The sequence below is a fragment of the Streptomyces sp. NPDC058157 genome (genome assembly GCF_042884105.1).
Taxonomy (GTDB): Bacteria; Actinomycetota; Actinomycetes; order Streptomycetales; family Streptomycetaceae; genus Streptomyces.
Genome location: NZ_JBHVUQ010000013.1, coordinates 22,048 through 73,617 on the forward strand (window position 1 = coordinate 22,048; position 51,570 = coordinate 73,617).

The window sequence follows — 51,570 nt, forward strand, 5'->3', positions numbered from 1 at the left end:
GACCACCCGCCCCCCCCCCCGACCCGCGGGCCCCACCGGCCGGCGGGCCCCGGGCCCCCAGGACCTCGGGCCGAACGCCCCGCCGACACCCCGCCGACGACCCCCCACCTCCACCGGCCACCGGAACACGTCTGGAGCACCCGCCATGACCGTCCTCTTCGGTACGAGCCTCCCCGTCGGCCCCGCCGCGGCCGCCGCCGCGCCGCCCGCCAGCTGCGGCCGCACCCCGGCAGCCGCCGTGACGCAACGCCCCAGCGAGGGCTCCGTGCACTCCTGGGACCTCTCCACCGGCGTCGACGGACCCGGTACCCGCTTCGTGACCTTCCTCGCCGGCTGCCCGCTGACCTGCCTCTACTGCCACAACCCCGACACCATGCGCATGCGCGGCGGCACGCGCACCTCCGCCGACGACGTCATCGCCGAAGCCCGCAAATACACCCGCTTCATCTCCGCCTCCGGCGGCGGCGCCACCATCTCCGGCGGCGAACCGCTGCTCCAGCCCGTCTTCACCGGTGAACTCCTGCACCGCATGAAGCACGAGCTCGGCCTCCACACCGCCCTCGACACCTCCGGCTTCCTCGGCGCCCGCGCCACCGACGCGCTGCTGCGCGACGTGGACCTCGTGCTGCTCGACATCAAGTCCTGGGACCGCGACACCTACCGGCACCTCACCGGCCGCCCGCTCGAACCCACCCTCGACTTCGCCCGCCGCCTCGCCGCCCTCGGCAAGGAGGTGCACCTGCGGTTCGTACTGGTGCCCGGCCTCACCGACGCCCGCGACAACGTCGACGGCGTCGCCGCGTTCGCCGCCGGCCTCGGAAACGTCTCGAGGGTCGACGTACTGCCCTTCCACAAGCTGGGGGAGGGCAAGTGGGACGCCCTGGGCATGCCCTTCACCCTCCACGACACGCCCTCGCCCACCGCCGGACAGGTGGCCGAGGCCAAGGCGGTCTTCGCAGCCCGCGGACTGCACGCCATATGACCCGTCCGGAGCAATCATAAAGTCCGCATAACGGGCTAAAACGGTCCAGACCACCTAGCGTGGTGCTGTGTCCGAGCCCACAGAAGTACGCGCCGCAGCCCCGCCGCCACCCCCCGGCGCGCCCGAGCCCCCGCCGCCGGCCGGCCGCTCCGTCACCGCACGGGCCACCCTGGCCGGCGCAGCCGTATCCGCTCTGCTCGTCATCGCGATCGTGCTCGGCAGCCGGCTCCTGCGGGACTTCGACTCCGCCCTGCTGCCCTACGCCGTCGCCACCGTCTTCCTGGCCTTCGGCGTGGCCTACCGGTACACCGTCTGGGTCTCCGCACCCGGAGCGCGCCGCCTCTTCAAGAAGGGCTTCGGCAGCTTCTTCTCAGCCGCCAACTTCAAGAAGGCGCCCACCGCCCTGCCCCGGATGATCGCCACCTACCTCGGCTTCCAGAAGTTCCTCGGCGCCCGTTCCCGCTCCCGCTGGGCCGCCCACCAGCTGATCTTCTGGGGCTGCCTGCTCGCCGCCGCGATCACCTTCCCCCTCACCTGGGGCTGGTTCACCTTCACCTCGGGCAGCGGCTCGGGCCCCGGCTACGAGATGCGCATCTGGGGCATCAAGGTCCTCGGCTTCAACTCCCTGAACATCCTCGGCTGGCTGATGTTCCACGGCCTGGACATCGCCGCCGTCCTCGTCATCCCCGGAGCCGGCTACTTCCTGTGGCGCCGCATGAAGGACCGCGGCGCCATCACCGGCCAGCGGTTCGCCTACGACCTGCTGCCGCTGATCTGCCTCATCGTGATCTCGGTGACAGGACTCCTGCTCACCTTCTCGTCGATCTTCCTGCACGGCGGAGGCTACGAGTTCCTCGGCATCCTCCACATGGTGTCGGTCGTCTTCACCCTCATCTACATCCCCTTCGGCAAGTTCTTCCACATCGTCCAGCGGCCGGCCGCCGTCGGCATGCAGCTGTTCAAATACACCGCCCGCCAAGACGACCAGATCTTCGCCTGTAAGCGCTGCGGCGAACCCATCGACACCACCCCGTACGTCGAGAACCTGCGCGGCACCATGCGCGACCTCCGCCTCGACTTCAACGCCTTCGTCGAGTACTGCCCCCGCTGCAAGCGGATCCTGCGCGGCAACGCCTACCTGACCCACGTCAAGAAAGGCTTCAAGTGACCGCGACGGACCCCGCGAAGCGGACCCCCCTGCCCCTCGACCCGGCCATCGCCCCGCCCGGCACCCGCAACTTCCGCGACGCCGGCGGCCTCCCCGCCGACCGCTGGCACGCCGACCAGACCGGCGAAACCCTCGTCCCCACCCACTGCTGCTTCTGCGGCGTCCAGTGCGGCATGTACCTGCGCGTCGACCACGGCGGCAAGGTCTTCGGAGTCGAACCCCGCAACCACGACATCAACCGGATGCGGATGTGCCCCAAGGGCCTCAACGCCTACCAGCAGGTCAACCACCCCGACCGGCTGACCGCCCCCCTGATGCGCCGCTCCCGCGACGAGGAGTTCAGAGAAGCCTCCTGGGACGAGGCCCTCGACTTCACCGTCTCCGAGATCCGCCGCATCCAGAACGCCCACGGCAACGACGCCTTCGGCCTGCTCGGCGGCGCCAGCCTGTTCTCCGAGAAGACCTACCTCGTCGGCAAGTTCGCCCGCGTCGCCCTCAAGACCAAACACGTCGACTACAACGGCCGCCTCTGCATGGTCAGCGCCGCAGGCGCCAACAAACTCGCCTTCGGCATCGACCGCGCCGGCAACCCCTTCTCCGACATCCTGCTCACCGACTGCCTGCTCATCGCCGGGTCGAACGTCGGCGAGTGCTTCCCCGTGATGACCCAGTACCTGTGGGGCGCACGCGACCGCGGCGCCACCCTCATCGTCGTCGACCCCCGTGAGACGGCCATCGCCCGCACCGCGGACATCCACGTCGCCCTGAAACCGGGCACGGACGCCGCGTTCTTCAACTCCGTCCTGCACGTGATCGTCGCCGAAGGGCTCACCGACGACACCTATCTCGCCGCACACACCACCGGCTGGGACGAGGTCAAGAAGACCGTCGCCGACTACCCGCCCGCCCGCGCGGCCGAGATCTGCGGCATCCCCGCCACACAGATCACCCAGGTCGCCCGCGCCTTCGCGACCGCCGGAAAGGCCATGGCCTGGCACGCCCGCGGCATCGAACACCACTCCCAGGGCGTCGAGAACTGCCTGACCGTCATCAACCTGTGCGTCGCCACCGGCAACATCGGCAAACCCGGCGCCGGCTACGGCACCATCACCGGCCAGGGCAACGGACAAGGCGGCCGCGAGCACGGCCAGAAGTCCGACCTGCTCCCCGGCGGCCGCTCCATCACCAACCCCGAACACCGCGCACAGATCTGCCGCATCTGGGGCATCGAGGAGTCCGAACTCCCCGGTGCCGGGACCTCCATGATGGAGATGGTCTGGCAGATGCAGCGCAAGGAGATCCGCGGCCTCATCGGCATCTGCAACAACCCGTTCGTCTCCCTCCCCAACTACGCCGTGGTCAAGGCCGGCTACGACACCGCCGAATTCCACGCCCAGTTCGACTTCTTCCTCTCCGAGACCGCCGCGAACGCCCACGTCGTGTTCCCCGTCACCACCTGGGCCGAGGACGAAGGCGTCATGGCCAACGCCGAAGCCCGCGTCGTCAAGCACAACAAGGCCCAGGAACCCCCCGCGGGCGTCCGCACCGACACCTGGGTCATCTGCGAACTCGCCCGCCGCCTCGGCGCGGGCGACCACTTCGACTTCCCCGGCTCCCGCGAGGTGTTCGAAGAACTGCGCATCGCCTCCGCGGGCACCGTCAACGACTACTACGGCATCACCTACGACCGCCTGGACGCCACCGGCGGCATCGCCTGGCCCTGCCCCACCACCGACCACCCCGGCACCCCACGCCTCTTCGAGGACGGCCGGACCTACCACCCCGACGGCAAGATCCACCTGCAGGTCGTGGAATGGCACCCGCCCATGGACGCCTACACCGAGGAATTCCCCCTCTCCCTCACCACCGGCCGCACCGTCGCGCACTTCCTCTCCGGCAACCAGACCCGCCGCCTCGGAGCCCTCGTCGAACAGACACCACGCCCCTGGGTCGAAGTCCACCCGTGCCACGGCTTCCACAACGGCGACCCCGTGAGGGTGATCACCCGCCGCGGCAGCGAGGTGTTCCCCGCCCTCGTCACCGAGGCCATCCGCCCCGACACCGTCTTCATCCCCTACCACTGGCCGGTCCCCACCGCCGCGAACGCTCTGACCATCGACGCCCTCGACCCCCGCTCGAAGATCCCCGAGTACAAGGTCTGCGCCGCCCGCATCGAGTCGGCCGAACGCGTCGACGACGTCCCCGCACCCCCCACGCCGCCCGGCCACCAGTCCTACCCGGAGGCCCAGGCCTCCCGCACCGACCCCCTGCCGCCCACGTCCCCGCAGGGCCGTGGCACCGCGGAGAGGAGCTGACGCCGCCATGATGGGCCGCACGATCTTCATCGACCCGGGCCGCTGTATCGGATGCCAGGCCTGCGTCTCCGCCTGCCGCGAATGCGACTCTCACCGCGGCAAGTCGATGATCCACCTCGACTACAGCGACCCCGGCCAGTCCGTCGCCTCCCTGCCCACCGTCTGCATGCACTGCGAGGACCCGGTCGCCCCCTGCGCCGAGGTCTGCCCCGCGGACGCGATCCTGGTGACCGCCGACGGCGTCGTCCAGCAGGCCGACACCACCCGCTGCATCGGCTGCGCCAACTGCGTCAACGCCTGCCCCTTCGGCGTCCCGAAGATCGACCTGCAGGCGAAGCTCCAGATGAAGTGCAACCTCTGCTACGACCGCACCGCCTACGGCCTGGCCCCCATGTGCGCCACCGTCTGCCCGACCGGCGCCCTCTTCTACGGAACCCTCGAAGAACTCCGTGCCGAGCGCCCCGGCGTCCAGGTCGCCGACTCCTTCGCCTTCGGCGACGTCGTCGTATCCACCGGCGTGGCCATGGTCGTACCCGCCGACAAGGTCCAGTGGCCCGTCCCCGGCGGCCTGCCCGTCGTCGAAGTCAATGGGGTGGATGTGCGATGAGCGTGACCGAACAGCCGGCGCCACAACCCGGCCAGGGCCCCGGCGACGCCGACGGGGACGCCGCCGCAGCGCAGCTGCGTGAACGGATCAGCGCCGACTCCCTGACCACCCGCCGTGACTACCTGCGCATCGTCGCCACCGTCTCCGGCGGCCTCGCCATCGGCGGAGTCGGCGTGGCCGCCGGCATCCTCCACCGGCACGGCGACAGCCAGCACCTGCCCGAAGCCAAGAAGGTCACCGACGCACTCGCCCCCGGCCAGTCCGTCGCCTTCCGCTTCCCCGGAGACGAGGACCGCGCCCTCGCCGTCCGGCTCGCCGACGGAAGCCTCGTCGGCTACTCCGCGGTCTGTACCCACCTGGCCTGCGCCGTCCTGTGGCGAGAGGACCGCGGCCCCGACGGCGAGCTGTACTGCCCCTGCCACGAAGGCGTCTTCGACGCCCGCACGGGCGAGGTCACCGCCGGACCGCCGCCCCGCCCCCTCCCCAGGATCTTCCTCACCGAACGCGCCGACGGCAGCGTCTGGGCCATCGCCACCGCCCGGTCGGGAGAGACCGCCAAGGAAGCCCTTTGCCGGCAGTTCGGCGACTCCCGCCCCGAGGCAGCACGGCGCCTGGGCTGCCCCGGCACGGCCCGCGCCACCGAGAGCAGGCGGACATGAGCGACCCACAGCTGCCCCCACGGCCCGCATACCACCCGGGAAGTGCCCAGCCCCGGCTGAACCGCCCCGTGCACGAGCGGTACCCGCAGATCCGCCCCACCAGCGGCTACGGCGACCCGCGGATCCGGCGCACGGGCCCCGGTCCCGGCGCCGGCACCGAACAGGAACCCGAGCGTTCCTCCAAGCTCAACGCCCGTCTCGTCCTCGCCCTCACCGTCGTCATCGGGCAGCTCTGGGCGCTGACCGTGACCGTCAACGAATGGATGAAGGGCAACACGGCCACCGCCTGGTGGGGAGCGGGATTCCTGATCCTGTCCTTCCTCGTCGTGATCGCCCTGTGGCTCCTCGACCCGAAGGACCGATGACCATGTCCCTTCCGACGCCCACCCCGTCCGCGGTCCGCTCCCACCGCAAGGAGACCTACAAGCCGGGTGCCGTCATCGGGGACTGGCGCCCGGAGGACGACGGCTTCTGGCAGTCCACCGGCCGCAGGGTCGCCCAGCGCAACCTCTGGATCTCCATCCCGGCGCTGATGCTCGGCTTCGTGGTCTGGCAGGTCTGGTCGGTCACCGTGGTCAAGCTGAACGACGTCGGCTTCGGCTTCTCCAAGTCGCAGCTGTTCTGGCTGACCGCCATCCCCGGCATCACCGGCGGCACCTTCCGGATCCTGTACACCTTCATCGGCCCCATCTTCGGCGAGCGGAAGTTCACCGCCTTCAGCACGCTCGTCCTGGTCGCCCCCATGCTCTGGCTGGGCTTCGCGCTCCAGGACACCGGAACCCCCTACTGGGAACTCGCGCTCATCGCCGCCGTCTGCGGCATCGGAGGAGCCAACTTCGCCTCCTCCATGGCCAACATCGGCTTCTTCTTCCCCAAGCGCGAGAAGGGCAGCGCCAACGGCCTCAACGGCGGCCTCGGAAACCTCGGCGTGAGCGTCGTCCAACTGGTCGCGCCCCTGGTGATCACCGCCGCCGTGCTGGGCCCGCCGGCGGGCGGACCGCAGCACGACGCGAAGAAGAACACGGACATCTGGCTCCAGAACGGAGCCTTCCTCTGGGTGCCGCTCCTGGTCGTCATGGCCCTGCTCGCCTGGTTCCTGATGAACGACCTCAAGGTGGCCGCGGCCCCCTTCAGCCAGCAGAAGGTCATCTTCACGCGCAAGCACAACTGGCTGATGACCTGGCTCTACGTCGGCACCTTCGGCTCCTTCATCGGGTTCGCCGCCGGTCTGCCCCTGCTCATCAAGAACAACTTCGAGGCGCAGGGATACCAGGCGACCACCTACGCCTGGATCGGCCCCTTCATCGGCGCGCTGATGCGCTGGGCGGGTGGCTGGCTCTCCGACCGGATCGGTGGCGCCAGGGTGACCATGCTGTCGTTCGTCGGTATGGCGGCCGCCCTGATCGTGGTGATCTTCGCCCTGCCGTCCGGCGGGGACCAGGGCAATTTCTGGGCGTTCTTCGCCGGCTTCCTGGTGGCCTTCGCCTTCTCGGGACTGGGCAACGGATCCACGTTCCGGCAGATTCCGGTGATCTTCCGGGAGCAACACATGCGCCAGGCCGAGGGCCAGGGCCCCGAGGCGCAGGCAGCCGCGCTGAAGCAGTCGGAGATGGAAGCGGGTGCCGTCACCGGCTTCTCGTCCGCCATCGCCGCCTACGGCTTCTTCTTCATCCCCGCCATGTTCGCGGCCACCGCCGTCACCAACGCGCTGTGGATGTTCATCGGCTTCTACGCGACCTGCCTCGCGGTCTGCTGGTGGTTCTACGCCCGCAAGGGCGCGGAAGCCCCCAGCTGACCCGGGCCGGGGCCAAGGCCGCGGCCGGGGCCCGGGCCGGAGCCCCGTTCCAGGCCGGGGCCCGGGGCCGGGGCGGCCGTACCCTTGAGCCATGAGCACCGCCCCCGCCTCCGACCCGCAGTCCCCCGACCCCGCAGCCGGGGCGAAGCCCGAGCCCACCCCGACCCAGAGGCCCAGGCCGAAGCTGGTCTTCGACGACCCGCTCGACCAGCAGTCCTCGGACGACACCGACCGGGGCTGGGGCGAACGGCCGCCCGCCGGCGGAAGCGCGGCCGACCTCGCCCGCTTCCTGGACGAGAAGCCCCCGCACCACATCTGATCCGCCGCGGCGGTCAGACCGCGTCGCGCGCCCCCGGAGTCCTGGTGTTCTCGCCGTGCCCGTTGCGCTGCGAGACCAGGGTGTCCCGGATCTCCTTGAGGACCTCGAGCTCGGTGATCTCGATGGTCTCCCTGACGCCTTCCTTGGCCTTGCGGCGCTCCTCCTGCCGGGACAGGTACTTCGCCATCGGCAGGACCATCAGGAAGTAGACGACGGCGGCGGTGATCAGGAAGCTGAGCGTCGCGTTCAGGACCGAGCCCCACATGATGTTGACGCCGGTCGGCTCGCCCTTGGCGTCCACCCCACAAGGTGCCTTCAGGCACGAGGTGTAGACATCCAGGTTTTTGGTGCCGATGGCGCCCACAAGCGGGCTGATGATGCCCTTCACGATCGAGTTCACGATGTTCGTGAACGCGGCGCCGATCACCACGGCCACGGCCAGGTCCACCACGTTGCCGCGCATCAGGAAGGCCTTGAAGCCCGCCAGGACGCTCTCCTTCTTCTTCTCGCTCACGACTGAGCCTCTCTTCGTCACTGCTGTACACGGAGCCAACGGTTCCGAAAGCTACGGCAGTGATGGCACGCCATGTCCAATCGGCGCCCACCTCAGAGCGACTTGACTGTGCGTCAGTGCGAATCAGCACAATGCCACCGCCAGTCGTGCCACTGCTCCGGCCCCCACCAGGGCCCGCGCGGTGTCCCGGGGCACCGACAGCACCACCAGCGCCCCACCGTCCCCCAACGCCTTCTCCGGCGCCGGGACTTCGGCCACCCGGGCCCCCGACGCCACCACCCTCGGCGGTCCCGTGCGTTCCGCCGCCACCACGTCGACCCGGTCCCCGGGCCGCAGCAGCCGTACCGTGGCCGCGTCCGCGATGCGCACGGGAGCCGACACCATCCGCACCGCCGCGGGCGACGGCTTCACCTCGGGCGGGGCCGCACCCCGGGAGGCCTGCGCGTCCGCCCCGCCCATGGCCAGAGCGGCCGCCACCACGGCCAGCCCGGCCGAAGCCGCCCGCCGCTTGCGGCGCAGGGCACGGCCGAGCCGCCCCCGGGCCCGGCGCACGCGCAGCGGCGGGAACGGAGGCACGGGGCGCGCAGGCCGGCAGGCGGAGGAGCCGGAGGAACACGACGAGGCGCCGGAGGAAGAGGACGCGGGAGAAGTCGTGGGAGAAGTCGCGGGGGAAGCCGTGGACGCCGGGGATTCCGGGCGGCCGGGAGAGGACGCGGACATGCTGATCACCACCGAAGGGTTCGGGATTGGGTGCCCGGGCCCAGTGCCCGGACCCTCCCACGATCCGCCCCGACGCCCGGCTCCGCTCCGGCCTGTGGACGATCCCCAGGTTGTGGACAACCCGTTCACCCACAGGGGCAGGACCCCCGCCCGACCGCTCAGGGCCGGCTCGGCACCCGGCAGGCCTCCGAGAACCCCTGGCTGGTCAGACCGAACGCGCTGTTCACCCGCGAACGCCAGTTCTCGAGCGCGACCACCGCGGTGAGCTCGACGAACGCCGGCTCGCCCAGCCGTGCGACGAGTCCGGCCGCCATCTCGTCCGTGACCGCCGGCGCCGTCTCGGTCATCGCCTCCGCGTACTCCATCACCAGAAGCTCCAGCTCGGTGAACGCCTCCCGCTCCGCCCGCCACCGAGGCACCCGCTCGATCTTCTCCGGCGAGAGACCCAGCTCGTGGCCCTCCCAGTAGCCGAAGTCCATGCACCACGAGCAGTTGATCCGCGCGGCGCAGGCCATCACGGCAAGGTGCTTCAGCCCCGCGTCGAGCTCGTTCCACTTCGCCGCCCGCTGCTCCATCCGGACGTACGAGAACAGCACGCGCGAGTTGTGCCCGTACGCCTGGCCGGGGTCGAGCACCTTGCCGTAGGTGCGACGCGAGTACCAGGCGCCGAGGCGCGTCAGGAGGGTGCGGGGCGGGGTGAGCGAGATGCGCGGCATGGCTGGCCTCTTCCGGAAAGGGGCCCCTTCGACCCCGTCACCAGGGAGACAGGACAGCCTCGCGGAACGTGACACCGTCGGAGGAATCGTTTCCCCAGCCGCCAGGGTGCCTGCAGGCCACCCGCAGAGGTCGACCGGGAGCCGCCCGCGGTCACCGAGGGCTCCGCGCCCCGGCCCCGGTGCGGCTCCGGTCGGCCTGTAGCGCGCCTACGGCAGTTCGATGCCCAGGTCCCAGCCGTCGTGGGCGTGGGTGCACAGGCAGTCGCGGTCAGCGGTCGCGGGCAGGGCCGCCACGGCGTCGAAGAGGACCTCGCGCAGCCGGCTGACGTTCTCGCCGAACACCTTCAGGACCTCGGTGTGCGAGACCCCCTCGCCCGTCTCGGCACCCGCGTCCAGGTCCGTCACCAGCGCCATCGAGGTGTAGCAGAGCCCCAGCTCACGTGCGAGGACCGCCTCCGGATGCCCGGTCATGCCGACCACCGACCAGCCGGCCGCCGCGTGCCACTGCGACTCCGCGCGCGTCGAGAACCGCGGGCCCTCGACGACGACCATGGTGCCGCCGTCCACCGGCTCCCACTCCCGCCCGCGCGCCGCCGAGAGCGCCACCGAGCGCCCCACCGGGCAGTACGGGTCGGCGAAGGTGGTGTGCACGACGTTCGGGACGCTCCCGTCCGGCAGCGGCTCCCCGTCGAAGAAGGTCTGCACGCGGGACTTCGTCCGGTCCACCAGCTGGTCCGGGACCAGCAGCGTGCCCGGCCCGTACTCCGCCCGCAGGCCGCCCACCGCGCACGGCCCCAGCACCTGCCGTACGCCGACCGAACGCAGCGCCCACAGGTTGGCCCGGTAGTTGATCTTGTGTGGCGGGACGGTGTGGCTGCGCCCGTGCCGCGGCAGGAACGCCACCTGCCGGCCGGCCAGCTCGCCCAGGTACAGGGAGTCGCTCGGAGGCCCGTAGGGGGTCTCGACCTGGACCTCGGAGACGTCCTCAAGGAAGGAGTAGAAGCCCGACCCGCCGATTACACCGATCTCTGCGTTCACCATGCGGCCACCCTAACGGGGGACGCGCAAGGCCCCGCCGCCCAGGAGGGCGAGCGGGGCCTTGCGCAAGAGGCTGAGAGGTCAGGCGGCCGAGCTGGAGCTGCCGCCCGTGCTCGAAGAGGTCGAGGAGGACGCGGCGGCCGGGGCCGAAGCGGTCGACGTCGTCGTGGACGACGAGGACGCGGACGAGGACTTCGACGCGGGCGTGCTGCTCGACGACGCGCCACGGCTGTCGTTCCGGTAGAAACCGGAGCCCTTGAACACGATGCCGACCGCGGAGAACACCTTCTTCAGGCGTCCGTCGCAGCTCGGGCACACGGTCAGCGCTTCGTCGGTGAACTTCTGCACGGCCTCAAGGCCCTCACCGCACTCGGTGCACTGGTACTGGTAGGTCGGCACGAATTTCCTCCTGGCACTCTGACTCAATGAGTGCTAACGACGCTCCATGGTGACGTATTCCGGCGGATCAGTCCACCGTCACGGGCGTGCGGTGACCGATCCCACGCTCGGTCGCGCGCTCCCGGCCGGCCGGGTCCGCCGCGGCGGCGGCCGGCGCGGAGGAGTTCACGATGCGGCTCGGGGCCTTCGGCGCGAGCTTCGCGCGCAGGGCCAGCAGCGTGGCCAGCGCCAGCGCGGTGGCGGCCAGCGGCACCAGGAAGCCGTACGAGGAACCGTGCGCGTCCGTCAGGCGGCCGGCCACGATCACGGCGACGGCCTGCCCGAAGGCGACCGCGCCGGTCAGCCAGGTGAACGCCTCGGTACGCGAGGCGGCCGGAACCAGCTGCTCGATCATCGTGTAGCCGGTGATCAGCGCCGGGGCGATGCACAGGCCGACGACCAGGCCGACCGCGCCCATCAGCACGGCCGAGTTCACGGCCCACAGGACCGAGGCGGCGGCGGTCAGGCCGACGTAGCCCAGGATCAGGCGGCGGCGCGGACCGATCTTCCAGGCGACGGCGCCCATGGTGATGCCGGCGATCATGTTGCCGGCCGCGAAGACGCCGTACAGCAGGCCGTTGGCGCCGGGGTTGCCGATCTCGCCGGCGAAGGCGGTCAGGGACACCTGCATGCCGCCGAAGACGGCGCCGATGCCGAGGAAGGCGACGATCAGGACGCGCAGGCCGGCGAAGGACAGGGCCGAGGCGGGCTTCTCGCCGTGGGCCGCCTTCGCGGCGGTCTTCGGCTCGGTGGAGCGCTGCGCGGCGAAGAACAGCCCGCCGAGCAGCGTCAGGGCCGCCTCGGTGGCCAGACCGGCCGCCGGGTGGACGCCGGTGCACAGCGCGGTGGCCAGCACCGGGCCGACGACGAAGGTGAACTCGTCGGTGACGGACTCGAACGCGGCGGCCGTCGGCAGCAGCGCGGAGCCCTCCAGCTTGGCCGCCCAGCGGGTCCGGACCATGGGCCCGACCTGCGGGACGGAGGCGCCGGCCGGGACGGCGGCCAGCGCGAGCGCCCACAGCGGGGCGCCGAGCAGGGCCAGCGCGGTCAGACCGGAGACGGCGGTGGCGTGCGTGAGGACGACCGGCACGAGGACGGCGCTCTGGCCGCGGCGGTCGGTGAGCTTGCCCATGACCGGGGCGAACAGCGCCATGGAGACGCCGGTGACGGCGGAGACGATGCCCGCGTCGCCGTAGGAGCCGGTGGCGTGCTGGACGAGCAGCAGGATGCTGATGGTCAGCATGCCGAACGGCAGACGGGCGGCGAAGCCGGGGAGGACGAACGAGAGGGCGCCGGGCGTGCGCAGGAGCTGCCCGTAGCCGGGTCGGACGGACTTGTCGGTCGTGACCGCGGATGTCACGGCCTGGCCTTTCCGCTGCCTGGTAGAGCGTCCCCGTCTGCGGACGGCCGGCCGCTTTGTGAGCGGCCGTACCCGTACATGTGGGAGCCCCGAGAGCTGTCCTCTTGCGCAGAACCGAGTGATACCTGGGCGCCCACTGCGGGAGGGTGCCACGGCCGCTTTGCGGTCGCGCCAGCTCTGCGTCAGGCAGAGTTGGTTCGATCTGGTGTGCCTTCATCGTACAGGGGAATCCCCTACCACGCCCTGTGATTACGGTGACAAGGCATGTCTTCACCTGCGATTAACTGGAACTTCGCATTCCTGACCCTCCGAAATGGGGGCAAGGTCAGGCGCAAGCCACCGAAAATGGCCCAATTAGAATGACGCTCTAACCGAAAACCGCTGTTCGGACGGCCTTGGCCGCCACCCTCCGGCACCTAGAGTGACGTTCCGCCACCGGTGCCCAGCCACCCCGCGAGCTTGCCCCCGCGCGCCACCGCCCGCAGCCGGGCCTCCGCCGCGTCCCGCACCGGATCCGTGGCCACCACCAGCAGCTCGTCCCCCCGGCGCAGCACCGTCGACGGCGCCGGCACGAAACTCTTCGCGTCCCGGACCACCAGCGTCACCGACGCCCCGGCCGGCAGCCGGAGCTCGCCGACCTCGACGCCGTGCATCCGCGACGCCTCGGGTATCGCGAACGACAGCAGGTGTCCGCGCAGCTTCTCCAGCGGCGCCGACTCGATGCCCAGGTCGGCGGCGGCCTCGCCCGTCTCGCGCAGGTTCAGCTTCCGCGCCAGCCACGGCAGGGTCGGCCCCTGCACCAGCGTGTAGACGACGACCAGCACGAAGACGATGTTGAAGACCCGGTCGCTGCCCTCGATCCCGGTCACCATCGGGATCGTCGCCAGGATGATCGGCACGGCGCCGCGCAGCCCCGCCCACGACATCAGCACCTGCTCCTGCCACGCGACCCGGAACGGCAGCAGGCTGACGAACACCTCCAGCGGCCGCGCCACCATCGTCAGCACCAGTCCGATGATCACAGCGGGCCAGAAGTCCCCGGCCAGCTCGTGCGGCGTCACCAGCAGGCCGAGCAGCACGAACATGCCGATCTGCGCGATCCAGCCCAGCCCGTCCGCGAACCCGCGCGTGGCCGGCCAGTGCGGCAGCTTCGCGTTGCCGAGCACCATCGCCGCCAGGTAGACCGCGAGGAAGCCGGAGCCGTGCGCCATCGCGCCGGCCGCGTACGCGGACACCGCGATCGCCATCACCGCGATCGGGTACAGGCCGGAGGCCGGCAGGGCCACGTGCCGCAGCCCGTACGCCCCCAGGAAACCCACCGCCAGGCCTATCGCCGCACCGATCGCCAGCTCCAGCGCGATCTTGCCGACCAGCACGTACCAGCTGTCCACCGGCCCGACCGTCGCGAAGGCGACCACCAGGATGACGACGGGCGCGTCGTTGAAGCCGGACTCCGCCTCCAGCACACCCGTCACGCGGGAGGGGAGCGGGACCTTGCGCAGCACCGAGAAGACCGCCGCGGCGTCGGTCGAGGAGACGACCGCACCGATCAGCAGCGACTGCCGCCATTCGAGTCCGACGAGGTAGTGCGCGCCGGCCGCGGTGACGCCGACGCTGACCGCGACGCCGACCAGCGACAGGACGACCGCCTGTGGCAGGGCCGGCTTGATCTCTTTCCACTTCGTGCCCAGACCGCCCTCGGCGAGGATGACGACGAGCGCGGCGTAACCGATGACCTGTGTCAGCTCGGCGTTGTCGAATACGACGTTGCCGATGCCGTCCTGGCCTATCGCGATGCCTATGCCGAGGTAGATGAGCAGGCTGGGGAGGCCGCTGCGTGAAGAGATGCGTACCGCCGCCACCGCGACGAGCAGCACGAGCGAGCAGACCAGCAGGAGCTCATTGAGCGTGTGGACAGTCAGTGGGCGGCCCTTTCCTCAAAGCGCGCCCGGCGGAACGTTCCACCGGCGGCGTATTCGGCAAGTGCTTCGTTACCTTACCTAATCTTTGACGGACTCTTTACGCGATACCCACATTGTGAAACGGCAGTTCGCCCCTGTCCTACGGACCTTGACCCCTGGCGGATCAACGGAGGCGGTCCTGCGCCTATGGTTGCTCCCAGCACTCCCAGGACCACCCTGCCCCTCGAAGGACAGCGATGCCCGCCAAAGAATCCGGACCTTCCGTCAAGAAGAAGGGACGACGCGCACGCCTGCTCGTGCTCGTCTTGGTCCTGGCGCTCTTGGCGGGCCTCGGCTACGGCGCGTACTGGAGCGTGGACACCGTGCGCGCTTCGTTCCCGCAGACCACCGGCTCCCTCAAGGTCCCCGGCCTGACCGGGACCGTCGACGTCAAGCGCGACGAGCACGGGATCCCGCAGCTCTACGCCGACAACGACGAGGACCTCTTCCGCGCGCAGGGCTTCGTCCACGCGCAGGACCGGTTCTGGGAGATGGACGTACGCCGTCACATGACCTCCGGCCGCCTCTCCGAGATGTTCGGCTCCGGCCAGGTCGAGACCGACGCCTTCCTTCGCACGCTCGGCTGGCGCCAGGTCGCGCAGGAGGAGTACGACAAGAAGCTCTCGCCCGAGACGAAGAAGTACCTCCAGGCCTACGCCGACGGGGTCAACGCGTGGCTGAAGGGCAAGTCCGGCAAGGACCTCTCCGTCGAGCACGCCGCCCTGAAGATCACCGACGGCTACAAGCCCGAGAAGTGGACGCCGGTCGACTCGGTGGCCTGGCTCAAGGCGATGGCCTGGGACCTGCGCGGCAACATGCAGGACGAGATCGACCGCTCGCTGATGTCGAACAAGCTCACGCAGGCGCAGATCGACGAGCTCTACCCGGCGTACCCCTTCGACCGGAACAAGCCGATCGTCGAGGGCGGCACCGTCGCGGGCGGCAAGTACGCGCCCCAGGGCACCTCCGGCTCCTCCACGACGGGCACCTCCGGCACGGGCACGACGGGCACCGGCACGACCGGCACCTCCGGCACGGGAACGACCGGCACCGGCTCCACCACCGGCACGGGTACGGGCTCCACCACGGGCACGGGCACGGGCACCGGCACCGGGTCGCAGGCCACCCCCAACGGCGGCACCAACCCCGCCACCGGCCTCGCCGACAACGCCGGCGCCCAGGGCGCGACCGTCGGCCTGCGCACGCAGCTGACCGCCCTGTCCAAGACGCTGGACGACATCCCGGCCATCCTCGGCCCCAACGGCAGCGGCATCGGCTCCAACTCCTGGGTCGTCTCCGGCAAGTACACGACCACCGGCAAGCCGCTGCTCGCCAACGACCCGCACCTGTCCCCGCAGCTGCCCTCGGTCTGGTACCAGATGGGCCTGCACTGCCGCGCCGTCTCGGCCAAGTGCCAGTACGACGTCGCCGGCTTCACCTTCTCCGGCATGCCCGGCGTGGTCATCGGCCACAACGCCGACATCGCCTGGGGCATGACCAACCTCGGCGCCGACGTCACCGACCTCTACCTGGAGCAGGTCCGTCCCGAGGGCTACGTCTACGACAACAAGGTCGTCCCCTTCACCATCCGTGAAGAGGAGATCAAGGTCGCGGGCGGCAAGAGCAAGAAGATCACCGTCCGCACCACCAACAACGGACCGCTGATCTCCGACCGCAGCGACGAGCTCGAGACCGTCGGCTCCCGCGCCCCCGTCCCCAGCTCGGCCCCCGACCGCGGCACCGGCTACGCCGTCGCCCTGCGCTGGACCGCACTGGACCCGGGCAAGTCGATGGACGCCGTCTTCAAGCTCGACCGCGCCAAGGACTTCGCCGGCTTCCGGGCCGCGGCCGCCGACTTCGAGGTCCCGTCCCAGAACCTGATCTACGCCGACAACAAGGGCCCCAACGGCAACATCGGCTACCAGGCCCCGGGCCGCATCCCGCTCCGCGGCCAGGGCGACGGCCGCATGCCGGCCCCCGGCTGGGACCCCAAGTACGCCTGGAAGGGCGGCCGCGACGGCGGCGCCGGCTACATCCCGCAGAACGAGCTGCCCTGGGAGCTCAACCCGCAGCGCGGCTACATCGTCACCGCCAACCAGGCCGTCACCGAGTCCGGCACCGGCGCGGGCAAGTACCCGTACGTCCTGACCACCGACTGGGGCTACGGCGCCCGCAGCCAGCGGATCAACGACCTCATCGAGGCGAAGATCAAGGACAGCGGCAAGATCTCCACCGACGACATGCGCACCATGCAGATGGACAACAGCAGCGAGATCGCCGCGCTGCTGACCCCGATGCTGGCCAAGATCCCGGTCTCCGACCCGGACGTGCGTTCGGCGCAGAAGCTGCTCGAGGGCTGGAACTACACCCAGGAGAACGACTCGGCGGCGGCCGCCTACTTCAACGCCGTCTGGCGCAACATCCTCAAGCTGGCGTTCGGCGACAAGATGCCGAAGGAGCTGCGCGTCACCGACAGCTGCATGAACGTCATCGAGGAGGGCACCGGCCCCAACGACGACCTCGCCAAGACCGTCCGCGAGTGCGGCACCCGCGGCGCCGACTCCGCGCAGCCGGACGGCGGCGACCGCTGGTTCGAGGTGGTCCGCCGCCTGGTCAAGGACGAGAAGTCGCCGTGGTGGACCGCCACCCCGAAGACCGTCCACGACAAGCCCATCAAGACCCGCGACGAGCTGTTCGCCCGGGCGATGGAGGACGCGCGCTGGGAGCTGACCGCCAAGCTCGGCAAGGACCAGTCGACCTGGAGCTGGGGCCGGCTGCACCAGCTCACGCTGAAGAACCAGACCATCGGCAAGGAGGGCCCGGGCTTCATGCAGTGGCTCCTCAACCGCGGCCCGTGGAACCTGGGCGGCGGCGAGGCCACCGTCAACGCCACCGGCTGGAACGCCTCCAGCGGTTACGACGTCACCTGGGTCCCGTCGATGCGCATGGTCGTCAACCTCAACGACCTCGACAAGTCCCGGTGGATCAACCTCACCGGCGCCTCGGGCCACGCCTACGACAGCAACTACACCGACCAGACGACGATGTGGGCCAAGGGCGAACTGCTGGACTGGCCGTTCGGAAAGGACGCCGTCGACAAGTCGACAGTGGACACGCTGACGCTCAAGCCGTGATCACGGCCTGAAGCGCACCACCCCCGACGGGGTGGCGACCGCCTGGACGGGGTGGTCGTGCGGTTCCTCCGGGACCCGCGCGACCACCTCTTCGTCGTAGAGGAGCACCACCAGCGCCGGATGCGCACCGGCCCGCTCCAGCCGTGCCAGCACCCGGTCGTACGAGCCCCCGCCGCGCCCGAGCCGCATCCCGCGCCGGTCCACCGCCAGCCCGGGCAGCAGCACCGCGTCCGCGCCGGTGACCGCCTGCGGACCCAGCGCCGGACCGGACGGCTCCAGCAGCCGCATCTTCCCCGGATGCGCCGCCTCGGCGAGGCTGCCCGGGCCCTCGTACACCGCCCAGTCGAGATCGTTGTCCGGCAGCAGCAGGGGCAGCAGCACCCGCTTCCCGGCATCCCGCAGCGCGTCGAGCAGCTCGCGGGTGCCCGGCTCCGAGCCGACGGACACGTACGCGGCCACCGTGCGCGCGCCGGCCAGCTCGGGCAGTGCCAGCGCCGAGCCGACGAGGGCGCCGGCCGCCGTACGGCGGGCCTCGGGGGACAAGGCACGGCGGGCGGCGAGGAGTTCCTTGCGGAGGGCGGCCTTCTCGGGAGGGAAGGGGAGGTTTCCGGACAGGCTCTCTACCACAGTTGAGTCACAATTCCTTTTCTATCGGGACAGAGTTGGATCTATTTACCGGAATCTGGTCGGGTGTTCGGTGCGACCCACTATCGTTCTGCCCATGACTCAGTCGCACCCCGTGATCAAGAAGGCCGTCATCCCGGCTGCGGGCCTCGGTACCCGGTTCCTCCCCGCCACCAAGGCGACCCCCAAGGAAATGCTGCCGGTCGTGGACAAGCCGGCCATCCAGTACGTGGTCGAGGAGGCCGTTTCGGCCGGACTCGACGACGTCCTCATGATCACAGGACGTAACAAGCGCGCGCTCGAGGACCACTTCGACCGCAACTACGAGCTGGAGTCCGCCCTGATCGCCAAGGGTGACGACGACCGGCTGAAGAAGGTCCAGGAGTCCAGCGACCTCGCCACCATGCACTACGTCCGCCAGGGCGACCCCCGCGGCCTGGGCCACGCCGTGCTGTGCGCCGAGCCCCACGTCGGCGAGGAGCCCTTCGCCGTCCTCCTCGGCGACGACCTCATCGACCCGCGCGACCCCCTCCTGCGCCGGATGGTCGAGGTCCACGAGAAGACCGGCGGCACCGTCATCGCCCTGATGGAGGTCGACCCCGCCAACGTCCACCTCTACGGCTGCGCCGCCGTCGAGACGACCGGCGAGGACGACGTCGTCCGCATCACCGGCCTCGTCGAGAAGCCGGAGCCCGCCGAGGCGCCCAGCAACTACGCGGTCATCGGACGCTACGTCCTGCACCCCGCGATCTTCGGCATACTGCGGGAGACCGAGCCGGGCCGCGGTGGGGAGATCCAGCTCACCGACGCCCTGCAGAAGCTGGCCGCCGACGAGAACGTGGGCGGTCCGGTGCACGGCGTGGTCTTCCGCGGCCGCCGCTACGACACCGGGGACCGGGGGGACTACCTGCGGGCCATCGTCCGACTCGCCTGCGAGCGTGAGGACCTGGGCCCGGAGTTCCGCACCTGGCTTCACCGTTACGTCACGGAGGAGATGTAGCACCTTGAGCAGCAGAGCACCGCAGGACACCGGCCACCACCGCCTGTGGTCGGTGGACGAGCACCTCGCGGACGTCCTCGCCGCCGTCCGGCCGCTGGAGCCCATCGAGCTCCAGCTGCTCGACGCCCAGGGCTGCGTCCTGGTCGAGGACGTCACCGTGCCCGTCGCCCTCCCGCCCTTCGACAACAGCTCCATGGACGGGTACGCCGTCCGCACGGCCGACGTCCAGGGCGCGAGCGAGGAGTTCCCCGCGGTGCTCACGGTCGTCGGGGACGTCGCGGCCGGCAGCGGCGAGCTGCCGACCGTCGGCCCCGGCCAGGCCGCCCGCATCATGACCGGCGCCCCCCTGCCGCCCGGCGCGGAAGCCGTCGTACCGGTCGAATGGACCGACGGCGGCACGGGCGGCGGCGCCGCCTCCGGCATGACCCCGGCCAGCGCCGCGCCCGAGGGCGCGGCCGGCGAGGTCCGGGTCCACCGCCCGGCCGAGGCGCGCGCGCACGTGCGCGCCCGCGGCAGCGACGTGCAGGCCGGCGACCTGGCGCTGGCCGCCGGCACCGTACTCGGCCCGCCGCAGATCGCGCTGCTCGCGGCCATCGGCCGCGGCACGGTGCGGGTCCGGCCGCGCCCGCGCGTGGTGGTCCTGTCCACCGGCAGCGAGCTGGTCCAGCCGGGTGAGGCACTGGCTGCCGGGACGATCTACGACTCCAACAGCTTCGCCCTGGCCGCCGCCGCCCGCGACGCCGGCGCCATCGCCTACCGCGTCGGCGCGGTCGCCGACGACGCCGACACGCTGCGCTCCACCATCGAGGACCAGCTGATCCGCGCCGACCTGCTGGTCACCACGGGCGGGGTCAGTGTCGGTGCGTACGACGTGGTCAAGGAGGCCCTGACCGCGGCCGGCACCGGCGACGGCGAGGAGCCGCAGGCCGGTGGGGTGGACTTCCGCAAGCTCGCGATGCAGCCCGGCAAGCCACAGGGCTTCGGCACGGTCGGCCCCGACCACACCCCGCTGCTGGCCCTGCCCGGCAACCCGGTGTCCTCGTACGTGTCCTTCGAGCTGTTCGTGCGTCCCGCGATCCGGGCCCTCATGGGGCTGCCGGCGTCGCAGGTCAGCCGGCCGAGCGTGCGGGCCGTGCTGAAGGCCGACGCGCCGCTGGGCTCCCCGGCCGCACGCCGGCAGTTCCTGCGCGGGAAGTACGACCCCGACGCGGGCACGGTCAGCCCGGTCGGCGGATCGGGCTCGCACCTGATCGCCGCGCTGGCGCACGCCGATTCCCTGATCGTCGTACCGGAGGACGTCACCTCGGTGGAGCCGGGCACCGAACTGGAAGTCGTACTGCTCGGCTAGGGGGCCGGCCTGGCCGCCCGGCCGGCGGCCCTGTTCGGCCAGTGGTCCTGCCCGGCTGGGCACCGCCCGGTGCGGGTAGCGTGTTGCATCACACAGGCCCCGGCGTTTCGGGGCCCGGAGCGGGAGCGGCACGTAGACATGAGTACGCAGAGCAGGCTGACGCACATCGACGAGGCCGGTGCGGCCCGGATGGTCGACGTATCGACAAAAGACGTCACCACCCGCACGGCGCGCGCCAGCGGCCGCGTCCTGGTCTCGTCCCGGGTGATCGAGCTGCTGCGCGGCGAGGGCGTGCCGAAGGGCGACGCCCTCGCCACCGCGCGGATCGCCGGGATCATGGGGGCCAAGAAGACCCCCGACCTGATCCCGCTCTGCCACCCGCTGGCGGTCTCCGGGGTGAAGGTGGACCTGAAGGTCGCCGACGACGCCGTCGAGATCCTCGCCACCGTCAAGACCACCGACCGCACCGGCGTCGAGATGGAGGCGCTGACCGCGGTCGCCGTCGCCGGACTCACCGTGATCGACATGGTGAAGGCCGTCGACAAGGGCGCGGTCATCACCGACGTCCGGGTGGAGGAGAAGACGGGCGGCAAGTCCGGCGACTGGAGCCGTTCGTGACGCCCCCGCGCGGCGGCGAGGTCCACAGCCACGTGCCGCCCGTCCCCGCCGCGACCGGGCAGGCCGCTGCGCCGGCCGCCGGGGCGCCGGAGCTCCGGGGCCTGGTGGTCACCGCCTCCAACCGTGCCTCGCAGGGCGTGTACGCGGACAAGGGCGGCCCGCTGCTGGCCGGGGCGCTGGAGAAGCTGGGCTTCACGGTGGACGGCCCGCGCGTCGTCCCCGACGGGGACCCCGTCGAGGAGGCGCTGCGCGAGGGCGTGGCCGCCGGGTACGACGTCATCCTCACCACGGGCGGCACCGGCATCTCGCCGACCGACCGGACCCCCGACGCGACCGCACGCGTGCTCGACTACGAGATCCCGGGCATCCCGCAGGCCATTCGCGCCGAAGGCCTCGCCAGGGTGCCGACCGCCGCTCTGTCGCGGGGCCTGGCCGGCGTGGCGGGCCGCACGCTGATCGTGAACCTGCCCGGTTCCACGGGCGGCGTGAAGGACGGCCTCGCGGTGCTGGCGCGCATCCTGCCGCACGCCGTCGACCAGATCCGGGGCGGCGACCACCCCAGACCGGACGCGGCCGCCGGGAGCCCGAGCTGAACGGCCCGTCCTGGCCGGTGGTGCTGGCGGACGGCGACGTCACGCTGCGGCCGATAAAGCTGCGCGACCAGCGCGCCTGGCGCGAGGTCAACCGCCGCAACCGCGACTGGCTGCGGCCGTGGGAGGCCACGATCCCGCCGCCGGCGCCGTGGGGGCCGGTGATCCACCGGCCGACGTATCGGCAGATGGTCCGCCACCTGCGTGCGGAGGCGAACGCGGGCCGGATGCTGCCCTTCGTCATCGAGTACCAGGGTCGGCTGGTCGGCCAGCTGACGGTCGCCGGCGTCACCTGGGGGTCGATGTGCGCCGCCCATGTGGGCTACTGGGTGGACCGGGACGTGGCGGGCCGCGGGGTGATGCCGACGGCCGTCGCGCTCGCGGTGGACCACTGCTTCCTGAGGGTCGGCCTGCACCGCATGGAGGTGTGCATCCGCCCGGAGAACGGTCCGAGCCGCCGGGTGGTGGAGAAGCTGGGCTTCCGGGAGGAGGGGCTGCGGCCGCGTTATCTACATATCGACGGGGCGTGGCGCGACCACCTGGTCTTCGCGCTCACCGCGGAGGAGGTTCCGGAAGGGCTGCTGCGGCGGTGGAACCGGGTGCGGAAGAAGGAAAGCCCGCCCCCGGCGACCGCTCCGTAAAGCCGGTAATCGCAAAAGCGTTCGAATTGTTGGCCGATTCGCCCATAAGTCGATCCGAAGAATCACAAAAAAAGTCGGTGATATCAGCCGGATCGTGCGACACACCGGCCCAATTGGCTGATCCGGTCGGCCGCGCCCCTCTACGGTGTGGGGTGTGAGCAGCAGCGGCCTCATCTACGCAGTCATCGTCGGGGCCTGGGCCGCCTACTTGGTGCCCATGTGGCTCCGGAGGCAGGACGAGCTGAACGAAGCGCGTCCGACGGAACGCTTCTCCACTGCCATCCGGCTGCTTTCCGGCCGGGCGGGAATGGAGCGGCGTTACGCCAAGGGGCTGCGTGAGCGCGGCGAAGTCCAGGCGGAGGCCCAGCCCCACGCGGACCCGGAAGCGGCGACGGAAACGGTGAATTCCGTGGACGCCGACGCCCGGGCCCTCGGCGTGTCCCCGACCAGGGCCGAGCCGAGATCCGTCGAGGTCGAACGGGTCGAACGGGTCCGGCGCCAGCAGCGCCTCCAGGTCCTCGCGCGCCGCCGACGCACCACGGCCCTGCTCTTCCTCGCCTTCAGCGGCGGCGCGATCGCCGCGGCCGTCGGCGGGCTCCGCTACCTGTGGGCGCCGGCCGTGCCGGCGCTGCTGCTGAGCGCCTACATCGTGCACCTGCGCGTCCAGGAACGCCGGCGCTACGAGTTCACCATGGACCGGCGCCGCGCCGAGGCGGCCGCCCGCGCCCTGCGCGAAAGCCGCTCCCGCCGCCGCGACCAGGGCCCCGAGCCGGCCGACGGCGCCGAACCGGACCCCGCGCCGCCGGTGTCCCCGCAGGAGGCGGGTCGCCGCGCGCTCGTCGAGCAGACCGACCACGCCGAGTGGGTCGACCAGCAGCGCGAGCGTGAGCGCGGTCCGGCGCGGGGCGACAGCTGGGAACCCGTACCGGTCCCGCTGCCGACGTACGTGACCGCCCCCGTCGCACCGCGCGCCACCGGGCCCGTCAACCCGGACGGCTGGAGTGCCACCCGTTCGAGCACCGCCGAGCCCACGAACCCGCGCCTGCGCGCCCAGCCGGGCCCCGCCCCGACCAAGGCGGACCCGCAGCCCCACCCGGCCACCCCGCGCCCGCGAGGCCGCGACGCCGGGCGCACCCCGCTCTTCGACCAGTACGAGAGCGACGAACGACCCCGCGCCGCGAACGAGTGACGTCCCCGGCCCCCGGCGGGTGACCTGCGCGGACCCCGCCGGCGGCGGTGCGCGGGGCCCGCGGGCCGCGGACCGGGAACGCGTTTTGGAGCAGCGGCGCGGGGATGCTAATGTTTCACACGTCGCAAGGGCCTGTGGCGCAGTCTGGTAGCGCACCTCGTTCGCATCGAGGGGGTCTGGGGTTCAAATCCCCACAGGTCCACAGACGACAGTTCTTGAGTAGCTCTCAGGAATCGTCACGAGATCCCGTTCCGCCGAAAGGCGGGGCGGGATCTCGGCGTTTCCGGGGACGAATCCCTCGCCGGCGGCCAGCCGCCGGCCGTTCTCGCCTCGGCCATGTCCGGGAAGGCGTCTCGGACCACGCGTAGTCCGCTCCGGTCGGAGGTGTCACGAGATCCCGTCCGGCCGAGGGGTCTGTGCGGGGGCGGCCGCTCCGCCGACCAGTCGGTGCAGTTCGGTCGCGGAGGCGGGTGTCAGCCGGTAGATGCCGTGGAGGCTGACCGAGCGGATCAGCCGGCCCTCCTCGACGTACTTCAGGGTCCGTTCGCCGCGTCGGCGGGAGGTGTAGGTCAGCCGTTCCAGCAGGTCCGGGGCGACGGTCGTGCCGAAGGAGAGCGGGGAGCCCGGCGGGCCCGTCACCACCTCCGTGACGCAGCCGGCCTTCAGCGGCCGCCAGTCCAGCAGCTTCGCGTAGTCGTCGTCGTGGAGTGCGGCGCCCGCGTCCTCGTAGGGGATGATCCGGGACACCTCCATGGCGCCCAGCACGTACAGCCGGGCGCCCAGTGCCCGCACCGGGTAGATCCGGTCACCGGGCTGCACGCCCGCCCTGCGGAAGCTCGGGAGCGACTGGTGCGGCCCGCCGAACAGCATCGTCAGCCGTTGGCCGGCGTAACCGGAACGCTCGAGGTGGCGGCACAGGTGGTTGGTCCACATCGTCGTGTACGAGTTCGACATGAACGGAACGTAACCGGGCCCACTGACAACGGTCCTGATGGCCGGTGAGGGATGGCACGGCCGTTGTCAGTGGCCTCTGCCAGGATTTCGGAAGGAGATCACGACGGGGGGAGAAGGACATGGGAACGTGGGACGCCGGGCCATTCGACAACGACACGGCTGCGGACTTCTGCGGTGACCTCGATGAGGCCGGCCCGGGGGAACGTGAGGGCATCGTGCGGGGAGTCCTCGCCGTGGTGGCCGATGCCGCGGGCGACGACTACCTCGAATCGCCCGACTCCGATCGGGCGGTGGCGGCGGCCGCCCTCGTCGCCGCGCAATGTCCCGGGGGTGAGCCGGCCGATTCCGCCTATGCCCCCGATGAGCCCCTTCCCGACCTCGTCGGGCTGCGCGGACTCGCGCTTGCGGCCCTTGACCGGGTCATGACCGAGCCGTCCGAGCTGCTGGAACTGTGGGAGGGGCCGGACGGGGCCTCCTGGCGTGCGCACGTGAGCCGGCTTCGGGACGTGCTCCGGCCACGGCCGCCGGGGGAGCAGTTCAGCCTCATATGACCGCGGGCCGCCGCGGCCGGACCCGCGGCCGGACCCGCGCCTGTGCCTGTGCCCCGAGGATCCGTCACGCCAGACTGGGGGCATGACGAGCCAGGACGGCGCCACGGCGCAAGCATGGGAAGCACTCGGCGGGGCGGACGGGCTTGCCGGGCGGGTGGGCTACCGGGGGCCGAGCGGTCTGGAAGGGCCGCTTCCCGTGCGGGAACTGGCGCGGGCCACCGTAGGGGTGTGCGCCCTGGCTGCGGCCGAGCTGGCCGCCGTGCGGGCCGGGGGGACGGCGTCGGACGTGGCGCCCGTGGTGGTGGACGAGGGGGCCGTGGCGACGGCGTTCGTCAGCGAGCGGCATCTGCGGGTTGCGGGGCGTGCGCCGGTGAGCTTCGCGCCGTTGTCGGGGTTTTGGCGGGCGGCCGACGGATGGGTCCGCACCCACGCCAACTACCCGCACCACGAGGCGGCCCTCGTCCGGGCCCTCGGCGTGCCCGCGACCGCGGACGCGGTGCGCGGGGCGCTCGCCGAGCGGGGGGCTGTGGAGGCGCAGGAGCTCGTCTACGGGCAGGGCGGGCTGGCGGTCGCGGTGGCGGCCGAGTACGGGGAGCCGCAGCCGCTGGTGGAGTGGATACGGGGAAACGGGCGCGGCGGACGGCTGCCGGGGCCGGCGGACGTGGCGGAGCCCGGGCGGCTTCCGGCGGCGGGGGTGCGGGTGCTGGACCTGACCCGGGTCATCGCCGGCCCGGTCGCCACCCGCACGCTCGGCGTGCTCGGGGCGGATGTGCTGCGCATCGACGCGCCGGGGCTGCCGGAGGCGGACGACGCGTACGCGGACACCGGGTTCGGGAAGCGGTCGGCGCTGCTGGACCTCGCGCGTTCCGAGGACCGGGCGGTGCTGGAGGGGCTGCTCGACGGGGCCGACGTGGTGGTGACGGGGTACCGGCCGGGGGCGCTGGAGCGGTTCGGGCTGGGCAGGGAGGAGTTGCTGGAGCGGCGGCCAGGGCTGGTGGTGGCCGAGCTGTGCGCATGGGGGTGGCGGGGGCCGTGGGCCGGGCGGCGGGGGTTCGACTCGCTGGTGCAGGCGGGGTACGGGATCGCGGCGCGGTGTGCCGGGGAGGACGGTGTGCCCGGGGTGCTGCCGGCGCAGGCGCTGGACCACGGGACGGGGTACCTGGTCGCGGCGGGCGTCCTCAGGGCGCTGGCCGAAGGGGGCGGCCGGCTGCTGCGGTTCTCCCTGGCCGGGACCGCGTCGTGGCTGGTGCGGGAGGTGCCGGGGGCGGGTGCCGGGACACCGGGGTACGGGGCGGAGCCGTGGCTGCGGGAGGCGGAGTCGGGGTACGGGGCGCTGCGGCACGCCGCGAGCCCCTTCGGGGAGTGGGGGCGGGGGCCGTCGCGGTGGGGGAGTGACCGGGCGGTGTGGCTGCCGCGGTAGGGGGGCGGGGGCCGGCGTTGGGAGCTGGGAGCTGGGAGCTGGGAGCTGCGGTCGGGTGCCGGTGGGTGCCGGGCGGTGGTGGACACCGGTGGGTGGTGGTGCGGGTGGGGTGGTGGGCGGAGTCGGGTTCCCGCCCCGCTATTCACCCGTTCCAGGCCCCTTGCCCTGACGGCCGAAGGGCGGGCAGGGGCCCGGTCCCGGGGGGCGGGGGTGTCAGGCCGGTGTGTGCGGGGACGGGAGGAGCTTGGCCATGCAGCGGCTCGACTCGTAGTCGCGGTAGTAGCCGAACTTCTCCGACAGCGCGTAGCCCGAGGACAGGTACAGCGCGATCGCCTCCGGCTGCCGGTCGCCCGTCTCCAGGACCATCCGCCGGCGTCCGGCCGCCGTCGCGTCGGCCTCCAGCTCGGCCAGGATGCGGCGGGCCAGCCCCAGGCCGCGGGCCTCGGGGATCACGTACATGCGCTTGACCTCGGCGTCGCCGTCCGAGTAACCCTCGTCGTTGTGATCCTGCGCACGCCAGGCGCCGCTCGCCATCGGGGTGTCGGAGGCGTCGTACGCGAGCAGGTAGAGCCCGGACGGCGGGAGGAACATCGCCGGGTCGAGGTAGGTGGCGTCGCCCTCGCCGTCGTAGCGCTCCTGGTATTCGAGCTGGACCTGGGCGTCGAGTTTCAGCGCGTCCGGGTGGTCGTACGGTACGGCGCGCAGGTGTATCCCGTGAGACATCGGAACATCGTACGGAAGGCTGCGGTTATGGTGCTGGGATGCTCACCGTGACCTCCGTGAATGTGAATGGGATCCGCGCTGCCGCGAAGAAGGGCTTCGTGGAGTGGCTCGCCGGATCCGATGCCGACGTCGTGTGCCTGCAGGAGGTACGGGCGGAGGAAGCACAGATTCCGGTGGAGGCCCGGGAGCCCGAGGGCTGGCACACCGTGTTCGCGCCGGCCGCCGCGAAGGGCCGGGCCGGCGTCGCCCTCTATACGCGGAACTCACCTGAACGGGTGCAGGTCGGCTTCGGCAGTGACGAGTTCGACGCGAGCGGGCGGTACATCGAGATCGACCTGCCCGGGGTCACCGTGGCCAGCCTGTACCTGCCGTCCGGCGAGGCCGGGACGGAGAAGCAGGAGGAGAAGTACCGCTTCATGGCGGAGTTCCACACCTACCTCCAGGCGCTGAAGGTCCGGGCCGCCGCCGACGGCCGGGAGGTGGTGGTGTGCGGTGACTGGAACATCTGCCACCAGGAGGTCGACCTGAAGAACTGGAAGACCAACCGCAAGAACGCCGGGTTCCTGCCCGAGGAGCGCGAGTGGCTCGGGAAGGTGTACTCGGAGGCCGGGTACGTGGACGTCGTGCGCGGGCTGCACCCCGACGCGGAGGGTCCGTACTCCTGGTGGTCCTACCGAGGGCGGGCCTTCGACAACGACGCCGGCTGGCGCATCGACCTCCAGGTCGCGACGCCCGGGCTGGCAGCCAGGGCCGTCAAGGCGTTCGTCGAGCGGGCCGAGACGCACCCGGAGCGGTGGTCCGACCACGCGCCGGTGACGGTCGTCTACGAGCTCGGCGTCTGAGGCGTCTGAGGCGGCTAAGGCGTCTGGGGTGGCTGAGACGTCTGAGGCGTCTGGGGTGGCTGAGGCGCCTGGGCCGGCTGCGGGGTCCGCGGCGGTGCGGGACGGCGGCTCTGGTGGAGGCGGTCCATCGCCATCGTGAGTTCCGCCTCGACCACGTTCTTGGCCAGCGGGCGCAGCCTGCCGACGGCCTCCTCCCCGATGTGGGCGGAGATCAGTTCGGTGAACAGCGCCGCGAGCGCGTCCGCGTGCTCGCGCACCCGCCGGCCCGTCTCCAGCACCGCCGCGAGCGGCACGCCCTCGTGGACCAGGGCGGAGGAGACGTCGAGCAGGCGCCGGCTGACGTGCACGATCTCCTCGCCGTCGGGAGCGAGGTAGCCGAGGTCGAGGGCGGCCGCCAGGTTCTCCGGGGTGACCTCGCCCTCGAAGTAGTCGGCCAGTGCCTGCGGCGACAGCCGGACGGGGGTCTCGTCCGTCCACCCCATCCCGAGCAGCTCGCCGAGCTGGCCGACGTCGCGGCCCTTCTCGAAGGCGGCGGTGAGTTCCGCGATGCCGCCGAGGGTGTGACCGCGTTCCAGCAGGGCGGCGATGGTGCGCAGCCGGGTCAGGTGCTGGTCGTCGTACCAGGCGATCCGGCCCTCGCGGCGGGGCGGCGGGAGCAGCTTGCGCTCGCGGTAGAAGCGCAGGGTGCGCACCGGGATGCCCGCGGCCTCCGCCAGCTCCTGCGTCCGGTACTCGCGCGTCACGGCCGCCTCCGCCTCCCTCGTCCCCCGCGTCTCCACATGCGCAGCCTAGGGCGTACCCGCAGTAACTTTCCGGGCGCGACCCCTACCCATGGGTACGGAGCTGCTCTACTCTCCCGATTGTGCCAGTGATTGCTGGCAGTGTTGCGGTGCGAGTGTGTGATGGCGTGGCTTGACGTGGCTGGGACGGACTGCGGAAGCGGGAGGCGGCGGGCATGAGCGGCATGGACGGCAGGGGCGGGCGCGGGCACGGGCGTGAGCGCGGGCGTGAGCACGTACGGGTGGTGGTGATCGGGTCCGGCTTCGGCGGGCTCGGGGCGGCCGTGCGGCTGCGGCGCGAGGGGATCACGGACTTCGTCGTCCTGGAGCGGGCCGACTCCGTCGGCGGCACCTGGCGCGACAACAGCTATCCCGGGTGCGCCTGCGACGTCCCCTCGCACCTTTACTCCTTCTCCTTCGCCCCCAACCCCGACTGGCCGCGCACCTTCTCCGGCCAGCCGGCCATCCGCGCCTACCTGGAACACGTCGCCGACACCTTCGGGCTGCGCCCGCACATCCGCTTCGGCCACGAGGTCCTGATGATGCGCTGGGACACCGAGGAGCTGCGGTGGGAGATCGACACCTCGGCGGGCGCCTTCACCGCCGACGTCGTGGTGTCGGCGACCGGGCCGCTGTCCGACCCGAAGATGCCGGAGATCCCGGGGCTGGACGAGTTCCCCGGCAAGGTGTTCCACTCCGCGCGCTGGGACCACGACTACGACCTGACCGGCAAGCGGGTCGCCGTGATCGGTACGGGCGCCTCCGCGATCCAGATCGTGCCGGCCATCGCCCCGAAGACGGCCCGCCTGACCCTCTTCCAGCGCACCCCTCCGTGGGTCATGCCGCGCACCGACCGGGCGATCAGCTCCCTCGAACGCCGGCTGCACCGCCAGCTGCCGTTCACCCAGGCCGCCCGGCGCGGGTTGCTGTGGGGGATCCGGGAGCTGCAGGTCAGCGCCTTCACCAAGCGGCCGAACCAGCTCGGGCTCATCGAATCGCTGGCCAAGGCCAATATGGCGCGCTCCATCAAGGACCCGGTGCTGCGGGCCAAGCTGACGCCCTCGTACCGGATCGGCTGCAAGCGGATCCTGCTGTCCAGCGAGTACTACCCGGCCCTCGCCCGGCCCGATGTGGACCTGGTCGCCTCCGGACTGAAAGAGGTGCGGGGCTCGGTGCTGGTCGCCGCGGACGGGACCGAGACCGAGGTCGACGCGATCATCTTCGGCACCGGGTTCCACGTCACCGACATGCCGATCGCCGACCGGGTGGTCGGCGCGGACGGGCAGACGCTCGCGGACTCGTGGAAGGACGGGATGCAGGCGCTGCGCGGGGCGACGGCCGCCGGCTTCCCCAACTGGATGACGATCATCGGGCCGAACACCGGCCTCGGCAACAGCTCGATGATCCTGATGATCGAGTCCCAGCTGAACTACATGGCGGACTACCTGCGCCAGCTGTCCCTCCTCGGCGGGGGCGGCCGGGGCGGGCGCACCGCGCTGGCCGCGCGCCCGTCCGCCGTCAACCAGTGGAACCGGCACGTGCAGACGCGGATGGAGCGGACGGTGTGGAACACCGGCGGCTGCACCAGCTGGTACCTGGACGCACAGGGTCGCAACACGACCGTCTGGCCGGGTACGACGGGTGAGTTCCGGCGCGCGACGTTGACGGTCGACCTGGCCGAGTACGAGGTCGTGCGCGTACGGGGGAGGGAGGGGGCGGCCCAGCGGATCCCGGCCACCGCCTCGGCCGCTACCGCTACCGCCGCCGCTCCCGCCACCGCCGCCGAGTCGGCTCCCGCCGGGGAGGGCGCGGCGTGAGCCGGCCGCCGTACGTCACCGCCGGGCGGTACGCGCCGCCGGTCGCCGGCCGTGAACTGACCGCCGTCTCCGCCGACGGGTCCCGGTTGCACGTCGAGGTGCACGGGCCCGACGGCGCGCCGGCCGTCGTCCTCTCCCACGGGTGGACCTGTTCCACCGCCTTCTGGGCCGCACAGCTACGGGAGCTGTCCCGCGACCACCGGGTCGTCGCCTACGACCAGCGCGGTCACGGCCGCAGCCCGGCCGCCGCCGCGTACAGCGCCGCCGCCCTTGCCGACGACCTGGTCGCCGTGTTCGAGGCCGCCCTCGCCCCCGGAGAGCGGGCCGTGGTCGCCGGGCACTCCATGGGCGGCATGACCGTCATGGCCGCCGCGGACCGGCCGCGTTTCGCCGAGCACGCGGCGGCCGTCCTGCTGTGCAGCACCGGCAGCTCGCGGCTGGTCGCGGAGGCGACCGTGCTGCCGTTGCGACCCGGGCGCGTGCGGACCCGTGTCACCCGGGGGCTGCTGGGCTCGCCCGCCCCGCTCGGACCCGTCACCCCCGCCACCCGGGCGGTGCTCAAGTACGCGACCATGGGCCCCGGCTCCGCACCCGAACGGGTGGAAGCCTGCGCCCGGATCGTGCACGCCTGTCCCGCCGGGGTGCGCCGTGCCTGGTCGCACGTCCTGGCCGGGCTGGACCTGGACGACGGGGTGGCGCGGCTGGCCGTGCCCACCGCCGTCATCGTGGGCCGCGACGACCGGCTGACTCCCGTCGTGCACGCCCGCGAGATCGCGGCCGCGCTCCCGCACTGCGTGGGGCTGACCGAGCTCACCGGTATGGGGCATATGACCCCGATCGAGGCACCCGAAGCGGTGAGTTCCGCCCTGCGCGAGTTGACGTCCCGGTACCTGGCCGCGCCGACGGCAGCAACCACCACGACCACAACCACGTCCCCGTCCACGACCGAGAAGGAGAAGACGCCGTGAGCGCTCGCAGGAGTCTGGAAGGCCAGGTCGCCGTCGTCACCGGCGCCGCCCGCGGCGTCGGCGAGCTGCTCGCCCGCAAGCTGTCGGCGCGCGGCGCGAAGGTCGCACTGGTCGGCCTGGAACCGGAGGCGCTCAAGGAGGTCTCCGAGCGGCTGCACACCGACAGCGACCACTGGTACGCCGACGTCACCGACCACGAGGCGATGGCCCGGGTCGCGCAGGAGGTCAAGCAGCGCTTCGGCAAGGTCGACATCGTCGTGGCCAACGCGGGGGTCGCCTCGGGCGGCCCGTTCGCGGACTCCGACCCGGAGGCCTGGCGGCGGGTGATCGAGGTCAACCTGATCGGCGGCGCCGTCACCGCCCGCGCCTTCCTGCCCGTGCTCATGGAGAGCCGCGGCTACTTCCTCCAGATCGCCTCCCTCGCCGCGATCACCCCGGCGCCGATGATGACGGCGTACTGCGCCTCCAAGTCCGGGGTCGAGGCCTTCGCGCACTGCCTGCGCGCCGAGGTCGGCTACAAGGGGGTCAAGGTCGGCGTCGGCTACCTCTCCTGGACGGACACCGACATGGTCCGCGGCGCCGACCAGCACGACGTGATGCGCGAACTGCGCGGACGCCTGCCCTGGCCGGCGAACCGGACCTACCCGCTGGGCCCGGCCGTGGACCGGATCGTCGCCGGGATCGAGAGGCGTTCGGCACACGTGTACGCGCAGTGGTGGCTGCGCGGGATGCAGGGCGTGCGCGGCTACCTGCCGGCGGTCATCGCGGCGGGCGGGCAGCGTGAGATGAAGCGGTTCGAACCCCGCCTGGCCGGAGTCCCCAAGGGGCTGGTGGGCGCGGGAGGGGCCGCCGACGAGCGGGAACGCACCCGCTGATCAAAATGCGGCATTTATTCCTGCGTGTCAGTCTGGTCGAGGCCCAACCACCAACCCCCCTCAGGGAGTGCAAGCATGGGTATCAAGGACCAGTTCCAGGACAAGGCGCAGGAACTCAAGGACAAGGCGCAGAAGGCCCAGCAGGGCGCGAAGGAGCAGGCCTCCTCGCGTTCCCAGCAGGCCAAGGCGAAGAAGTCGCAGGCGCAGCAGCGGATGGACGACGTCCGTGACGAGGCCGACGACAGCTGGGACTGATTCCGCGCCGGTGGGAACTCCCCGGGCCTGACTGCTACCAGGCCCGCCGCACCCAGCGCCGAGGGGCGCGACCCGTACTGCCTACGGGTCGCGCCCCTTCTGCCGTGCCGGACTGCCGGCTGTTTCGGCTACGGCCGGCTTCGGCTACGGCCGCGGCGGCAGCTTCGGGCGGCGTCCGTCCGGGACGTCGGTGTAGCCGGGCGGGATCGCGGCCGGGTCCTGCTCCAGCAGCTCCAGTGCCAGGTAGACCGCGTCGTCCAGCTGGGCGTGCCGGCCCTCGGCCCAGTCGAGGGGGGTGCGCATGATCTCCAGGTCGGGTTCCACGCCGTGGTTCTCCACCGACCACCCGTACTCCGGGAACCACGCCGCGTTCATCGGCACGGTGATGACCGTGCCGTCGCCGAGGGTGTGACGGCCGGTCATGCCGACCACCCCGCCCCAGGTGCGCTGGCCGACGACCGGGCCCAGGCCGAGCAGTTTGAACGCGGCGGTGATCATGTCCCCGTCGGAGGAGGTCGCCTCGTCGGCCAGTGCCACGATGGGGCCGCGCGGTGCGTTGGAGGCGTAACTCACCGGCTGCGCGTCACGCGTCAGGTCCCAGCCCAGAATCGATCGGGTGAGTTTTTCGACGACGAGTTCACTGATGTGGCCGCCGGCGTTGCCGCGCACGTCGACGATCAGGGCCGGTCGGGACATCTCCATGCGCAGGTCGCGGTTGAACTGCGCCCAGCCCGAGCCGCCCATGTCGGGGATGTGCAGGTAGCCGCAGCGGCCGCCGCTGACCTCGCGGACGACGGCGCGGCGCTTGGACACCCAGTCCTGGTAGCGCAGCGGCCGTTCGTCGACGAGCGGCACGACCGCGACGCGCCGTGAGCGGCCCTCGCCCTCGGCCGGGGTGAACGTCAGCTCCACCGTCGTGCCCCCGGCCGCCGCGAGCAGCGGGTTGGGGCCGGCGACCGGGTCCACGGGCCGGCCGTCGACATGGGTGAGCACCGCCCCGTCGCGGATCCCGGTGCCGGCCAGCGGGGAGCGGGCCTTGGAGTCGGAGGACTCGCCGGGCAGGATCCGTGCGACGACCCAGCCCTCCTCCCGGCGCACCAGGTTGGCGCCGAGCAGGCCGATCGCCCGCTGGTAGTGGGGCGGGCCCTCGTTGCGGCGGGCTGGGGAGACGTACGCGTGCGAGGTGCCGAGTTCGCCGAGGACCTCGCGCAGCAGGTCGGCGAACTCGTCGGGGGAGGCGACCCGTTCGACCAGGGGCCGGTACTGGGTGAGCACCGCGTCCCAGTCGATGCCGCACATGTTCGGTTCCCAGAAGTACGCGCGGATGAGCCGGCCCGCCTCCTCGTAGGCCTGCCGCCACTCGGCGGCCGGGTCGACCTCGTGCAGGATGCGCCGCAGGTCGAGGTAGACGGTGGAGTCGCCGTCACCCGATTCGGTGGCCGGCACGGCGCGAAGGTCACCGTCGTCGTTGACGACGAGACGGCTGCCGTCGCCGCTGACCGCGAACCAGTCCAGCCCGGTGGCCAGTTCCGTCTTGCGGGCCTTGGTCATGTCGAAGTGCTCCAGCGTCGGCTTGCCGCTGGTGTCGGCCGGGTTGGCGAAGGTCTCGCCGAGCGCGCCCGAGATGGGCCAGCGCAGCCACACCAGCCCGCCGCCGTGCACGGGTTGCAGGGCCGAGTACTTCGAGGCGGTCACGGGGAACGGGGTGACGCGGCTCTCCAGTCCCTCCACCTCCACGATCACCGTTCCATCGCCCTCGCCGGGTTCCCCCTCGACGGGGTCGAGCCCGCCCGCCGCCGGGCGGCCGTCGGGGGAGAAGGCGAACGGGGACGGGGTGGCGGAGGACAGCGGCACCAGGTACGGGCGGCAGCCCAGCGGGAACGACAGGTCGCCGGTGTGGACGTCGTACACCGGGTCGAATCCGCGCCACGAGAGGAAGGCGAGGTAGCGGCCGTCGCGGGTGAAGACCGGGTTCTCGTCCTCGAAGCGGCCGTTGGTGACGTCGACGACGACGCGCGCGCCCGGCCCGGAGATCTTCGCCATCTTGATCTGCCGCAGCGAGCGCCCGATGCCCGGGTGCGACCAGGTCAGCCAGCAGCCGTCGGGGGAGAAGGCGAGGTCGGTCACGGGCCCGTTGATGGACCGGATCAGCTCGGTGACCTCCCCGTTGGACTCCTCGGTCGCGTCGAGGAGCAGCAGCCGTCCGTCGTTGGAGGCGATGGCGAGCCGCTCGCCCGCCGGGTCGGACAGCAGCTCGGTGACGCGGCCCAGCTCGCCCGAGGCGAGCCGGCGCGGCTCGCGCTCCCCGGAGGCGCGGGGGAGGTAGGCGATCTCGACGGCGTCCTCGCCCTCGGCGTCGGTGACGTACGCGACCTGGCCGCCACTGCCGAGCATCTCCGGGAGGCGGACGCGTACGCCGGGGGTGTCGGCGATGGTGCGGGCGGGCCCGTCGCGGTGGGTGAGCCAGTACAGGCTGCCGCGGATGACGACGGCGCTGGCCCGGCCGGTGGTGTCCACGGAGAGCGAGTCGACGTTGCTGGCGGCCGGCACCTGGTACGTACGCCGTCCCGCGCGCGGGCCGCCGAGCCGGACGTCGAGCTTGCGCGGGGAGGCGTCCTCGGCGAGGGAGTCCACCAGCCACAGGTCGCCGGCGCACTGGTAGACGACGCGGGAGCCGTCGCTGGAGGCGTGGCGGGCGTAGAACTCGTCGTGGTCGGTGTGGCGGCGCAGGCCGGTGCCGTCGGGGAGGCAGGAGTAGAGGTTGCCGACGCCCTCGTGGTCGGAGAGGAAGGCGATGCGGCCGTCGACGAACATGGGCGCGTCGATGTGGCCCTCGACGTCTTCCAGCAGGCGCTTGCCGTGCAGCCACAGCCGGCCGGTGGCGCCGCCGCGGTAGCGCTTCCAGGCGGCGGGCTCGTGCGGGGGTTTGCCGGTGAGCAGCAGGGTTCGGTGCTCTCCGTCGACGTCGGCGACCTGGATGTCGGAGACCGGGCCCCAGGGCAGGCGGCCGCCGGGGCTGCCGTCGGTGGGCAGTTTGTAGGCCCACGAGTAGTACGAGAACGGCTGTCCGTGGGAGGAGACGGCGAGGACGTTGCCGTCGGGGTCCCAGCCGCAGACGCGGGTGTCGGTGGAGCCCCAGTAGCTGAGCCGGCGGGCCGGGCCGCCGTCCACGGGGGCGAGGTGGATCTCGGGGTCGAGGCTGCGCCAGGTGGTGAAGGCGATGTGCCGTCCGTCGGGGGAGAAGCGGGGGTGGCCGACCCGGGTGCGGTCGACGGTGATGCGCCAGGCCCGGCCGGGGGTGTGGCCCTGCGGGACCAGGGGGGCGACCCACAGGTCGTCCTCGGTGGCGAAACACAGCAGTTCGTCGTGCAGGTGCGGGAAGCGGAGGTACGCGACGTCGTGACTCACCCCACAATGCTTTCCGCGCCAGGGGGGCCCGGCAACTCGTACAGGTGCTCCATCGGTCCTCCTTTGGTCTTCCGTGGGTCCTCCGCTGGGGATCAGGCACCGATCCGTAAGGTGCGACTCGTGTGACCGACGCCACCGCTGTAGCGAAACGGAACGGTTTCGTTTCGTTAAGCGCCCGGGTAGGCTTCCGGTGTACGAAACCGTTTCGTTCGGATGGGTGGTCGTGATGAAGGGAAGCTGCCGGGTCACCGACGCGATGTCGGCGCGGCGCAGCCGGATCACCCCCGAGCGGGAAGCCGAGCTCCACGGGGCGGTCCTCGACCTCCTCCGCGAGGTCGGCTACGAGGCGCTGACCATGGACGCGGTCGCCGCCCGTACGAAGTCCAGCAAGGCCACCCTCTACCGCCAGTGGGGGAGCAAGCCGGAGCTGGTCGCGAAGGCCCTGCGGTGTGCCCAGCCGGTCTCCCTGGGGGAGATCGACACGGGCACCCTGCGCGGGGACTTCGCACAGATGGTCGCGCACTCCGACGACGCGCAGATGGCCAAGGACACCGCTCTCATGCGGGGTCTGGCCCACGCCGTCCACGAGAGCCCGGAGCTGCACCGGGCGCTGCGCGATCTGCTGGTCGACCCGGAGATCAACGGTCTCCAGGCCATGCTCCGGCGCGCGGTGGAGCGGGGTGAGGTCAGTCCGGACTGTCCGGCGCTGGACTTCGTGCCGCACATGCTGATCGGGGCGTTCATTGCACTGCCGCTGATCGAGGACCGGTCCGTCGACCGGGCGTTCCTCACCCAGTTCATCGACGCCGTCGTCTTCCCCGCCCTCGGCGTCTGATCCCCACCCCACAAGAACCGTCTGCTGCTCCTGACACGCCGCTCTCGTCGTCGGGCCGGCTTTTCACGCCCTGATCCGCCCATGGCCCACGGCCGTACGGGCGCAGGATCCATCCCACGACCTGAAACGGGAGAACCACGACGTGGCCACCTTCCTCTACCGGCTCGGGCGCGGCGCCTTCAGGCGCCGCGGCCTCGTCGCCCTCATATGGGTGGCGCTGCTGGTCGCCGCCGGCTTCGGTGCGGCGACGGCCGCCGCGCCGACCTCCGGCTCGTTCTCGATCCCCGGCACCGAGGCCCAGAAGGCCTTCGACCTGCTGGACAAGAAGTTCCCGGGCATGTCCGCCGACGGCGCGACCGCCCGCATCGTCGTCAAGGCGCCGGCCGGCGCCAAGGTCACCGACCAGGGCCCCAAGGCCGAGGTCGGGAAGCTCATCTCCGGCCTGAAGCAGGGCGAGGGCGCCGCGCAGGTCGCCACCGTCGACGACCCGTACCAGATGCAGGCGGTGAGCCAGGACGGCTCCACCACCTACATCACGGTGAAGTACAAGGTCAGCGGCATGGAGCTGAAGGACGTCACGCGTGACGCCCTGAAGGACTCCGGGCACGACGCGCAGAAGGCCGGCCTCCAGGTGGAGATCGGCGGCGACGCGCTGATGGAGGCGCCCGAGACCGGCTCCGGTGAGGCGATCGGCATCCTGATCGCCGGCATCGTCCTGGTCATCACCTTCGGCTCGCTGGTCGCGGCCGGGCTGCCGCTGCTGACCGCGCTGATCGGCGTCGGGATCGGCGTCTCCTCGATCACCGCGCTGGCCAACGTGCTGGACCTCGGCTCCACCACCTCCACCCTCGCGATGATGATCGGCCTGGCGGTCGGCATCGACTACGCGCTGTTCATCGTCTCCCGCTACCGCGTGGAGCTCGCCGAGGGCCGCGAGCGTGACGAGGCTGCGGGCCGGGCGGCCGGAACTGCTGGTTCCGCTGTCGTGTTCGCCGGTCTGACCGTGGTCATCGCCCTGGTGGGCCTGGCCGTCGTCAACATCCCGATGCTGACGAAGATGGGTGTCGCGGCCGCCGGAACGGTGGTCATCGCGGTGCTCGTCGCCCTGACGCTGGTCCCGGCGATCCTCGGCTTCGCGGGCAAGAAGGTGCTGCCGGCCGGCAAGAAGAGCAAGCTTTTCGGCAAGGGCCGCCCGGCCGGCGCCGAGGCGAAGCCGAACGGCGGCACCCGCTGGGCCCGCTTCGTGCTGCGCCGCCCGGTCGTGGTGCTGCTGGCCGGTGTGATCGGCCTCGGCGCCATCGCGGTGCCGGCGAGCAAGCTGGAGATGGGCCTGCCGGACGACGGCTCCAAGCCCGTCTCCACCAGCCAGCGCAAGGCGTACGACATGCTGTCGGAGGGCTTCGGCCCGGGGTTCAACGGTCCGCTGATGGTGGTCGTGGACGGCGACAAGGCGCTCGCCGACAAGACCGTCGACCGGATCAAGAAGCTGGAGGGCGTGGTCGCGGTGACCCCGCCGCACCAGAACGAGGCCAAGGACGCCGCGGTCATCAGCGTGATCCCGAAGGAGCGCCCGTCCTCGACGCAGACCGAGGACCTGGTCCACAAGATCCGCGAGGGCAACGGGAACGACGTGTTCGTCACCGGCGCGACGGCGATGAACATCGACTTCTCGCAGAAGATGAACGACGCGCTGCTGCCCTACCTGGCGCTGGTGGTCGGCCTGGCGTTCCTGCTGCTGATGCTGGTGTTCCGCTCGATCCTGGTTCCGCTCAAGGCGGCCCTCGGGTTCCTGCTGTCGGTGGTGGCCGCCCTCGGCGCGGTCGTCGCGGTCTTCCAGTGGGGCTGGCTCGGGTCGGTCTTCGGGGTGGAGCAGACCGGTCCGATCATGTCGATGATGCCGATCTTCATGGTGGGCGTCGTGTTCGGCCTGGCGATGGACTACGAGGTCTTCCTCGTCACCCGGATGAGGGAGGCGTACGTCCACGGCGAGCGCCCGGGGCAGGCGGTCGTGACCGGCTTCCAGTTCAGTGCGCGGGTGGTCGTCGCCGCCGCCGTCATCATGATCGCCGTCTTCTCCGGCTTCCTGGGCGCCAGCGACGCAATGGTCAAGATGATCGGCTTCGGCCTGGCTGTCGCCGTCCTGTTCGACGCGTTCGTGGTGCGCATGGCGATCGTGCCGGCGGTGCTGGCGCTGCTCGGCCACAAGGCCTGGTGGCTGCCGCGCTGGCTGGACCGGATCCTGCCCAACGTGGACGTGGAGGGCGAGAGCCTGCGCAAGCACCTCGGGGAGACCGCGGCGGAGGCCGGGTCCCCGGAGGACCCCGACAAGCAGCGCGAGCTGGTCAACGCCTGACCCGCTCGGCCGCCCGTCCGTCCGGCTAATGCCTGGCGGTGACTGCGAAGCATGTGACTGTCGGCCCCGCATCTGGAACCCCAGGTGCGGGGCCGGCCGCGTTCGCTACGCCGTACGGGTGGCCGCGGCGCGCGCTGCGGCGCCGTCGGGTCTGCCGCCGCCGGGGGTGGAGTACGTGCGGCGCAGGAAGCGGCGCAGTACGGCGCTGTCGAACTGGATCACGGCGACACCCTCGGGGGAGTGGAACTCGACCACCGCCTGAACCCGGCCGCAGGGCCAGACCCGTACGTCCCCGGTCCCGGTCGGCGCGAGCAGCCCGGCCTCCAGGAGGGCGCGGGGGAAGGCCCACTCGTTGTCGGTGCCCTCGGGGGACAGCTCGGCGGGGAAGACGATCCGGACGGCCAGCGGCTCGGCGGGGGTGAACCGCAGGGCGACCGGGATCGCGCGGTAGAGGGGGTCGTCGCTGATCACGCGGGCGCTGACCCGCTCCTCGACGGCCGCGGCGGTGGCTGGTGGATTCTCGGCGGTGGCTGACATCGACCGGACTCCTCGAATCGGAACATTCACGTCCGTTTGCCCGTCCAGCCTCGCACATTCCCACGAAACCGCACGTATGTATTTGTGTGGCAGCGGCTCTTGCCAATCATTTGCAAGTGGGCACTACTCTTGAACGGTTAAACACTCATGTGAGGAAGAGGAAGCGGAGCCGCTCCATGCACGTGCCCGACGGATTCATCGACGCACCCGTCTCGGTGGCCGCAGGAGTGGCGGCCACCGCCGCTGTCGCGGTCAGCCTGCGCGGCGCCCGCCGCGAGCTCGACGAACGCACCGCTCCGCTGGCCGGCCTCGTCGCCGCCTTCATCTTCGCCGTTCAGATGCTGAACTTCCCCGTCGCCGCCGGCACCAGCGGCCACCTCCTCGGCGGCGCGCTCGCCGCGATACTCGTCGGCCCCTACACCGGCGTGCTCTGCGTGTCCGTCGTCCTGCTGATGCAGGGCATCCTCTTCGCCGACGGCGGCCTCACCGCGCTCGGCGTCAACATCCTGAACATGGCCGTGGTGACCGTCCTCGTCTCCTACGCCGTCTTCCGCCTCCTGCTCAAGGTCCTGCCGTCGGGCCGGCGCTCGGTCACCGTGGCCGCCTTCACCGGAGCCCTGCTCTCCGTCCCGGGCGCGGCTGTCATGTTCACCCTCCTCTACGCCCTCGGCGGTACCACCGACGTCCCGATCGGCAAGGTCTTCACCGCCATGGTCGGCGTCCACGTCCTCATCGGCATCGGGGAAGCCCTGATCACCGCCGCCACCGTGGGCGCCGTGATCGCCGTACGGCCCGACCTGGTGCACGGCGCGCGCGGGCTCGCCACCCCGCTGAAGCTGCGCGTCGGCGGCGAGCTCGTCGACGCCCCCGCCGCGGCCCCCGTCCCGGCCGCCGCCCGCTCCACCCGCAAGCTCTGGCTGACCGGACTGGTCACCGCCCTCGTGCTCGCCGGATTCGTCTCCTTCTACGCCTCCAGCAGCCCGGACGGCCTGGAGAAGGTCGCCGCCGACAAGGGCATCGACGCCAAGACCCGGGAACACGCCACCGCCGACTCCCCGCTCGCCGACTACAGCGTCAAGGACGTGGACGACGCCCGCCTGTCCGGCGGCCTCGCCGGAGTCATCGGCGTCGGCGCGACCGTGGCCGTCGGCACCGGGATCTTCTGGGCGGTGCGCCGGCGCCGCGCCCAGGACCTGACCGCGGCCTCGACGGCCGCCCCGTCGGCGAGCTGACGTGGGAGCCGGTCACGCGCACAAGCTCTACCGGCACGGGCACTCGCCCGTCCACGAGCTGCCGCCGCACTGCAAGATCGCCGCCACCGCCGGGTTCGTGATCGTCGTCGTGTCGACGCCGCGCGAGGCGATGTGGGCGTTCGCCCTGTACGCCGTCCTCCTCGCCGCCGTCGCGGCCGCGGCCCGGATCCCGGCGGGGTTCCTGCTGCGGCGGCTGCTGATCGAGGTGCCGTTCGTGCTGTTCGCCGTGCTCATGCCCTTCGTGTCACAGGGCGAGCGGGTGGACGTGCTCGGTATGTCGCTGAGCGTCTCCGGGCTGTGGGGCGCCTGGAACGTGCTGGCCAAGGGCACCCTCGGCGTCGCCGCCTCCGTGCTGCTCGCCTCGACCACCGAACTGCGCGCGCTGCTGCTCGGCCTCCAGCGGCTGAAGCTCCCGCCGCTGCTCGTGCAGATCGCCTCCTTCATGATCCGGTACGGGGACGTCATCAGCGACGAGCTGCGCCGGATGTCCATCGCCCGGCGCTCGCGCGGCTTCGAGGCGCGCGGCATCCAGCACTGGGGGGTGCTCGCCAAGACCGCGGGCGCCCTCTTCATCCGCTCCTACGAACGCGGCGAGCGGGTCTACCTCGCGATGGTCAGCCGCGGCTACGCCGGCTCCATGCCGGTGATCGACGACGTGACGGCCACCCGCGCCCAGTGGGCGTACTCGGCCGTGCTCCCGGTGACGGCGCTCGCCGTCTGTCTGATGGGATGGGCGCTGTGAACGCTTCCTCCTCTGCCTCTAATGCTTCTGCCGCGGCTGCTGACATTAGCCTCGCGCCTTCGCTGGAGGTGTCCGGAGTCGCCTACGCCTACCCGGACGGGCACCAGGCCCTCTTCGGCGTCGACCTCACCATCGGGCGCGGCGAGCGCGTCGCCCTGCTCGGCCCCAACGGCGCCGGGAAGACCACCCTCGTCCTGCACCTCAACGGCATCCTGGGCGGCGGCGTCGGCTCCGTGACCGTGGCCGGGCTGCCCGTGGAGAAGCGCAACCTCGCCGAGATCCGCCGGCGGGTCGGCATCGTCTTCCAGGACCCCGACGACCAGCTGTTCATGCCGACCGTGCGCGAGGACGTGGCCTTCGGCCCCGCGGCCGCCGGCCTGCGCGGCGCCGAACTGGAGACGCGGGTCCACGAGGCCCTCGAACTGGTCGGCATGGCCGGCTTCGCCGACCGCCCGCCGCACCACCTGTCCTTCGGGCAGCGCCGCCGGGTGGCGGTGGCGACCGTGCTGGCCATGCGGCCCGAGATCCTCGTCCTGGACGAGCCCTCCTCCAACCTCGACCCCGCCTCGCGGCGCGAGCTGGCCGACATCCTGCGGGGGCTGGACGTCACCGTCCTGATGGTGACGCACGACCTGCCGTACGCCCTGGAGCTCTGCCCGCGCTCGGTGATCCTCAGCGAGGGGGTCATCGCGGCCGACGGGCGCACCCGGGACCTGCTGTGCGACGAGGAGTTGATGGGGGCGCACCGGCTGGAGCTGCCGTTCGGGTTCGACCCGCGTTCGGTGGCCGCGGCATAAGGGCAGAGCCGGGGTTGTTGGTGTGCTCGTGAACATCCAGGGTGTGGTGACCGAGGGCTTCGAGCCCGTACGCGAGGCCTTCGCGCGCAACTTCGAGGTCCTCGGGGACCGGGGCGCGGCCGTGACCGTGTACCGCGACGGCCGCAAGATCGTCGACCTGTGGGGCGGAACCAAGGACGCGAACGGCACCGAGCCCTGGGCCGAGGACACCGCGACGATCGTGCGGTCGGCGACCAAGGGCGTGGCCGCGGCGGTCCCCCTGCTGCTGCACCAGCGCGGACTGCTGGACCTGGACGCGCCCGTGAGCACGTACTGGCCGGAGTTCAAGGCGGGCGGCAAGGAACGGACGCTCGTCCGCCACCTGCTCGCCCACCAGGCCGGCGTACCCGCACTGGACCGGGGGCTGACGATGGCCGAGGCCGCGGATGGGGTGTCCGGGGCGCGGGCCGTCGCCGCGCAGCAGGCGTTCTGGGAGCCCGGCAGCGCGCACGGCTACCACGCGCAGACCTTCAGCTGGCTGGTGTCCGAGCTGGTGCTGCGGGTCACGGGGCGGACCGTCGGCGGGATCCTGGCCGAGGAGATGGCCGAGCCGCTGGGGCTGGACTTCTGGATCGGCCTGCCGGAGGGCGAGGCGCACCGGGTGGGCCGGGTGGCGCCGGTCGAGCCCCCGCCGAGTGCGGGGCTGCTGAAGACGCGGCCCAGGAGAAACGTTTCGGAGGCGTACGCCGACCCGGAGTCCCTGACCCGCCGCGCCTTCGCCGCCATCGACCCGGCGCCCGACGAGAACGACCCCGTCTACCAGGCGGCGGAGCTCCCGGGTTCGGCCGGCATCGGCACGGCGCGCGCCCTGGCCCGTTTCTACGCGGCGACGATCGGCGTGGTCGAGGACGGGGCCCGTATCTTCACGCCCGCGACCACGGCGCTGGCGGGCACGGAGTTCGCCGCCGGCCCCGACCGGGTGCTGGTCGTGGGTACCCGGTTCGGGCCGGGCTACATGCTGCACGGGCCGGCGTCCCCGCTGCTGTCCCCGGCCTCCTTCGGCCATCCGGGCCGCGGCGGGTCGCTGGCCTTCGCGGACCCGGAGACGGGCATCGGCTTCGGTTACGTCACCAACGCGCACGCCAAGTCGGTGACCGCCGACCCGCGCGCGCAGGCGCTGGTGCGGGCGCTGCGCGGCTGCCTTTAGCGATTTGTTCGTTTGTCGTTTTTGCCAGGTGCTCTGATCACTTCCGCTCGCGTACGTCGGCCAGCTCGGCGGCGGCGTGGGTGACGAGTTCGCGCGGGGGCATCGGGAACACGGTGTGCGGGGTGCCGGCCGCGGCCCAGACGACGTCGTGCCGCAGGAGGGCCTGGTCCGCCAGGACACGGGTGCGGGTGCGGTGGCCGAAGGGCGGGACGCCGCCGATGGCGTAGCCGGTGGTCTCGCGGACGAGCGCCGCGTCGGCGCGGGTGACTTGCGCGGCGTCCAGTTGACGCCGCACCGCCTCGACGTCGACGCGCGAGGCGCCGTCCATGAGCACCAGGACCGGGACGCCGTCCGCCGCGAAGATCAGTGACTTCACGATCTGGCTGAGCTCGCAGCCGATCGCCGCGGCGGCGTCGGCGGCCGTGCGGGTGCCTTCGGGGAAGGTCCGGATGGCGAGGTCGAGGCCGAGGTCGGCGAGGGCCTGGGCGAAGAGGGGGTGCGGGGTGCTCGTCGTCATGCGGGGACGCTAGCGCTGTGCGGGGACGGGGGCGAGGTGTTTTGTCCCCGGCCCGAGCCTGACCCCGTTCGGGCTTGATCCCGGCCCGGGCTTGATCCCGGCCCGGGCCTGACCCCGTCCAGGGCTGACCCCGTCCAGGGCTGACCCCGTCCAGGCCTGACCCCGTCCAGGCCTGACCCCGTTCGGGCCTGACCCCGTTCGGGCTTGATCCGGTCCGGGCCTGCTGCGGCCTCGGCCTGGCTCGGCCCTGGGCTGGCTCGGCCTCGGGCTGCCCCGGCCCTGCCCTTGCCGCGGCCCTGGCCCGGCCCCGGCCTGCCGCGGCCTTGGTCTGCCGCGGCCTTGGCCTGGCTCGGCCCCGGGCTGGCTCGGCCTCGGGCTGACCCGGCCCTGGCCCTGCCCCGGCCCTGCCGCGGCCCTGGCCCTGCCGCGGCCCCGGGCCTGCCGCGGCCTCGGCCCTGCCGCGGCCTCGGCCCTGCCGCGGCCTCGGGCTGACCCGGGCTGGGTCTGGTCCGGGCTGGGTCTGGTCCGGTCCCGGTTGGTGCGCCCTTCCGTTGTTCCTCCCCCGGCTGCCGCCGGGGGCCGGCGTCAGGAGGCGTTGAGGACGCGTGCCACGATCGGGCCCGCCGCGTCGCCGCCGTGGCCGCCGCCCTCGACCATGGCCGCCGCCGCCACGTCGCCGTGGAAGCCGGTGAACCAGCTGTCCGGGGCCGTCGCGCCGTCGACCTCCGCCGAGCCGGTCTTCGCGCCCTTGTCGGAGCCGCCGACCGCGGCCATCGCCTTGGCCGCCGTGCCGCTCGTCGCCGTCTGCCGCATCATCCGCACCAGCTGCGCCGACACCCCCGGCGCCAGCGACCGCGGGGCCGTCGCCAGGGTGCGGCCGTCCAGGGAGGCCTTGACCAGCACCGGCTGGCGGAACACCCCGGTGCGGGCGGTGGCCGTGACGGAGGCCATGTTCAGCGGGTTCATCTGGATCGCGCCCTGGCCGATGTACTCGGCGGCGGCCGCCGAACCCGAGGTCACCGGAACGGTGCCGTCCTGCGAGGGGATGCCCGTCTTCCAGTCCAGTCCGATGCCGAAGGCCTCCTTGGCCACCCTCGGCAGCGCGCCGTTGTCCTTCACGTCGTCGATGAGGCTGATGAAGGCGGTGTTGCAGGACCGGGCGAAGCTGGTCGAGAACGGCTGGCCCTGGAGGGAGAAGCCGTCCAGGTTGCGGAAGACCTTCCCGTCCCACGTGGCGCTCGGCGGGCACGCCGCCGGGCGGTCGGCGGCGACCAGGCCCTTCTCCAGCAGCATCGCCGCCGTCACGATCTTCATCGTCGAGCCGGGTGCGCGCCGGCCCAGCATCGCCGCGTTGAAGCCGTCCTGGCGGTGGTTGGCCACCGCCAGGATGTCGCCCGTGCTCGGCTGGACCGCGACGACCGAGGCCTCGGAGTACTGCGCCACCGCCTTCTCCGCAGCCGCCTGCACGTCGGCGTCGAGGACGGTCTGCAGCTGCCCCGGCTTGCCCTCGACCAGCGTCGCCAGCGTCCGCTTGGGGGCGTCGGCGGTGGCCGGCTCGATCCACACCTCGACGCCGGGGGTGCCGCCGGCCTTCTGCCCGTACGTCTTGCGCAGCCCGTCCAGAACCGGCCGCAGTGACGGGAACTGTTCCGGCGTCAGCTCCTTGCCGTGGCGGTCGACGGCCTTGACCGGCGGGCTGGCCGGGGTGCCCGCGCGCAGCCGTTCGTCCTTCTGCAGCTGCGGGTGGATCACCGAGGGCTGCCAGTCGACGAGCGGCTTCCCGCTGCTGGGGCCGCGGACGACGGTCAGCTGGGAGTCGTAGGCGAAGGGCTTGGCCGTCCCCTCGTGGGTGATCTCGGCCTCGACCTTGAAGGGCACGGTGGTGCCGTTCGGGGTGCCGGGCGTGATGACCGCCTTGGAGACGAGCGCCTTGGACCGGAAGTCGACCACCGCGGGCTGCGCCGCCTGCGCGTTGTTCGTCAGGTCGGCGGCCGTGCGGGCGTCGCCGGACGCCCAGGCGGACAGGAACGCCTTGGCGACCTGGGCCGCCTCCTGGTCCGTCACGGGCCCGCTCGCCCGCTGCGCGGTCACCGCGCCGGGGCCCCGCGCCCCGTTCTTGCCGTCACCGCCGTGACTGCCGCTGTCACCCACCAGGGTGACCACCCCGTACGCCGCACCGCCTGCCATCGCGAGGAACACCCCGCCGACGATGGCACCCTTAGCCGCCCCGTTCACTTGCGTCCCCTCCCCAGGAGCCCCAGTCCTCTGAACGCGTTCAAAGGTTCTGTGTCGGACACCTTACGCGGGGTTAACGGGTCAGATCCACGTATCCAGCCACATCCGGCCACGCCACGAGTCCATGGGCAGGGTCTGGCCCGTGTAGATCGGCCAGAAATAGATGAAGTTCCAGACGATCAGCAGCACCAGCACGCCCGCCCCGATCGCCCCGATCGTCCGCCGCCGCTCCGAGGAGCCCGACGGCCCCAGCATGGCCCCGATCATCATCGCCACCGCCAGGCACAGGTAGGGGACGAAGACCACCGCGTAGAAGTAGAAGATCGTCCGCTCCTGGTAGTTGAACCAGGGCAGCAGGCCGGCGCCCAGCGCGCACGCGATCGCACCCGCCCGCCAGTCGCGCCGGAAGAACCACCGCCACAGCACGTACACCAGCGCGACGCAGCCCGCCCACCACAGCAGCGGCGTGCCCAGGGCCAGCACCTCGCGCGCGCACTTGCCCGCCTCGGTCGCCGGGCAGCCGTCGGAGCCGGGCGAGGGGGACTCGTAGAAGTAGGACACCGGTCGGCCCAGGACCAGCCAGCTCCACGGGTTGGACTGGTAGGTGTGGCCCGAGGTCAGGCCCACGTGGAACTTGTAGACCTCCGTCTCGTAGTGCCACAGGCTGCGCAGCCACTCGGGCAGGAAGGACAGCGGGCTGTGCTGGTCGTTCTTGGCCGCCCAGTCGCGGAAGTAGCCGCCCCTGCCGTCGTCCGGGCTCAGGATCCAGCCGAGCCAGGAGGTCAGGTACACGGCGATCGCCACCGGCACCGTCGACAGGAAGCCCGGCAGCGCGTCGCGCCGCAGCATCGCCGCGTACGGGGCCCCCGCGCCGGCGGTGCGGCGCGCGGCCGCGTCCCACAGCACGGTGAGCACCCCGAAGAAGGCCAGCACCACCAGGCCGTTCCACTTGGTGCCGAACGCCAGGCCCAGGCAGACGCCGGCCAGCAGCCGGTACGGGCGCCAGCCCAGCCGCAGGGTCTCCGCGACGGCCGCGTCCGGGCGGGCGCGGCCCTCCTCGTCGACCGGGAGCGCCGCCGCGAGGCGGGCCCGCGCCCGGTCGCGGTCGATGAGCAGCGCGCCGAAGGCGGCCAGGATGAAGAACATCAGGACCAGGTCGAGCAGGGCGGTGCGGCTCATCACCAGGTGCAGGCCGTCGACCGCGAGCAGCGCGCCCGCGAGACAGCCGAGGAAGGTGGAGCGGAACAGGCGCCGGCCGATGCGGCAGAGCATCAGGACGGACAGGGTGCCGAGCAGCGCGGTCATGAACCGCCAGCCGAACGGGTCGAAGCCGAACATCCACTCGCCGAGCCCGATCACCCATTTGCCGACCGGCGGGTGCACGACGTAACCGGGGTCGGTCGGCAGCGGTACGGCGCCGGGATCCAGCAGGATCGACTTGTCGACATCCTTGGGCCAGCTGGCTTCGTAACCCTGACGGATGGTGGCCCACGCGTCCTTGGCGTAGTACGTCTCGTCGAATATCACCGCCTTCGGGCTGCCCAGGTGCGTGAACCGCAGCACCCCCGCCACGAGCGTGACCAGCAGCGGCCCCACCCAGGCCATGGCACGCTGCCAGTTCCGCCGGCTCGCCTCCGGGATCCCCAGCGCCGCCCACAGCTGGGCGGACGGCCGGGCGTACGGGGGCACGAGGCGGGTGCGGACATCGGCCGCCGGGGCGGCCGGCAGGTAGCCGAACCCCCGCAGGCGGCGCAGCCACACGGGCGGCTCGTGCTCGGAGCCGCGTCCGCCCGGCTGGACGGGCGGGGCCCCCGCGGGGCTGGGCGGCGGCGTCGCGGTACTGGTCACCGGGTCATCGTAGGGAACGCCCCTGTGCGAACCCCAGTCCCCACGAGCCCCAATGAGAGGATGGGCCGGTGACAGCAGACCAGCCCCGCGGTGCCCAATCCCCCTCCTTCGACGGTGTCCTCGTCCTCGCCGGGACCCCGATCGGCGACCTGGCCGACGCCCCGCCCCGGCTCGCCGCCGAGCTGGAGCGGGCCGACGTGATCGCCGCCGAGGACACCCGGCGGCTGCGCCGGCTCACCCAGGGGCTCGGCGTGCACACCACCGGGCGGGTCCTGTCGTACTTCGAGGGCAACGAGTCCGCCCGCACCCCCGAGCTGGTCGAAGCCCTGGAGCAGGGGCGGCGGGTGCTGCTGGTGACCGACGCCGGAATGCCCTCGGTCTCCGACCCGGGGTACCGGCTGGTCGCCGCCGCCGTGGAGAAGGACATCAAGGTCACGGCCGTCCCCGGGCCCTCCGCCGTCCTCACCGCGCTCGCGCTCTCCGGGCTCCCGGTGGACCGCTTCTGCTTCGAGGGCTTCCTGCCGCGCAAGGCGGGTGAGCGCCTCGGCCGGCTCCGCGAGGTCGAGGGCGAGCGGCGCACCCTCGTCTACTTCGAGGCCCCGCACCGGCTCGACGACACCCTGGCGGCCATGGCCGAGGTGTTCGGCGCCGACCGGCGGGCCGCCGTGTGCCGGGAACTGACCAAGACCTACGAGGAGGTCAAGCGCGGCGGGCTCGGCGCGCTGGCCGAGTGGGCCGCCGAGGGGGTGCGCGGCGAGATCACCGTCGTCGTCGAGGGCGCGCCCGCCGCGGGGCCCGCCGATCTGGACGACGAGGAGCTGGTGCGCAGGGTGCGCGTGCGCGAGGAGGCGGGGGAGCGGCGCAAGGAGGCCATCGCGGCGGTCGCCGCCGAGGTCGGCGTACCCAAGCGCGAGGTCTTCGACGCGGTGGTGGCGGCAAAGAATGCGGCACAGAAGATGCCGTAGATCGGTAAAGAGCTAACCTGAAAAGCAAAGCTCAGACCGCGCACCGGCCGCTTTGAGACATGACTGGCCCAAAGAGAGTCCAACACTGGACAGGGCCTGATGCGCTCCCGCCCGAAGAGGCGTCCACTGGCAATGGCACCAGTGGAACAAGAGGAGCTGGCATGAGTGAGATCGCAGACACCCCGGTACCCGTCCCCGCCGCAGGTCCTGCCGCCGTTTCCGCACCCGACGTGCACACCGTGCACGAGGCCTACTCCTTCGCGTGCATGAAGTGCGGCTACGGCTGGGAGCAGGCCTACGCGATCGAGCACCACACCGACGGCAAGGGCCAGCCGTTCATCATGTACATGGTGAACGGTGAGCGGGTGCCCTCGCCGCTCTCGAACCCGACCTGCCTGAACTGCGGCGGGCACGTCGTACGGATCATGCGGGCCGGGACGGTCTCCCAGGTGAACGCCACCATCGACCGGCTCTACCACCACCGCATCGCCCCCGGGATCGCCGGGCCCGTACCGGCGGGCGAGAACCCGCCGCGGCCCCCGAAGCAGCGCAGGCCCTCGCACGACTCGCCGGGACCGGTGGCCGTCAACGAGCCGGGCGGCCGGCGCCCGGGCCTGCTCGCCCGCCTGCTGGGGCGGCTGCGCCGGTCATAAGATCGGCTCATGAGCCCTAGCCCTTCCGCCTCCTCCGCCGCCGCCAAGGACGCCCCGCCTCCGCTGCCCGAACCGCTGCGGGTGGCGGTGGCCGACTCCCACACCCACCTCGACATGCAGTCCGGCACCGTCGAGGAGGGGCTCGCGAAGGCCGCCTCGGTGGGCGTGACCACGGTCGTGCAGGTGGGCTGCGACGTGAAGGGCTCGCGCTGGGCCGCCGAGACCGCGGCGGCCCACCCCAATGTCCACGCCGCGGTGGCGCTGCACCCGAACGAGGCCCCCCGCATCGTCCTCGGGGACCCCGACGGCTGGTCACGGCAGGGCGCCCGGGCCGGCGGCGGCGAGGGCGCGCTGGACGACGCCCTCGCCGAGATCGAGGCGCTGGCCGCCCTCGACCACGTCAAGGCGGTCGGCGAGACCGGGCTGGACCACTTCCGCACCGGACCGGAGGGCATGGCCGCGCAGGAGCGTTCCTTCCGGGCCCACATCGAGATCGCCAAGCGGCAGGGCAAGGCGCTGGTCATCCACGACCGCGACGCCCACGCCGACGTGCTGCGCGTGCTGCGCGAGGAGGGCGCGCCCGAGCGGACCGTCTTCCACTGCTACTCCGGGGACGCCGAGATGGCCCGGGAGTGCGCGGCCGCCGGGTACTACATGTCCTTCGCCGGAACGGTCACCTTCAAGAACGCGGCGCCGCTGCGCGAGGCCCTCGCCGTGGCCCCGCTGGAACTGGTCCTGGTGGAGACGGACGCCCCGTACCTCACGCCGGCGCCCTACCGCGGGCGGCCCAACGCGCCGTACCTGATCCCGCTGACGGTGCGGGCGATGGCGGCGGTGCGCGGCATCGACGAGGACGCCATGGCCACCGCCCTCGCGGCGAACACGGCCCGCGCCTTCGACTACTGACCGACCGGCGCGTCGGAGCGTCGGAGCGCCGGAGCGTGTGCCGTGCAGGTGGCATTGGCGACATAGGGATATAAGGACACGCCGTCATGGCGATGTGCCGACATTTCGGTACGGCTGTGGCGACACCTTCGGTACATCCGTTCGTTCGACACGCTGGGTAGTCGAACGGCTTTGGTGCGTGACGGCCGCTCCCGCTAGGGTGCCGTGCCCGAACCAGCCGGGGCCGGACCAGTGGAGCGAGCGACGTGAGCGATACGCAGGGCAGTCACCGCCGTGTCTCCTGGCCGGAGGCCGAGCCGGACGCCGACCCGGCCCCGGCCCCGGCCCCCGACCCGGCTTGGGACCCGGCCCCGGCTTGGGACCTGGAACCGGCCCCGGACCCGGGCCGGGGACCCGACCCCGACCCCGGTGTCCC

Annotated in this window: 47 protein-coding genes and 1 tRNA gene; 32 read left to right on the forward strand and 16 right to left on the reverse strand. The window is 72.0% G+C overall.

Annotation, left to right across the window (positions count from 1 at the left end; genetic code table 11):
* The first annotated feature begins 145 nt into the window (after nt 1-145).
* The 8 genes from pflA to ACFVXK_RS05645 all read left to right on the forward strand — a co-directional run bounded on the left by pflA (nt 146) and on the right by ACFVXK_RS05645 (nt 7,845).
* Nucleotides 146-982, forward strand: a complete 837-nt coding sequence (gene pflA / locus ACFVXK_RS05610) for a pyruvate formate-lyase-activating protein (RefSeq protein WP_389610234.1) — start codon at nt 146-148, stop codon at nt 980-982.
* A gap of 67 nt (nt 983-1,049) precedes the next feature.
* Nucleotides 1,050-2,150 carry an MFS transporter gene (locus tag ACFVXK_RS05615; RefSeq protein WP_389610235.1) on the forward strand — a complete coding sequence of 367 codons (1,101 nt, stop codon included), beginning with the start codon at nt 1,050-1,052 and terminating at the stop codon, nt 2,148-2,150.
* On the forward strand, nt 2,147-4,465 hold the full coding sequence (locus ACFVXK_RS05620) for a molybdopterin oxidoreductase family protein (protein WP_389610236.1): 2,319 nt from the start codon (nt 2,147-2,149) through the stop codon (nt 4,463-4,465). Before ACFVXK_RS05615 ends, ACFVXK_RS05620 begins: the two co-directional genes overlap by 4 nt.
* A 7-nt stretch (nt 4,466-4,472) precedes the next feature.
* The gene (locus tag ACFVXK_RS05625) at nt 4,473-5,072 is read left to right on the forward strand and encodes a 4Fe-4S dicluster domain-containing protein (protein WP_389610237.1); all 600 of its coding nucleotides are present in this window, start codon (nt 4,473-4,475) and stop codon (nt 5,070-5,072) included.
* Nucleotides 5,069-5,731 carry a ubiquinol-cytochrome c reductase iron-sulfur subunit gene (locus ACFVXK_RS05630; protein WP_389610238.1) on the forward strand — a complete coding sequence of 221 codons (663 nt, stop codon included), beginning with the start codon at nt 5,069-5,071 and terminating at the stop codon, nt 5,729-5,731. Before ACFVXK_RS05625 ends, ACFVXK_RS05630 begins: the two co-directional genes overlap by 4 nt.
* Nucleotides 5,728-6,096, forward strand: a complete 369-nt coding sequence (locus ACFVXK_RS05635; RefSeq protein WP_389610239.1) for a hypothetical protein — start codon at nt 5,728-5,730, stop codon at nt 6,094-6,096. Before ACFVXK_RS05630 ends, ACFVXK_RS05635 begins: the two co-directional genes overlap by 4 nt.
* 2 nt (nt 6,097-6,098) lie before the next feature.
* A complete protein-coding gene (locus tag ACFVXK_RS05640) occupies nt 6,099-7,526 on the forward strand; it encodes a NarK family nitrate/nitrite MFS transporter (RefSeq protein WP_389610240.1) in 1,428 nt (475 codons plus the stop codon).
* A 91-nt stretch (nt 7,527-7,617) separates the two neighbouring features.
* Nucleotides 7,618-7,845 (forward strand): hypothetical protein, encoded by a 228-nt coding sequence (locus ACFVXK_RS05645; protein ID WP_389610241.1) that lies wholly within the window; start codon nt 7,618-7,620, stop codon nt 7,843-7,845.
* Between the two features lie 13 nt (nt 7,846-7,858).
* Here ACFVXK_RS05645 and mscL read toward each other — a convergent pair whose 3' ends face one another.
* The 7 genes from mscL to ACFVXK_RS05680 all read right to left on the reverse strand — a co-directional run bounded on the left by mscL (nt 7,859) and on the right by ACFVXK_RS05680 (nt 14,553).
* Complete coding sequence (gene mscL / locus ACFVXK_RS05650; protein ID WP_389610242.1) at nt 7,859-8,359, reverse strand: large conductance mechanosensitive channel protein MscL; 501 nt, start codon at nt 8,357-8,359, stop codon at nt 7,859-7,861.
* 123 nt (nt 8,360-8,482) lie between these two features.
* Entirely contained in the window at nt 8,483-8,935 is a 453-nt protein-coding gene (locus ACFVXK_RS05655) for a hypothetical protein (protein WP_389610243.1), read from the reverse strand.
* A 302-nt stretch (nt 8,936-9,237) separates the two neighbouring features.
* A complete protein-coding gene (locus tag ACFVXK_RS05660) occupies nt 9,238-9,795 on the reverse strand; it encodes a carboxymuconolactone decarboxylase family protein (RefSeq protein WP_389610244.1) in 558 nt (185 codons plus the stop codon).
* Nucleotides 9,796-10,002: 207 nt separating this feature from the next.
* Nucleotides 10,003-10,836 (reverse strand): S-methyl-5'-thioadenosine phosphorylase, encoded by an 834-nt coding sequence (locus ACFVXK_RS05665; protein WP_389610245.1) that lies wholly within the window; start codon nt 10,834-10,836, stop codon nt 10,003-10,005.
* Between the two features lie 78 nt (nt 10,837-10,914).
* Entirely contained in the window at nt 10,915-11,232 is a 318-nt protein-coding gene (locus ACFVXK_RS05670) for an FmdB family zinc ribbon protein (RefSeq protein WP_389610246.1), read from the reverse strand.
* 67 nt (nt 11,233-11,299) lie between these two features.
* Entirely contained in the window at nt 11,300-12,631 is a 1,332-nt protein-coding gene (locus tag ACFVXK_RS05675; RefSeq protein WP_389610247.1) for an MFS transporter, read from the reverse strand.
* Between the two features lie 416 nt (nt 12,632-13,047).
* Nucleotides 13,048-14,553: a potassium/proton antiporter gene (locus tag ACFVXK_RS05680; protein WP_389610279.1), complete on the reverse strand. Its 1,506-nt coding sequence runs from the start codon at nt 14,551-14,553 to the stop codon at nt 13,048-13,050.
* A gap of 236 nt (nt 14,554-14,789) precedes the next feature.
* Here ACFVXK_RS05680 and ACFVXK_RS05685 point away from each other — a divergent pair, with 236 nt between their 5' ends.
* Nucleotides 14,790-17,726 carry a penicillin acylase family protein gene (locus ACFVXK_RS05685; RefSeq protein ID WP_389610248.1) on the forward strand — a complete coding sequence of 979 codons (2,937 nt, stop codon included), beginning with the start codon at nt 14,790-14,792 and terminating at the stop codon, nt 17,724-17,726.
* Here ACFVXK_RS05685 and ACFVXK_RS05690 read toward each other — a convergent pair whose 3' ends face one another.
* Nucleotides 17,727-18,353, reverse strand: a complete 627-nt coding sequence (locus ACFVXK_RS05690) for a 5-formyltetrahydrofolate cyclo-ligase (RefSeq protein WP_389610249.1) — start codon at nt 18,351-18,353, stop codon at nt 17,727-17,729.
* Between the two features lie 94 nt (nt 18,354-18,447).
* Between ACFVXK_RS05690 and galU the strand changes: the two genes are divergently transcribed.
* From galU to ACFVXK_RS05725, 7 genes are all read left to right on the forward strand, one after another.
* Nucleotides 18,448-19,350 carry a UTP--glucose-1-phosphate uridylyltransferase GalU gene (galU, locus tag ACFVXK_RS05695; protein ID WP_389610250.1) on the forward strand — a complete coding sequence of 301 codons (903 nt, stop codon included), beginning with the start codon at nt 18,448-18,450 and terminating at the stop codon, nt 19,348-19,350.
* A 4-nt stretch (nt 19,351-19,354) separates the two neighbouring features.
* Complete coding sequence (glp, locus tag ACFVXK_RS05700; RefSeq protein ID WP_389610251.1) at nt 19,355-20,698, forward strand: gephyrin-like molybdotransferase Glp; 1,344 nt, start codon at nt 19,355-19,357, stop codon at nt 20,696-20,698.
* A 138-nt stretch (nt 20,699-20,836) separates the two neighbouring features.
* Nucleotides 20,837-21,316 carry a cyclic pyranopterin monophosphate synthase MoaC gene (gene moaC, locus ACFVXK_RS05705; RefSeq protein WP_079427710.1) on the forward strand — a complete coding sequence of 160 codons (480 nt, stop codon included), beginning with the start codon at nt 20,837-20,839 and terminating at the stop codon, nt 21,314-21,316.
* 32 nt (nt 21,317-21,348) lie between these two features.
* Nucleotides 21,349-21,909 carry a molybdenum cofactor biosynthesis protein B gene (locus tag ACFVXK_RS05710; protein WP_389610280.1) on the forward strand — a complete coding sequence of 187 codons (561 nt, stop codon included), beginning with the start codon at nt 21,349-21,351 and terminating at the stop codon, nt 21,907-21,909.
* A 17-nt stretch (nt 21,910-21,926) separates the two neighbouring features.
* Nucleotides 21,927-22,547: a GNAT family N-acetyltransferase gene (locus ACFVXK_RS05715; RefSeq protein WP_389610252.1), complete on the forward strand. Its 621-nt coding sequence runs from the start codon at nt 21,927-21,929 to the stop codon at nt 22,545-22,547.
* 154 nt (nt 22,548-22,701) lie between these two features.
* Nucleotides 22,702-23,736, forward strand: a complete 1,035-nt coding sequence (locus ACFVXK_RS05720) for a hypothetical protein (protein WP_389610253.1) — start codon at nt 22,702-22,704, stop codon at nt 23,734-23,736.
* A 128-nt stretch (nt 23,737-23,864) separates the two neighbouring features.
* Nucleotides 23,865-23,938 (forward strand) — tRNA-Ala (locus ACFVXK_RS05725).
* Between the two features lie 185 nt (nt 23,939-24,123).
* Here the strand turns inward: ACFVXK_RS05725 and ACFVXK_RS05730 are convergent.
* Nucleotides 24,124-24,690 carry a hypothetical protein gene (locus ACFVXK_RS05730; RefSeq protein WP_389610254.1) on the reverse strand — a complete coding sequence of 189 codons (567 nt, stop codon included), beginning with the start codon at nt 24,688-24,690 and terminating at the stop codon, nt 24,124-24,126.
* Nucleotides 24,691-24,809: 119 nt separating this feature from the next.
* On the opposite strand from ACFVXK_RS05730, the gene ACFVXK_RS05735 reads away from it, so the two are divergent.
* Entirely contained in the window at nt 24,810-25,241 is a 432-nt protein-coding gene (locus ACFVXK_RS05735; protein ID WP_389610255.1) for a DUF4259 domain-containing protein, read from the forward strand.
* Between the two features lie 82 nt (nt 25,242-25,323).
* Nucleotides 25,324-26,661: a CoA transferase gene (locus ACFVXK_RS05740; RefSeq protein ID WP_389610256.1), complete on the forward strand. Its 1,338-nt coding sequence runs from the start codon at nt 25,324-25,326 to the stop codon at nt 26,659-26,661.
* A gap of 213 nt (nt 26,662-26,874) precedes the next feature.
* On the opposite strand, the gene ACFVXK_RS05745 is transcribed toward ACFVXK_RS05740, so the two are convergent.
* Nucleotides 26,875-27,384, reverse strand: a complete 510-nt coding sequence (locus tag ACFVXK_RS05745; RefSeq protein WP_389610257.1) for a GNAT family N-acetyltransferase — start codon at nt 27,382-27,384, stop codon at nt 26,875-26,877.
* 38 nt (nt 27,385-27,422) lie between these two features.
* On the opposite strand from ACFVXK_RS05745, the gene ACFVXK_RS05750 reads away from it, so the two are divergent.
* Complete coding sequence (locus ACFVXK_RS05750) at nt 27,423-28,226, forward strand: exodeoxyribonuclease III (RefSeq protein ID WP_389610258.1); 804 nt, start codon at nt 27,423-27,425, stop codon at nt 28,224-28,226.
* A 14-nt stretch (nt 28,227-28,240) separates the two neighbouring features.
* Here the strand turns inward: ACFVXK_RS05750 and ACFVXK_RS05755 are convergent, their stop codons facing one another.
* Nucleotides 28,241-28,969 (reverse strand): MerR family transcriptional regulator, encoded by a 729-nt coding sequence (locus ACFVXK_RS05755; protein ID WP_389610259.1) that lies wholly within the window; start codon nt 28,967-28,969, stop codon nt 28,241-28,243.
* A 212-nt stretch (nt 28,970-29,181) separates the two neighbouring features.
* On the opposite strand from ACFVXK_RS05755, the gene ACFVXK_RS05760 reads away from it, so the two are divergent.
* The 4 genes from ACFVXK_RS05760 (at nt 29,182) to ACFVXK_RS05775 (ending at nt 32,920) form a co-directional block, all read left to right on the forward strand.
* The gene (locus tag ACFVXK_RS05760) at nt 29,182-30,822 is read left to right on the forward strand and encodes a flavin-containing monooxygenase (protein WP_389610260.1); all 1,641 of its coding nucleotides are present in this window, start codon (nt 29,182-29,184) and stop codon (nt 30,820-30,822) included.
* Nucleotides 30,819-31,790 carry an alpha/beta fold hydrolase gene (locus ACFVXK_RS05765; protein ID WP_389610261.1) on the forward strand — a complete coding sequence of 324 codons (972 nt, stop codon included), beginning with the start codon at nt 30,819-30,821 and terminating at the stop codon, nt 31,788-31,790. The genes ACFVXK_RS05760 and ACFVXK_RS05765 overlap by 4 nt, the downstream gene beginning before the upstream one ends.
* Nucleotides 31,787-32,665: an SDR family oxidoreductase gene (locus ACFVXK_RS05770; RefSeq protein WP_389610262.1), complete on the forward strand. Its 879-nt coding sequence runs from the start codon at nt 31,787-31,789 to the stop codon at nt 32,663-32,665. Before ACFVXK_RS05765 ends, ACFVXK_RS05770 begins: the two co-directional genes overlap by 4 nt.
* A gap of 75 nt (nt 32,666-32,740) precedes the next feature.
* Nucleotides 32,741-32,920, forward strand: coding sequence for a hypothetical protein (locus ACFVXK_RS05775; RefSeq protein ID WP_389610263.1), 180 nt, complete (start codon nt 32,741-32,743; stop codon nt 32,918-32,920).
* A gap of 144 nt (nt 32,921-33,064) precedes the next feature.
* On the opposite strand, the gene ACFVXK_RS05780 is transcribed toward ACFVXK_RS05775, so the two are convergent.
* The gene (locus ACFVXK_RS05780) at nt 33,065-36,328 is read right to left on the reverse strand and encodes a S41 family peptidase (RefSeq protein ID WP_389610264.1); all 3,264 of its coding nucleotides are present in this window, start codon (nt 36,326-36,328) and stop codon (nt 33,065-33,067) included.
* 226 nt (nt 36,329-36,554) lie between these two features.
* Here ACFVXK_RS05780 and ACFVXK_RS05785 point away from each other — a divergent pair, with 226 nt between their 5' ends.
* Both ACFVXK_RS05785 and ACFVXK_RS05790 read left to right on the forward strand, forming a co-directional pair.
* On the forward strand, nt 36,555-37,163 hold the full coding sequence (locus ACFVXK_RS05785; RefSeq protein ID WP_389610265.1) for a TetR/AcrR family transcriptional regulator: 609 nt from the start codon (nt 36,555-36,557) through the stop codon (nt 37,161-37,163).
* 142 nt (nt 37,164-37,305) lie between these two features.
* Nucleotides 37,306-39,516, forward strand: a complete 2,211-nt coding sequence (locus ACFVXK_RS05790; protein WP_389610266.1) for an MMPL family transporter — start codon at nt 37,306-37,308, stop codon at nt 39,514-39,516.
* A gap of 105 nt (nt 39,517-39,621) precedes the next feature.
* On the opposite strand, the gene ACFVXK_RS05795 is transcribed toward ACFVXK_RS05790, so the two are convergent.
* Nucleotides 39,622-40,053, reverse strand: coding sequence for an SsgA family sporulation/cell division regulator (locus ACFVXK_RS05795; protein ID WP_389610267.1), 432 nt, complete (start codon nt 40,051-40,053; stop codon nt 39,622-39,624).
* 176 nt (nt 40,054-40,229) lie between these two features.
* Between ACFVXK_RS05795 and ACFVXK_RS05800 the strand changes: the two genes are divergently transcribed.
* From ACFVXK_RS05800 to ACFVXK_RS05815, 4 genes are read left to right on the forward strand one after another with little or no spacing between them, the layout of a single operon-like run.
* Nucleotides 40,230-41,285 carry an energy-coupling factor ABC transporter permease gene (locus tag ACFVXK_RS05800; RefSeq protein WP_389610268.1) on the forward strand — a complete coding sequence of 352 codons (1,056 nt, stop codon included), beginning with the start codon at nt 40,230-40,232 and terminating at the stop codon, nt 41,283-41,285.
* 1 nt (nt 41,286) lies between these two features.
* Nucleotides 41,287-42,048: a cobalt ECF transporter T component CbiQ gene (gene cbiQ, locus ACFVXK_RS05805; RefSeq protein ID WP_389610269.1), complete on the forward strand. Its 762-nt coding sequence runs from the start codon at nt 41,287-41,289 to the stop codon at nt 42,046-42,048.
* Entirely contained in the window at nt 42,036-42,845 is an 810-nt protein-coding gene (locus ACFVXK_RS05810) for an energy-coupling factor ABC transporter ATP-binding protein (protein WP_389610270.1), read from the forward strand. Before cbiQ ends, ACFVXK_RS05810 begins: the two co-directional genes overlap by 13 nt.
* 28 nt (nt 42,846-42,873) lie before the next feature.
* Entirely contained in the window at nt 42,874-44,031 is a 1,158-nt protein-coding gene (locus tag ACFVXK_RS05815; RefSeq protein ID WP_389610271.1) for a serine hydrolase domain-containing protein, read from the forward strand.
* A 37-nt stretch (nt 44,032-44,068) separates the two neighbouring features.
* Here the strand turns inward: ACFVXK_RS05815 and ACFVXK_RS05820 are convergent, their stop codons facing one another.
* The 3 genes from ACFVXK_RS05820 to ACFVXK_RS05830 form a co-directional block, all read right to left on the reverse strand.
* Nucleotides 44,069-44,548 (reverse strand): YbaK/EbsC family protein, encoded by a 480-nt coding sequence (locus tag ACFVXK_RS05820; protein WP_389610272.1) that lies wholly within the window; start codon nt 44,546-44,548, stop codon nt 44,069-44,071.
* Nucleotides 44,549-45,133: 585 nt separating this feature from the next.
* Nucleotides 45,134-46,783 (reverse strand): penicillin-binding transpeptidase domain-containing protein, encoded by a 1,650-nt coding sequence (locus ACFVXK_RS05825; protein WP_389610273.1) that lies wholly within the window; start codon nt 46,781-46,783, stop codon nt 45,134-45,136.
* 81 nt (nt 46,784-46,864) lie between these two features.
* A complete protein-coding gene (locus ACFVXK_RS05830) occupies nt 46,865-48,631 on the reverse strand; it encodes a dolichyl-phosphate-mannose--protein mannosyltransferase (protein WP_389610274.1) in 1,767 nt (588 codons plus the stop codon).
* Between the two features lie 68 nt (nt 48,632-48,699).
* On the opposite strand from ACFVXK_RS05830, the gene rsmI reads away from it, so the two are divergent.
* The 3 genes from rsmI to ACFVXK_RS05845 all read left to right on the forward strand — a co-directional run bounded on the left by rsmI (nt 48,700) and on the right by ACFVXK_RS05845 (nt 51,155).
* Nucleotides 48,700-49,596 (forward strand): 16S rRNA (cytidine(1402)-2'-O)-methyltransferase, encoded by an 897-nt coding sequence (gene rsmI / locus ACFVXK_RS05835; protein WP_389610275.1) that lies wholly within the window; start codon nt 48,700-48,702, stop codon nt 49,594-49,596.
* Nucleotides 49,597-49,757: 161 nt separating this feature from the next.
* Nucleotides 49,758-50,249: a hypothetical protein gene (locus ACFVXK_RS05840; RefSeq protein ID WP_389610276.1), complete on the forward strand. Its 492-nt coding sequence runs from the start codon at nt 49,758-49,760 to the stop codon at nt 50,247-50,249.
* 9 nt (nt 50,250-50,258) lie between these two features.
* Nucleotides 50,259-51,155, forward strand: coding sequence for a TatD family hydrolase (locus ACFVXK_RS05845; RefSeq protein ID WP_389610277.1), 897 nt, complete (start codon nt 50,259-50,261; stop codon nt 51,153-51,155).
* The last annotated feature ends 415 nt before the right edge of the window (nt 51,156-51,570 follow it).

Excerpts from the sequence above, each read along its gene's own strand:
- ACFVXK_RS05635 (WP_389610239.1), top strand. The coding sequence starts at position 5,728 with ATGAGCGACCCACAGCTGCCCCCACGGCCCGCATACCACCCGGGAAGT.
- ACFVXK_RS05795 (WP_389610267.1), bottom strand. The coding sequence starts at position 40,053 with ATGTCAGCCACCGCCGAGAATCCACCAGCCACCGCCGCGGCCGTCGAG.
- ACFVXK_RS05775 (WP_389610263.1), top strand. The coding sequence starts at position 32,741 with ATGGGTATCAAGGACCAGTTCCAGGACAAGGCGCAGGAACTCAAGGAC.
- ACFVXK_RS05660 (WP_389610244.1), bottom strand. The coding sequence starts at position 9,795 with ATGCCGCGCATCTCGCTCACCCCGCCCCGCACCCTCCTGACGCGCCTC.
- ACFVXK_RS05760 (WP_389610260.1), top strand. The coding sequence starts at position 29,182 with ATGAGCGGCATGGACGGCAGGGGCGGGCGCGGGCACGGGCGTGAGCGC.
- ACFVXK_RS05845 (WP_389610277.1), top strand. The coding sequence starts at position 50,259 with ATGAGCCCTAGCCCTTCCGCCTCCTCCGCCGCCGCCAAGGACGCCCCG.
- ACFVXK_RS05730 (WP_389610254.1), bottom strand. The coding sequence starts at position 24,690 with ATGTCGAACTCGTACACGACGATGTGGACCAACCACCTGTGCCGCCAC.
- pflA (WP_389610234.1), top strand. The coding sequence starts at position 146 with ATGACCGTCCTCTTCGGTACGAGCCTCCCCGTCGGCCCCGCCGCGGCC.
- ACFVXK_RS05840 (WP_389610276.1), top strand. The coding sequence starts at position 49,758 with ATGAGTGAGATCGCAGACACCCCGGTACCCGTCCCCGCCGCAGGTCCT.
- ACFVXK_RS05785 (WP_389610265.1), top strand. The coding sequence starts at position 36,555 with ATGAAGGGAAGCTGCCGGGTCACCGACGCGATGTCGGCGCGGCGCAGC.
- ACFVXK_RS05810 (WP_389610270.1), top strand. The coding sequence starts at position 42,036 with ATGGGCGCTGTGAACGCTTCCTCCTCTGCCTCTAATGCTTCTGCCGCG.
- ACFVXK_RS05645 (WP_389610241.1), top strand. The coding sequence starts at position 7,618 with ATGAGCACCGCCCCCGCCTCCGACCCGCAGTCCCCCGACCCCGCAGCC.
- ACFVXK_RS05640 (WP_389610240.1), top strand. The coding sequence starts at position 6,099 with ATGTCCCTTCCGACGCCCACCCCGTCCGCGGTCCGCTCCCACCGCAAG.
- ACFVXK_RS05745 (WP_389610257.1), bottom strand. The coding sequence starts at position 27,384 with ATGTCTCACGGGATACACCTGCGCGCCGTACCGTACGACCACCCGGAC.
- ACFVXK_RS05740 (WP_389610256.1), top strand. The coding sequence starts at position 25,324 with ATGACGAGCCAGGACGGCGCCACGGCGCAAGCATGGGAAGCACTCGGC.
- ACFVXK_RS05800 (WP_389610268.1), top strand. The coding sequence starts at position 40,230 with ATGCACGTGCCCGACGGATTCATCGACGCACCCGTCTCGGTGGCCGCA.
- moaC (WP_079427710.1), top strand. The coding sequence starts at position 20,837 with ATGAGTACGCAGAGCAGGCTGACGCACATCGACGAGGCCGGTGCGGCC.
- galU (WP_389610250.1), top strand. The coding sequence starts at position 18,448 with ATGACTCAGTCGCACCCCGTGATCAAGAAGGCCGTCATCCCGGCTGCG.
- ACFVXK_RS05625 (WP_389610237.1), top strand. The coding sequence starts at position 4,473 with ATGATGGGCCGCACGATCTTCATCGACCCGGGCCGCTGTATCGGATGC.
- ACFVXK_RS05630 (WP_389610238.1), top strand. The coding sequence starts at position 5,069 with ATGAGCGTGACCGAACAGCCGGCGCCACAACCCGGCCAGGGCCCCGGC.
- ACFVXK_RS05665 (WP_389610245.1), bottom strand. The coding sequence starts at position 10,836 with ATGGTGAACGCAGAGATCGGTGTAATCGGCGGGTCGGGCTTCTACTCC.
- ACFVXK_RS05750 (WP_389610258.1), top strand. The coding sequence starts at position 27,423 with ATGCTCACCGTGACCTCCGTGAATGTGAATGGGATCCGCGCTGCCGCG.
- ACFVXK_RS05685 (WP_389610248.1), top strand. The coding sequence starts at position 14,790 with ATGCCCGCCAAAGAATCCGGACCTTCCGTCAAGAAGAAGGGACGACGC.
- ACFVXK_RS05735 (WP_389610255.1), top strand. The coding sequence starts at position 24,810 with ATGGGAACGTGGGACGCCGGGCCATTCGACAACGACACGGCTGCGGAC.
- ACFVXK_RS05820 (WP_389610272.1), bottom strand. The coding sequence starts at position 44,548 with ATGACGACGAGCACCCCGCACCCCCTCTTCGCCCAGGCCCTCGCCGAC.